The 56,050-nt window shown below is 64.4% G+C and carries 51 protein-coding genes and 3 pseudogenes (2 of these 54 only partly in view); 32 read left to right on the plus strand and 22 right to left on the minus strand.

Annotated features, from left to right (window positions below):
- A pseudogene (locus AB8Z38_RS31120) lies at positions 1–817 on the minus strand (hypothetical protein); it reaches 672 nt to the left of the window's first position.
- A 332-nt stretch (positions 818–1,149) separates the two neighbouring features.
- Between AB8Z38_RS31120 and AB8Z38_RS31125 the strand changes: the two are divergent.
- Complete coding sequence (locus AB8Z38_RS31125) at positions 1,150–1,314, plus strand: Flp family type IVb pilin (protein WP_369721433.1); 165 nt, start codon at positions 1,150–1,152, stop codon at positions 1,312–1,314.
- Positions 1,315–1,497: 183 nt separating this feature from the next.
- Positions 1,498–2,724 (plus strand): glycosyltransferase family 87 protein, encoded by a 1,227-nt coding sequence (locus AB8Z38_RS31130; RefSeq protein WP_369721434.1) that lies wholly within the window; start codon positions 1,498–1,500, stop codon positions 2,722–2,724.
- 24 nt (positions 2,725–2,748) lie between these two features.
- Here the strand turns inward: AB8Z38_RS31130 and AB8Z38_RS31135 are convergent, their stop codons facing one another.
- A complete protein-coding gene (locus tag AB8Z38_RS31135; RefSeq protein WP_369721435.1) occupies positions 2,749–4,455 on the minus strand; it encodes a hypothetical protein in 1,707 nt (568 codons plus the stop codon).
- A 348-nt stretch (positions 4,456–4,803) separates the two neighbouring features.
- Between AB8Z38_RS31135 and AB8Z38_RS31140 the strand changes: the two genes are divergently transcribed.
- A complete protein-coding gene (locus AB8Z38_RS31140; RefSeq protein WP_369721436.1) occupies positions 4,804–5,484 on the plus strand; it encodes a TetR family transcriptional regulator in 681 nt (226 codons plus the stop codon).
- Between the two features lie 151 nt (positions 5,485–5,635).
- Here AB8Z38_RS31140 and pyk read toward each other — a convergent pair whose 3' ends face one another.
- The gene (gene pyk / locus AB8Z38_RS31145) at positions 5,636–7,072 is read right to left on the minus strand and encodes a pyruvate kinase (RefSeq protein ID WP_369721437.1); all 1,437 of its coding nucleotides are present in this window, start codon (positions 7,070–7,072) and stop codon (positions 5,636–5,638) included.
- Positions 7,069–7,665, minus strand: coding sequence for a DUF1036 domain-containing protein (locus AB8Z38_RS31150; protein ID WP_369721438.1), 597 nt, complete (start codon positions 7,663–7,665; stop codon positions 7,069–7,071). Before AB8Z38_RS31150 ends, pyk begins: the two co-directional genes overlap by 4 nt.
- A 158-nt stretch (positions 7,666–7,823) precedes the next feature.
- Here AB8Z38_RS31150 and AB8Z38_RS31155 point away from each other — a divergent pair, with 158 nt between their 5' ends.
- From AB8Z38_RS31155 to AB8Z38_RS31170, 4 genes are all read left to right on the plus strand, one after another.
- Positions 7,824–8,126 (plus strand): DUF1244 domain-containing protein, encoded by a 303-nt coding sequence (locus AB8Z38_RS31155; RefSeq protein ID WP_369721439.1) that lies wholly within the window; start codon positions 7,824–7,826, stop codon positions 8,124–8,126.
- Between the two features lie 207 nt (positions 8,127–8,333).
- A complete protein-coding gene (locus tag AB8Z38_RS31160; protein WP_007596286.1) occupies positions 8,334–8,606 on the plus strand; it encodes a DUF2312 domain-containing protein in 273 nt (90 codons plus the stop codon).
- A gap of 114 nt (positions 8,607–8,720) precedes the next feature.
- Positions 8,721–10,487: an adenylate/guanylate cyclase domain-containing protein gene (locus tag AB8Z38_RS31165; protein ID WP_369721440.1), complete on the plus strand. Its 1,767-nt coding sequence runs from the start codon at positions 8,721–8,723 to the stop codon at positions 10,485–10,487.
- 47 nt (positions 10,488–10,534) lie between these two features.
- On the plus strand, positions 10,535–10,954 hold the full coding sequence (locus AB8Z38_RS31170; RefSeq protein WP_369721441.1) for a DUF1801 domain-containing protein: 420 nt from the start codon (positions 10,535–10,537) through the stop codon (positions 10,952–10,954).
- Between the two features lie 15 nt (positions 10,955–10,969).
- Here AB8Z38_RS31170 and AB8Z38_RS31175 read toward each other — a convergent pair whose 3' ends face one another.
- The 3 genes from AB8Z38_RS31175 to AB8Z38_RS31185 all read right to left on the minus strand — a co-directional run bounded on the left by AB8Z38_RS31175 (position 10,970) and on the right by AB8Z38_RS31185 (position 16,959).
- On the minus strand, positions 10,970–12,583 hold the full coding sequence (locus tag AB8Z38_RS31175; protein ID WP_369721442.1) for a DUF882 domain-containing protein: 1,614 nt from the start codon (positions 12,581–12,583) through the stop codon (positions 10,970–10,972).
- Between the two features lie 271 nt (positions 12,584–12,854).
- Positions 12,855–15,104 carry a L,D-transpeptidase family protein gene (locus AB8Z38_RS31180; protein ID WP_369721443.1) on the minus strand — a complete coding sequence of 750 codons (2,250 nt, stop codon included), beginning with the start codon at positions 15,102–15,104 and terminating at the stop codon, positions 12,855–12,857.
- A gap of 358 nt (positions 15,105–15,462) precedes the next feature.
- Positions 15,463–16,959 carry a sigma-54-dependent transcriptional regulator gene (locus AB8Z38_RS31185; protein WP_369721444.1) on the minus strand — a complete coding sequence of 499 codons (1,497 nt, stop codon included), beginning with the start codon at positions 16,957–16,959 and terminating at the stop codon, positions 15,463–15,465.
- A 139-nt stretch (positions 16,960–17,098) separates the two neighbouring features.
- Between AB8Z38_RS31185 and AB8Z38_RS31190 the strand changes: the two genes are divergently transcribed.
- From AB8Z38_RS31190 to AB8Z38_RS31245, 12 genes are all read left to right on the plus strand, one after another.
- On the plus strand, positions 17,099–18,961 hold the full coding sequence (locus AB8Z38_RS31190) for a M3 family oligoendopeptidase (protein ID WP_369721445.1): 1,863 nt from the start codon (positions 17,099–17,101) through the stop codon (positions 18,959–18,961).
- A 247-nt stretch (positions 18,962–19,208) separates the two neighbouring features.
- Entirely contained in the window at positions 19,209–22,070 is a 2,862-nt protein-coding gene (locus AB8Z38_RS31195) for a patatin-like phospholipase family protein (RefSeq protein ID WP_369721446.1), read from the plus strand.
- Between the two features lie 93 nt (positions 22,071–22,163).
- Positions 22,164–22,388, plus strand: coding sequence for an AbrB family transcriptional regulator (locus AB8Z38_RS31200; RefSeq protein WP_354222795.1), 225 nt, complete (start codon positions 22,164–22,166; stop codon positions 22,386–22,388).
- Between the two features lie 13 nt (positions 22,389–22,401).
- Positions 22,402–22,797, plus strand: coding sequence for a type II toxin-antitoxin system death-on-curing family toxin (locus AB8Z38_RS31205; RefSeq protein ID WP_369721447.1), 396 nt, complete (start codon positions 22,402–22,404; stop codon positions 22,795–22,797).
- A 96-nt stretch (positions 22,798–22,893) separates the two neighbouring features.
- Positions 22,894–23,046: an aa3-type cytochrome c oxidase subunit IV gene (locus tag AB8Z38_RS31210; RefSeq protein WP_369721448.1), complete on the plus strand. Its 153-nt coding sequence runs from the start codon at positions 22,894–22,896 to the stop codon at positions 23,044–23,046.
- A 137-nt stretch (positions 23,047–23,183) separates the two neighbouring features.
- On the plus strand, positions 23,184–24,311 hold the full coding sequence (locus tag AB8Z38_RS31215; protein ID WP_369721449.1) for a Re/Si-specific NAD(P)(+) transhydrogenase subunit alpha: 1,128 nt from the start codon (positions 23,184–23,186) through the stop codon (positions 24,309–24,311).
- 10 nt (positions 24,312–24,321) lie between these two features.
- The gene (locus tag AB8Z38_RS31220; RefSeq protein ID WP_027538813.1) at positions 24,322–24,639 is read left to right on the plus strand and encodes a proton-translocating transhydrogenase family protein; all 318 of its coding nucleotides are present in this window, start codon (positions 24,322–24,324) and stop codon (positions 24,637–24,639) included.
- A 42-nt stretch (positions 24,640–24,681) separates the two neighbouring features.
- The gene (locus AB8Z38_RS31225) at positions 24,682–26,082 is read left to right on the plus strand and encodes an NAD(P)(+) transhydrogenase (Re/Si-specific) subunit beta (protein ID WP_369721450.1); all 1,401 of its coding nucleotides are present in this window, start codon (positions 24,682–24,684) and stop codon (positions 26,080–26,082) included.
- Positions 26,083–26,103: 21 nt separating this feature from the next.
- Positions 26,104–26,904, plus strand: a complete 801-nt coding sequence (locus tag AB8Z38_RS31230) for an alpha/beta hydrolase (RefSeq protein WP_369721451.1) — start codon at positions 26,104–26,106, stop codon at positions 26,902–26,904.
- A 60-nt stretch (positions 26,905–26,964) separates the two neighbouring features.
- Positions 26,965–28,062: a calcium:proton antiporter gene (locus tag AB8Z38_RS31235; RefSeq protein WP_369721452.1), complete on the plus strand. Its 1,098-nt coding sequence runs from the start codon at positions 26,965–26,967 to the stop codon at positions 28,060–28,062.
- An 11-nt stretch (positions 28,063–28,073) separates the two neighbouring features.
- On the plus strand, positions 28,074–28,358 hold the full coding sequence (locus tag AB8Z38_RS31240; protein ID WP_369721453.1) for a cupin domain-containing protein: 285 nt from the start codon (positions 28,074–28,076) through the stop codon (positions 28,356–28,358).
- A gap of 122 nt (positions 28,359–28,480) precedes the next feature.
- A complete protein-coding gene (locus tag AB8Z38_RS31245) occupies positions 28,481–29,374 on the plus strand; it encodes a hypothetical protein (protein ID WP_369721454.1) in 894 nt (297 codons plus the stop codon).
- Between the two features lie 27 nt (positions 29,375–29,401).
- Here the strand turns inward: AB8Z38_RS31245 and AB8Z38_RS31250 are convergent, their stop codons facing one another.
- Together AB8Z38_RS31250 and rpsU are read right to left on the minus strand one after the other, a co-directional pair.
- On the minus strand, positions 29,402–30,055 hold the full coding sequence (locus AB8Z38_RS31250) for a tetratricopeptide repeat protein (protein ID WP_369721455.1): 654 nt from the start codon (positions 30,053–30,055) through the stop codon (positions 29,402–29,404).
- Between the two features lie 127 nt (positions 30,056–30,182).
- Positions 30,183–30,491, minus strand: coding sequence for a 30S ribosomal protein S21 (rpsU, locus tag AB8Z38_RS31255; RefSeq protein ID WP_369721456.1), 309 nt, complete (start codon positions 30,489–30,491; stop codon positions 30,183–30,185).
- Between the two features lie 261 nt (positions 30,492–30,752).
- Between rpsU and aqpZ the strand changes: the two genes are divergently transcribed.
- Entirely contained in the window at positions 30,753–31,475 is a 723-nt protein-coding gene (gene aqpZ, locus AB8Z38_RS31260; protein ID WP_369721457.1) for an aquaporin Z, read from the plus strand.
- A gap of 36 nt (positions 31,476–31,511) precedes the next feature.
- On the opposite strand, the gene AB8Z38_RS31265 is transcribed toward aqpZ, so the two are convergent.
- Positions 31,512–32,615 carry a 5-(carboxyamino)imidazole ribonucleotide synthase gene (locus AB8Z38_RS31265; RefSeq protein ID WP_369726652.1) on the minus strand — a complete coding sequence of 368 codons (1,104 nt, stop codon included), beginning with the start codon at positions 32,613–32,615 and terminating at the stop codon, positions 31,512–31,514.
- Entirely contained in the window at positions 32,616–33,104 is a 489-nt protein-coding gene (gene purE / locus AB8Z38_RS31270) for a 5-(carboxyamino)imidazole ribonucleotide mutase (protein WP_369721458.1), read from the minus strand.
- Between the two features lie 142 nt (positions 33,105–33,246).
- On the opposite strand from purE, the gene AB8Z38_RS31275 reads away from it, so the two are divergent.
- A complete protein-coding gene (locus AB8Z38_RS31275) occupies positions 33,247–33,957 on the plus strand; it encodes a GGDEF domain-containing protein (protein ID WP_369721459.1) in 711 nt (236 codons plus the stop codon).
- Positions 33,958–33,959: 2 nt separating this feature from the next.
- On the opposite strand, the gene AB8Z38_RS31280 is transcribed toward AB8Z38_RS31275, so the two are convergent.
- From AB8Z38_RS31280 to AB8Z38_RS31290, 3 genes are all read right to left on the minus strand, one after another.
- Positions 33,960–34,211 carry a hypothetical protein gene (locus AB8Z38_RS31280; RefSeq protein WP_369721460.1) on the minus strand — a complete coding sequence of 84 codons (252 nt, stop codon included), beginning with the start codon at positions 34,209–34,211 and terminating at the stop codon, positions 33,960–33,962.
- Between the two features lie 24 nt (positions 34,212–34,235).
- A complete protein-coding gene (locus AB8Z38_RS31285) occupies positions 34,236–34,454 on the minus strand; it encodes a hypothetical protein (protein ID WP_369721461.1) in 219 nt (72 codons plus the stop codon).
- A 128-nt stretch (positions 34,455–34,582) separates the two neighbouring features.
- On the minus strand, positions 34,583–34,789 hold the full coding sequence (locus AB8Z38_RS31290; protein ID WP_369721462.1) for a YdcH family protein: 207 nt from the start codon (positions 34,787–34,789) through the stop codon (positions 34,583–34,585).
- A gap of 328 nt (positions 34,790–35,117) precedes the next feature.
- Between AB8Z38_RS31290 and AB8Z38_RS31295 the strand changes: the two genes are divergently transcribed.
- The gene (locus AB8Z38_RS31295) at positions 35,118–35,297 is read left to right on the plus strand and encodes a YdcH family protein (protein ID WP_369721463.1); all 180 of its coding nucleotides are present in this window, start codon (positions 35,118–35,120) and stop codon (positions 35,295–35,297) included.
- Positions 35,298–35,483: 186 nt separating this feature from the next.
- On the opposite strand, the pseudogene AB8Z38_RS31300 reads toward AB8Z38_RS31295, so the two are convergent.
- A pseudogene (locus AB8Z38_RS31300) lies at positions 35,484–36,511 on the minus strand (NAD(P)/FAD-dependent oxidoreductase); the annotation flags it as partial.
- A 200-nt stretch (positions 36,512–36,711) separates the two neighbouring features.
- Between AB8Z38_RS31300 and AB8Z38_RS31305 the strand changes: the two are divergent.
- From AB8Z38_RS31305 to AB8Z38_RS31330, 6 genes and pseudogenes are all read left to right on the plus strand, one after another.
- A pseudogene (locus AB8Z38_RS31305) lies at positions 36,712–39,398 on the plus strand (EAL domain-containing protein).
- 38 nt (positions 39,399–39,436) lie between these two features.
- Positions 39,437–40,915 carry a glycerol-3-phosphate dehydrogenase gene (locus AB8Z38_RS31310; RefSeq protein ID WP_369721464.1) on the plus strand — a complete coding sequence of 493 codons (1,479 nt, stop codon included), beginning with the start codon at positions 39,437–39,439 and terminating at the stop codon, positions 40,913–40,915.
- A 51-nt stretch (positions 40,916–40,966) separates the two neighbouring features.
- Complete coding sequence (locus AB8Z38_RS31315) at positions 40,967–42,139, plus strand: ABC transporter ATP-binding protein (RefSeq protein ID WP_369721465.1); 1,173 nt, start codon at positions 40,967–40,969, stop codon at positions 42,137–42,139.
- On the plus strand, positions 42,136–43,047 hold the full coding sequence (locus AB8Z38_RS31320) for an ABC transporter permease (protein WP_369721466.1): 912 nt from the start codon (positions 42,136–42,138) through the stop codon (positions 43,045–43,047). The genes AB8Z38_RS31315 and AB8Z38_RS31320 overlap by 4 nt, the downstream gene beginning before the upstream one ends.
- A 1-nt stretch (position 43,048) precedes the next feature.
- Positions 43,049–43,876 (plus strand): ABC transporter permease, encoded by an 828-nt coding sequence (locus AB8Z38_RS31325; RefSeq protein ID WP_369721467.1) that lies wholly within the window; start codon positions 43,049–43,051, stop codon positions 43,874–43,876.
- Positions 43,873–44,373 (plus strand): DUF6622 family protein, encoded by a 501-nt coding sequence (locus AB8Z38_RS31330; protein ID WP_369721468.1) that lies wholly within the window; start codon positions 43,873–43,875, stop codon positions 44,371–44,373. The genes AB8Z38_RS31325 and AB8Z38_RS31330 overlap by 4 nt, the downstream gene beginning before the upstream one ends.
- A gap of 53 nt (positions 44,374–44,426) precedes the next feature.
- Here the strand turns inward: AB8Z38_RS31330 and AB8Z38_RS31335 are convergent, their stop codons facing one another.
- The 4 genes from AB8Z38_RS31335 to AB8Z38_RS31350 form a co-directional block, all read right to left on the minus strand.
- The gene (locus AB8Z38_RS31335) at positions 44,427–45,278 is read right to left on the minus strand and encodes a carbohydrate ABC transporter permease (protein WP_369721469.1); all 852 of its coding nucleotides are present in this window, start codon (positions 45,276–45,278) and stop codon (positions 44,427–44,429) included.
- On the minus strand, positions 45,275–46,147 hold the full coding sequence (locus AB8Z38_RS31340; protein ID WP_369721470.1) for a carbohydrate ABC transporter permease: 873 nt from the start codon (positions 46,145–46,147) through the stop codon (positions 45,275–45,277). The genes AB8Z38_RS31335 and AB8Z38_RS31340 overlap by 4 nt, the downstream gene beginning before the upstream one ends.
- Positions 46,148–46,239: 92 nt before the next feature.
- Positions 46,240–47,625 carry an ABC transporter substrate-binding protein gene (locus AB8Z38_RS31345; RefSeq protein WP_369721471.1) on the minus strand — a complete coding sequence of 462 codons (1,386 nt, stop codon included), beginning with the start codon at positions 47,623–47,625 and terminating at the stop codon, positions 46,240–46,242.
- Positions 47,626–47,821: 196 nt separating this feature from the next.
- A complete protein-coding gene (locus tag AB8Z38_RS31350) occupies positions 47,822–49,750 on the minus strand; it encodes an AsmA family protein (protein ID WP_369721472.1) in 1,929 nt (642 codons plus the stop codon).
- A gap of 284 nt (positions 49,751–50,034) precedes the next feature.
- On the opposite strand from AB8Z38_RS31350, the gene AB8Z38_RS31355 reads away from it, so the two are divergent.
- From AB8Z38_RS31355 to AB8Z38_RS31365, 3 genes are read left to right on the plus strand one after another with little or no spacing between them, the layout of a single operon-like run.
- Entirely contained in the window at positions 50,035–50,742 is a 708-nt protein-coding gene (locus tag AB8Z38_RS31355; protein ID WP_369721473.1) for a CoA transferase subunit A, read from the plus strand.
- A 15-nt stretch (positions 50,743–50,757) separates the two neighbouring features.
- Entirely contained in the window at positions 50,758–51,408 is a 651-nt protein-coding gene (locus tag AB8Z38_RS31360) for a CoA transferase subunit B (RefSeq protein ID WP_369721474.1), read from the plus strand.
- Between the two features lie 22 nt (positions 51,409–51,430).
- Entirely contained in the window at positions 51,431–52,066 is a 636-nt protein-coding gene (locus tag AB8Z38_RS31365) for a GNAT family N-acetyltransferase (RefSeq protein WP_369721475.1), read from the plus strand.
- Positions 52,067–52,278: 212 nt separating this feature from the next.
- Here the strand turns inward: AB8Z38_RS31365 and AB8Z38_RS31370 are convergent, their stop codons facing one another.
- The 3 genes from AB8Z38_RS31370 to AB8Z38_RS31380 all read right to left on the minus strand — a co-directional run bounded on the left by AB8Z38_RS31370 (position 52,279) and on the right by AB8Z38_RS31380 (position 54,643).
- Positions 52,279–53,154 (minus strand): formylglycine-generating enzyme family protein, encoded by an 876-nt coding sequence (locus AB8Z38_RS31370; protein WP_369721476.1) that lies wholly within the window; start codon positions 53,152–53,154, stop codon positions 52,279–52,281.
- A 51-nt stretch (positions 53,155–53,205) separates the two neighbouring features.
- Positions 53,206–54,303, minus strand: a complete 1,098-nt coding sequence (gene nirK / locus AB8Z38_RS31375; RefSeq protein ID WP_369721477.1) for a copper-containing nitrite reductase — start codon at positions 54,301–54,303, stop codon at positions 53,206–53,208.
- Positions 54,304–54,433: 130 nt separating this feature from the next.
- Positions 54,434–54,643 carry a hypothetical protein gene (locus AB8Z38_RS31380; protein ID WP_369726653.1) on the minus strand — a complete coding sequence of 70 codons (210 nt, stop codon included), beginning with the start codon at positions 54,641–54,643 and terminating at the stop codon, positions 54,434–54,436.
- Between the two features lie 161 nt (positions 54,644–54,804).
- On the opposite strand from AB8Z38_RS31380, the gene hemN reads away from it, so the two are divergent.
- A protein-coding gene (gene hemN, locus AB8Z38_RS31385; RefSeq protein ID WP_369721478.1) for an oxygen-independent coproporphyrinogen III oxidase crosses the window boundary here: on the plus strand, positions 54,805–56,050 show its 5' portion. It continues 107 nt past the right edge of the window; 1,246 of the gene's 1,353 nt are visible here — the first part of the coding sequence; the start codon lies at positions 54,805–54,807; the stop codon falls past the right edge of the window.

Here is a 56,050-nt window from a genome sequence, read left to right on the forward strand (position 1 = left end):
TCGCGGCTTCGAACGCGGAGAACGAGGCGAAATTCGCCGGCATCCATTCGGAGATGACCGACAGCAACTCGCCGAGATTGAGGATGTTGGTCGCGCCCAGCAGCGTGCGCCAGCCATAGGGCGTGACGCAGGCGGCAAGCATCGCCGCGACGCCGAACAGGAACCAGCGCGCGAGCAGCCGGACCTGCTTGCCGGATTCGAGCGTCCAGATCGCCTCGAGCGCCATCGGGCCGATCAGCGCCAGCCCCAGCACGAAGCCGCCATGCAGGTTCGCCCACAGCGACATCAGCGGCAGCCAATACCAGGACGGCGCGCCTTTGCGATCGGCCGCTGCCATCAGCATGCCGACCCATGCGATCATCACGGGCAGTGCCAGCATGTGCGGCCGCGCTAGAATATGATGCAGCGAGAGCACGACCGCCAGCATCGCGAACAGCACGGAGCGCGGCATTTCGAGATGCGCATCGAGCAGATGCACGAAGATTGCGGCCGACGCGGCAATCGCGACTGCGGTCAGGATCACAGGCCCGGCCCAGTCCCAGTGCGCATAAGAGAACGCGAACATCACTTGCGACAGCCACGAGGTCGAGATCCAGGGCGCGCCGGGCCGCGTGAAGGAATAGAAGTCGGTATAGGGCACGGCGTGGTGATCGAGGATCCACTGCCCGATCTTGATCTGCCAGAACGAGTCGGAATCCTGAAGCAGCGTGTCACCGATATAGAGAAAGAAGAGATAGGCGCCCGCGCCCACGCACAGCGGGACCAGTGCGCGCGCGCGGCTCTGCACGGCGATTGCGTTGGTGAAGGAAAGGGACATGCCGCCTCGTCTTGTTCTTGGTCCTGTCGGCCGAGCGCGCGGCATTGGACCATGGCGGTCATAACTTCGGGTAAATCGGCGCAACGAGAGCGCGCTCAACGCACGTGGATACCGCTGCGGACGAGGCGCCGGTTGATGTCCCGGCAATTTAACCGTTCGTTTTTAATTTCGGTTTACCATCGCCGAATACACGCAAACCGTTCTGTATTTCCGCAGCCGAATTAACTGCGGCGCAATTCTTTGTCCCTAGGTTCGGTTCCATGGTCGGGCGGCGCTGGGAAGCCAAAAGACCAGACCAGTTGTAGCCTCGTGTAGTTTTTTTGGAGCAGTCTATGAAGAACCTCGTTTCGCGTTTCGTGAAGGATGAGTCCGGCGCCACGGCCATCGAATACGGCCTGATCGCTGCCGGCATCGCGCTGGCGATCATCACCGTCGTCAACAACCTCGGCACCACGATCAACGCCAAGTTCGGCTCGATCTCGTCCAGCCTCAAGTAAGCTGTACGAACCTGGAATCCAAAGAGCCCCGTCCTCGACGGGGCTCTTTTGCGTTGTCGGATGATCAGCGTGTCGTATCCGCAGTCCTTAGGCCTTCGACAACTGGCTTAAGCCTCCTTCAAGTCACTCCGGTGTATGGCTTGAATGCATCCACGTTGCCGTACCTGCGTCAAAGGAAGCCGCATGGCTGAAGCCCCGTCCGCCCCGCCTGCTGTTGGTCATCCCGGCGCAGTGCCTGCAACGCTTCTCAACGTCTCCTTCGTGCTGGCGATCGTCACGCTGGCGTATTTTCCGACGGCGTATCTCACTCACACGTGGATTTTCGGCGCGGATGGACGCGGAATCCCGACGGACTTCGTCAACGTCTGGGCCGCCGGAAGATTGGCGCTCGAGGGCCATCCCGCGCAGGCCTGGGACTGGGACATCCAGAAGCAGGTCGAGCTCGCGCTGCTCCAGCAGGATTTCGTCGGCCATTTCGCCTGGCACTATCCGCCGCCCTTCCTGTTCGTCGCGTCCTTCCTGGCGCGGTTTCCCTATGCCGTGGCCTTCATCTGCTGGGCCGCCTTCAGCGTGCTGCCTTATCTCGCGGTGATGCGCGCGATCATCGGCCGCAACGCCGGTCTGGTGATTGCGCTCGGTTTCCCCGCGGCCTTCATCAACGTCCTGGTCGGGCAGAACGGCTTCCTCACGGCGTCGCTGATCGGCGGCATGCTGTATCTGTTGCCGAAGCGGCCGGTGCTGGCCGGAATCTGCCTGGGCCTTCTGAGCTACAAGCCGCAATATGGATTGCTGTTTCCGCTGGTCCTGATCGCGGCTGCCGAATGGACGGTGCTCGTCACCGCCGCAATCGTCACCGCCGCCATCGCCGCGGTGTCGTGGCTCGCGTTCGGAACGGAAAGCTGGCAGGCTTTCTTCCACTGGATACCGATGTTCTCGCAGGCCTTCCTGACCGAGGGCAGAGCGCCCTGGTTCAAGATGCAAAGCATCTTCGCGCTGGTCCGCTATCTCGGCGGCGCCGAGCAGCTCGCGTGGATATGCCAGTGGGTGCTGACCGCGGCAATTGCGGTGGTGCTGGTCCTGATGTGGCGCAGCAGGCTGCCATACGCGCTGAAGGCCGCGATGCTCGCGGCGGCAACGCTCCTGACGACGCCGTATCTCTTCATGTACGATCTGGTTGTGCTGGGCATCGCGGTGGCTTTTCTCATCCGCGCCGGACTCGACGACGGCTTCGCGCGCCACGAGGTGATGGCGCTGGTCCTCGTCTTCGCGCTGCTCGCGACATTCCTGTTTCTCGGCCAGCCGGTCGGATTCCCGGCGATCCTCATCGTCTTCGGGTTGATCCTCGGCCGTTGCGCGGCCTGGCGCACGGCCGAGGCCGCATCGATGCAGCTCGCGACGACGCGAACGTGATCGGCAGGGTTCGATCTCCAGACGCTAACGCGAGGCCCGCTCCATGAGCGCGCAGCTTTCGAGGATGGTGCCGGGACGGGCGCCCTCGATGGTGATGCAGGGCCTGGAGCGATCGATGGCAAGCGCGTAGCGATCCAGAAGCGCGGTGCGGTCCGGCTCGCCGCGCATGTGCAATTCGCGGAGACCGCCGGGCAGGGGAGTCTTCAGCCCGTCACGGATGCGCTGGTCAAAGATCCCGCCGCGGACGATGGGCACGCCGATATCGGCGAGCAGGTAAAAGCGCGACTGCGGCGGAAGCTGCGGCGCGATATACGCGAGCGGCTTGCCGAGGATGAAATAGGTCGCCGGCTGATGGAGCTCGTCTGCAATCTTTGGCTGGTAGGTTTCGGACCAGGGACGGTGCCACCAGTCCGCCGGCTGCGACCACAGCGCAATGCCAATAGCAACCGTCAGCATCGTCGCGTTGAGCGGAGCCGTGGACGTTGCCGGCGACGCCGGACGCAGGTGTGCACCGAGGCGGACGAGCAGGACAACGATCAGCGGCCCGCACAGCAGTTCGAGAACCACCGCATAGCGCTGGATCGAGAACAGGCCGAGCCACGCCAGATAGGAGACTGCAAAGAGCACGAAGAGCTGAACGTCACCTCGTGTGAAGATCGCGCTGCCTCGCTTCAGGCGCGCAAACAAGCCGAGCACGAGCAGCACCGTCGCGACTGCGAAACGCGCGTCGCGGAAAGGATGCTCAGCGCCTCTGTGGTCGCCGACCAGCCAATAGAACGGATAGGCCAGCGCGTCCGAGATGCTGGGCGGGATGAACTGCACGTCCATCAGATTGATCGACGCCACTTCCCCGGACTGGAACACCGCATTGAAGAGCGGGAAGATCGGGTTGCCGGTGTCGCGCCATGTGATCAGGTACCATTCGCCACCCGTCAGCGCCGCGCCGGCAATCCCGCCCAGCGCAAGAAGCACACCGGCCCGGAGCGGATTCGTGGCGGCGAGCAGCGCCGCGGCTGCGCCTATCGCGTAAACGATATTGGTCAGCTTCAGCCCGATCGCGGCGCCGATCAGGAGGCCGGCCAGCAGGTAGCGGGCGGGCAAGCGGTCCGCAGTCAGGATCAGCAGGAAACCGCCGATCACGGGCAAAGCCAGCAGCACGTCGGAAAAGCTCGTCCCCACCTCTGACAGCGTCATCGGACCAAAGGCTGCGATCACGACCGCCGCCGCGATCGCCGCGACGGTTGCGGCCTGACGCAGCACCACGCGTGCGAACAGGCAAACGAGCGCGAGGTTGAGGCCGTGGATCGCGCCGATGATCATCAGCCCATAGGGCGAGGGCACGAAGTGGCGGAGATAGTAGACCGGAAAATAGACGATCGGATTGAAGTAAGTCTGGAAGCCCGGGGGAACCACATCCAGGCGATAACGGCCGTTGAGCACGGCCCAGACATTGTATTCGTGATAGTTCTGCCAGTCCCAGTTGACGTCTTCGCCCATCGCGAAGGTGTAGAGCGCGCCTGCCAGCATCGAGCAGACGACAAGAGCGACGGGTGCAAGCGCTTTTCCACGCAGGGCTGCCGTCGGCGATTGCTGCTCGAACCGCGCAACCGGCACGCCTGCCACGGGCCCGTTGTGGATCGCGTCGCTGATTTCCCCGTGTCCATCGAACTGATGGCGGCAGTCGCCGTCGGAAGCGGGTGGTGACGCAGAAAGCACGCTTGCGGGGCGCATTGCGAATTCCAATTTACGCCGGCAGGACTACGGTGAACCCGTTAAGGTTGTATAAATCGGAAAGGGAACTTTCTCTGCTTGCGCCTCCAGGTAGCGTAAGGTCGAGCAGCCGCAGCGAGGCCCGGCTGCTGCGGTGCGGAGCCGAGCGGCAGCCGACAGCGCCGGAACCGCCGGCGTGTCGGAGCTGGAGGTGATGGAATGAATGAAGGCCAGAGTCGGCGTTTTTGCGTCTTGTGTTCCGGTTTGAATAGTTGTTCAGTTCTTGCGGGCGATTTGCAGCGAAAGCAGTGGCGAAGCGTTGGTCCGCGGGGGCGTGCGACTGGCGTTGTGTGGGACAGGTAGCGCGCCATGGTTTATCGGCGGACGCATCAAGTGGTTAAACGCCTTGCGGCTCGGCGCAGCGCCATTCTGGCGGCGGCGAGGGAGGCTGCGGCCGAAGGCGGAATGGCGGCGGTGCAGATCGCGCCGGTCGCGGTCCGGGCCAGTGTGGCCGCCGGCACGGTCTATCGCTATTTCCCCTCCAAGGCCGAGTTGATTTCCGAATTGATTGCCGAGGTGTCGCGCGACGAGCTCGCGGCGATCCGGCGGGCGGCCGATGCCGCGCCCGGCCCGTCCTCGGCGCTGGCTGCCGCAGTGACCACCGTGGCCGTCCATACCCTGTCGCAGCGCCGGCTGGCCTGGGGCATCCTGGCCGAGCCGGTCGATGTCGATGTCAGCGCCTCCAGGCTTGCCAGCCGGCGCGAGATCGCGGGCGAGATCGCCTCCCGGATCGACGCTGCCGTGCGCGCCGGTCACCTGCCGGCGCAGGACACCGCGCTTGCCGCCACCGCGCTGCTCGGCGCGCTGCATGAAGCCCTGGTCGGCCCGCTCGCGCCCGACAACCTCGAGGATCCCGCCAAGCTGCGCGATGCCGTGCAGACCGTGACGCTGCTCGCACTGCGCGCCGTCGGCGTCATGGACGCCCGCGCCCGCGGTCTGGTGGTGCAGCAGACCCTGCTGCCGACCGCGAAGGCGCTGGTCGGGGCTTAAAACCGTCCGCAGGATCGAGGCGGGGGACTGATCGCGCTCAGGCCTTTGTCCGCGCGCGTCTTTTCGCAACACAGCGGCAGATTGGCCGGACCGGCCGGCTACTGTGCATGGGGTTGTTTTCGACTTTTTTGTCGAGGCGTCCTGGCGGAGGTCAGATTTCCGCTTCGCCCTCGGGACCGACCGAGGCGATACGCACCATGTTGGTGGTGCCGGGGATGCCGAGCGGGACGCCGGCGACGATGATCACGCGCTGGCCGGCACGGACGAAGCCGTCGCGGAATGCGATCTGGCCGGCGCGGCTCACCATGTCGTCCTGGTCGCGCGCGTCTTCCGCCACGACGCAATGCACGCCCCAGACCACCGCGAGCCGGCGGCCCGCGGTGATGTTGGGCGTGATCGCCACGATCGGCGGCTTCGGCCGCTCGCGCGCCACGCGCGTCGCGGTCGAGCCCGAGCTGGTCCAGCAGATCAGGGCGGGCAGGTCGAGCGTCTCGGCGATCTGCCGCGCCGCGTCCGCGATGGCATCGCCCGCGGTGGTTTCCGGCGCGGGGCGCTGCGCCGTGATCACGGACCGGTAAGTCGGGTCGCGCTCGACCTCCTCGCCGATGCGATTCATGGTCGAGACCGCCTCGACCGGGAATTTGCCTGCCGCCGATTCCGCCGACAGCATGATGGCGTCAGCACCTTCGTAAACGGCCGTGGCGACGTCGGAGACCTCGGCGCGGGTCGGCACCGGCGACTGGATCATCGATTCCAGCATCTGGGTCGCAATCACCACCGGCTTGCCGGCGCGGCGCGCCATCCGCGTCATCTGCTTCTGGAGGCTCGGCACGCGCTCCAGCGGCATTTCGACGCCGAGGTCGCCGCGCGCCACCATCAGCGCGTCGGAGGCCTCGATGATCTCGGCGAGGCGGTCGATCGCCTGCGGCTTCTCGATCTTGGCCATCACGGCGGCGCGGCCGCGGATCATCTTCTTGGCTTCGATGACGTCGTCGGCGCGCTGCACAAAGGACAGCGCGATCCAGTCGACGCCGGTGACCAGCGCGGCCTCGAGGTCGGCGCGGTCCTTCGGCGTCATCGCCGAGACCGGCAGATCGGTATCCGGCAGGCTGACGCCCTTGCGATCGGACATTTTGCCGCCGACCACGACGCGTGTCACCGCGTGGTCTTTCGAGGTCTCTTCCGCGATCAGCCGCACCTTGCCGTCGTCGAGCAGCAACGCGTGGCCGGGCCGCAGCGCGGCCAGGATCTCCGGATGCGGGAGATTGACCCGGGTGGCGTCGCCCGGGGTCTTGTCGGAATCGAGCGTGAAGGCCTGGCCGTTCTGCAGCTGGACCGCGCCTTCCGCGAAGGCGCCGAGCCTGAGCTTCGGTCCCTGCAGGTCGACCAGAATGCCGATCGGGCGGCCGTAGCTGCTCTCGACGTTGCGGATGGTGGCGACCAGCTCCCGCATCTTGTCATGCGGGGTGTGGCTCATATTGATGCGGAAGAGGTCGGCGCCGGCCTCGAACAGGCGGCGGATCATCGCGAGGTCTGAAGAGGCTGGTCCCAGGGTCGCGAGAATCTTGATACGGCGAAGACGCCTCATGGCTTATTTCCAGGCGGGGACGAAGGGGCTGGCGGAAGGCCAGGCGCGGCGGGGGGCGTACCACCCGGCGGCCCGTTGGGCAAACCGGGAACCCCGCCACCCGGGCCCACCGGGCCGGGCATGCCGGGCATACGCGGCTGTGTCGGCTGCTCGTTGACGTCGGTGAGCTGCACCGTCCAGGCCCGCTGTTCGCCAGTGTCGACTTCGAAATAGCCGGTCCGGTCATAGCCGCGGGCGAGGCAGTCCTCGGTACCCCGGATGGTGAATTCCTTGTCGCGCGAACACATGAAGGCCTGGCCGGACCATTCCCCGCCGCGGTCATAGTCGATCGCGTAGATGTAGTAGTAGCGGGCGACCAGCGTGCCCCTAAGCAGCGTCTCGCAGGATCGGGACGAGATGTTCCACCAGCCTTCGGTGGTCCAGCCGTCGGCGTCCTTGTAGCCGAGCGCGATTCCGACCCGGCTCGACGTATTGTTGCAAAGGCGGAAGTCGGCGGAGGCCGGGCTGTTCCACAAGCAGAACAAGGCAACCACCAGCACCGGGGCAAGCCGGGCAAGCAGGCGGAGAGGGGAGCGGGGAGATTCGGCGATCATTGTCGCGGAAGCTATATCAGATCATTGACGATTTGGCGTAGGGGCAGCGGAACCGGCCGGGGCCGGTCCTCGGGTCGTTTGCGCCGCGATATGGCAAAATCTGTGACAGGGTCTACCTTATCCCGTAACGGTGACCATCAAAGCCAAGGGGTCCAACAATGGCTATCGACGACAAAACCAGAACGGAGCTCGAGGCGGCTGCTTTCAGGCGCCTGGTCGAGCACCTGCGGACGCGGACCGATGTCCAGAACATCGATTTGATGAATCTCGCCGGGTTCTGCCGCAACTGCCTGTCCAACTGGCTCAAGGACGCCGCCGATGCGCAGGGTGTCGCCTTGAGCAAAGACGAGAGCCGGGAGGCCGTCTACGGGATGCCCTACGAGACCTGGAAGGCGAAACACCAGGGCACGGCGACGGCCGCGCAGGTCGAAGCGATGAAGAAGGTCCATCTCGGGCACTGAGCGGCTCGGCCTTCGCGCGAGGCCTGAGTCGCATCACACAACAGCTTTCTTCAGCTTTCCTGGCTTGGCCGCAGGAAGGTGTGGGCGCGCTGTGGACGAGCGAGATGCTGCCTTGAACGCGGAGGCTGCCAACCCTAAGGGTCAGCGGCACGCGCGGTCACGATGCCGGCGTCACCCCGTTTTGCCAGTTCCATTGGGAGTACCAAGATGGCCACCTCCGCCGCCGTTCGCGACGACGAGCCCGCGACGAAATTTGCCAAGGACCAGCTCAAATCCATCATCGAGCGCATCGAGCGGCTGGAGGAGGAGAAAAAGGCGATTTCCGACGACATCCGCGACGTCTTCGCCGAAGCCAAGGGCAACGGCTATGACGTCAAGGCGCTGCGCACCATCGTGCGGATGCGCAAGCAGGACCCCAACGAGCGCGCCGAGGCCGAGACGATTCTCGAGACCTACATGCAGGCGCTGGGGATGATCTGAGGCGGCCGCGACGTCACCGGCAGGAGTATCTCGTCCCGCCCGCAATTTGCGGCGCACCCAGCTTGGGCAAAATCCGCGCGTCTGCTAAGGTGCTCGGGTCGAAGGGACCGAGCCATGGATGTGCCTGGGCCAGAGCGCAGGCTCGCAGCGGTCCTCGCGGCTGACATGGTCGGCTTTAGTCGGCTCATGGAGGTCGACGAGGGTGGCACGCTCGCGCGCCTCAAGACCCACCGGATCGAGCTCATCGATCCGGCCATCACCAAAAATCACGGGCGCATCATCAAGACGACGGGCGACGGCATGCTCGTCGAATTCCATAGCGTCGTCGACGCCGTGCTGTGCGCGACCGAGATTCAGAGCCGGATGGGGCGCCGCAATGCCGACGTCGCACCGCCGCGATGGATACAATTCCGCATCGGTATCAACCTCGGCGACGTGATCGTCGATCAGAACGACATTTTCGGCGATGGTGTCAACGTCGCCGCACGGCTGGAGGCGCTGGCCGAGCCTGGAGGTATCTGTATCTCGAGCGCGGTGCGCGACCAACTCGGACAGCGCCTTGACGGCGTTGCATTCGAGGATATCGGCGAGCAGAACGTCAAGAACATCGTCCGTCCGATCCGCGTCTACCGGATTCGACTGCAGGAGGGTCCGGCAAGCGCATCAGACGGCTCCAAGGACACTGCAAAGGTGGCGGGCAGGTCGAAGAAGCCGTCCATCGCCGTGCTGCCCTTCGCCAATATGAGCGGCGATCCGGAGCAGGAGTTCTTTGCGGACGGTTTGACCGAAGACATCATCACCGAGCTATCACGCTTCCACGACCTGCTGGTGATCTCCCGCAACTCGACCTTCGTGTACAAGGGCAAGGCGGTCAAGGTGCAGGACGTCGGCCGCGAGTTCGGCGTCGATTACGTCATCGAGGGCAGCGTGCGAAAGGCCGGAGATCGGGTCCGCGTCACCGTGCAGCTGATCGATGCGGAAACCGACCGGCACGTGTGGGCCGAACGCTACGACGGCGAGCTCAAGGACATCTTCGCCATCCAGGACGAGATGACCCGGGCGATCGCCGCCACGTTGCCGGGTCGCGTCGAGGCGGCCTCGCACGATCGGGCGAACCGTAAGCCTACCGACAACATGGCGGCCTATGAATGCGTGCTGGCCGCAAAGGTCTTGCACCATCGCTCCAATCGCGAAGACAATGCGCGCGCGCAACTTTTGCTCGACCGCGCGCTCGAACTCGACGCGAACTATGCACACGCACACGCCTGGAAGGCGTGCGTCCTGGGCCAGACCTGGGTCTATAGCTGGTGCGCGGATCGCGACGCCACCTTTCAGCAGGTCGCTTCAGAGCTGGAGACCGCGCTGGTCCTCGACGACAATGACAGCGACGTCCACCGCATCCTCGCTGCGCTCAATCTGAACCGCGACGACCATGACAAGGCCACCTACCATCAGGAGCGCGCGCTCGCGCTCAACCCGAACTATGATCTCGTGGTGGTGCAGCAGGGCGAATTGCTGACTTGGCTGGGCCGGCCTGAAGAGGGCATCGACTGGATCAAGAAGGCGATGCGGCTCAACCCGTATCACCCGGAACGCTTCTGGAGCCATCTCGGACGCGCCTATTACAGTGCCGAGAAATACGCCGAAGCCGCCGAGGCCTTCTCACGGATCACACGCCCCGATCACACCCATCACGCATTCCTTGCCGGGATCTTCGCGCAAATGGGCAACGCGGTTGCGGCCGGCGCCCACGCGGCTGAAGTTCTCAAGCGTGAGCCGGCATTTTCGGTGGCCAATCATGTCTCGACACAGCATTATAAGCGCGACGTCGACCGTCAGCGCTACGAGGCAGGCCTTCTCGGGGCAGGCCTGCCGGCTTGACCCGGCGCGCCGCACCGACCGATTGGCGATCCATCGAGAGTGAGACCGTGACCGAGCCGCTGTTGCCGCGTGAGGTGAGCCGGGCCTTCGACGCCTTTCCGTTGCCGATCCGCCGGCGCCTTCTCGAGGTGCGCAAGCTCATCTTTGCGACGGCCAAGGCGCATGACGACGTCGGTCGGCTGACGGAGACGTTGAAATGGGGCGAGCCCGCCTATCTCACCGAGGAGACCGGCAGCGGCTCAACGATCCGGCTCGGGCGCGTGAAGGATTCCGAGCGCGCTGCTATTCTATTCAACTGCAGGACGACGCTGGTCGACACTTTTCGCGAGCGCTTTCCCGATCGGTTCGAGTATCGCCAGACCAGGGCGCTCTTGCTGGATTTCGCGGGCGCGCTGCCGACGCAGGAGCTCACGGTCTGCCTGTCGCTGGCGTTGACGTACCATCTGGATCGGCGGCGGAAACGCTAGCTGCGCTTGCAGACGTCAGCGCAGCGCGGCGGTGCGCACCACGAACGACGTCGTCTCGAGCTTGGCGGTGGCGCTGCCCGAGAAGCCGTCGCAGGACAGGCCTTGCATGGGATCGTCGGCAAAGCCCATCGCGACCACGGCCTTCGGCTTGACGAAATAAGCCCGCATCGCGACCATATCGAGCTCGCCCATCAGCGTGACCGACATCGCGCGGCTGGCGCTCGGTGACAGCATCACGATCTTGAGCCAGATGCTGTCGCCCTTGGCCGCGGAGAGCCGGGTTGCGGTCGCGACCATGCCGTCGGTGCTCTTGGCGACAATTGTGTTGATCTCGGTGGCCGGTGCGGAATTGCGCGCCGCTGATGCCGGACGCGTTGCACGCGGAATCGGCGCGGAGGCGGCGACGACATTGGCACGGTCGACCGAAGAGGCGGAAGCCGGCGCGTAGGCCAGCGCCCGGTAGGCAGCGTTGGAGAGGCTCGCGGTCGGCTGCGGATCGGTGGCGGCTGCGAGTGCCTGGCGTGCCCTCAGCGCTGCCACCTGGGCCGGCGTCGCCTGCTGCGGCGTGGCCGGAATATCCCAGAAGCCGCGGGCATTGATGATGTCCGCCGGGGTCTCCGGCTTGTTGGCGGCCGGCTTATCAGCCACAGGCGCGGGCTTCGGCCTGAGCGGCGCAACGACCTGCATGTCGGCCGATGCGAGCTGGATCGCGGCGGCAATCTGCGGCTTGGCGCGCGGCGTCGGCACCGGATCGGCGGGTTTTGCGGCGGCCGCGACCACGACGGGCGCCGCCGGCTTTTCGGCTGCGCCCTCGTCATCCTCGTCGCTGCCCGTGGCGGGGGCCGACTTGCCCTTGAACAAGGCGGCAAGGAAGCTCGGCTTGCCGATGGTCGCGGCATCCTCGCCATCGCCGCGCCGTTCGATGTCGGCCCTGGCGAGCTCATAATTCTTCAGCGGCGTGCCGTCGCTCGGGACATGGACCGTGCGGCCATCGGGGAATACGCGGGCGAGCTGGTCATGCGTCATGCGCGGCCAATGACGGATGCTGCCGGTGTCGAGATGCACGAACGGCGAGCCGGAGGTCGGGTAGAAGCCGACGCCGCCGCGCTGCAAGCGCAGGCCGGCGAAGCGGATCTGCTCCAGCGGCACGTTCGGAATGTAGAAATCCATCGCATGTCCCAGCATGTGCTGGCTGAAGCGCGCCACGCCCGAGGAGCGGCGGCGGAGCATGGCGTTGGTGGCGGGGGAGCGGTAGGAGGAGATGATCTGGATCGGCTGCTTGCCGTCGACGTCGCGATAGACCTCCCAGAGAATGTCGAAGAGGTGACGGTCCATCACCGTCTCGTCCTGGGTGCGCCAATCGCGGAGGAAGTGATTGAGCGTCTTCAGCGCCGCTTCGTCATAGCGGCCGTCGCGCTTGAAGGTGACGGTGAGGTCTTCGCCGGAATGGGTGTGGTGAAACGAGAGCGTCTTGGTTTCGTTCAGCGCGGCGGCGTTATGAACCGAACCGGCAGCCGCAAGCAGCACCACCGAGGCGAGGCCGATCCGAGATCCGACCTTCACTCCCGCATGGGACAACGACAACGCAGCGAATTGGCGTGCGAAACCAGCCAGCACGTATGAGCCCACCCAGTCGACGAGCGTTCTAATGGACTCTCCCGCCAACCCCGCTAGCGCGCGAAAGAGGATGAACGCTTTGTTAAAACGAGAAGGTTAATTGGAGGTTTACCTTCCCGCCCCCAAACCAAGTCAGAATACGAACCTAATCGGTTGAGTGTGGCGAAAAAACGCCCGCTGCCCGCGCGCGGGTGGAGAATGGTTAACGTTAAGCGACCCCATCCAGGGGATGAGGTCGCTGATTTTATTGCCGAATTTCAGGAAGCGCGGCGCTGAGGCCAGCTCAGCGGGTGAACACCCGCTGAGGCCGGCGGCCGATCGGAGCGGGGGGCGGGGTGGGAGCCCCGAACAGCCGCTCGAAGAAGTTCGGGCCGGACGAGCCGAAGCCGCCGCCATTGTTGGCGAAGGCCACGCCGTTCGGCAGCGTCGTCGGCGGCCGCGAATAGCTCGGCTGGGAATGCGCCACGACGTTTTCGAGGTCCTTGCCGCGGCCGTTCCTCAGGATGTTGATCATGGTCGCGTCGCGGCCATAGACGTCCTTGCGGAATTGCAGCTTGCCGCCGTCGTCCACGAAGGCGGTCTGGTAGGTGATGTTGACCGGGATTGGCGTGGGGAATTTCAGGTCGATCTCACCTGACCCGTACATGCTGCGGATGCGCTCCGGCGTGTACTTCTCGTTCGGCATGGTGATGTTGAGCAGCACGGAGGCGTACTGGTCCGGATATTGAACGCGCATGCAGCCATGGCTGAAGGCGCGTTCGTCCCTGGCGAACAAGTTCTTGTCCGGCGTGTCGTGCTGATAGACCAGGAACTTGTTCGGGAAGTTGAAGCGGATGCGGCCGAGTGCGTTGGCTTCGCCGGGCGGCTGCGAGATGTGCACGGAGCCGTCGCGGTTCTGCTCGAGCTTCAGGCCCATGCGCTGGAGCACGGTCGGGTCCTGCTGCAGCGCCGGAAGATATTCGCCATAGACGATCGACGGCGGCACGTTCCAGGTCGGGTTGACCGTGATGTACTTCATCGTCTCGGTCAGCAGCGGCGTTGCGTGCTGGCCCGGCTTGCCGGTGACGACGCGGGTGGTCCAGACCTGCTGGCCGCGCTGCATCACCTTCAGCGTGTAGTCGGGAATGTTGAGGATGACATAGGCATCGCCGAGCGAGGGCACGCCGAGGTCGCGCGGCAGCCAGCGCCAGCGCTCCATGTTCACCAGCACGGTGTCGATCTGCTTGTCGCGCTTCGGGCTGTTCAGCGCCTTCACGGTCGCAGCGTCGAGCACGCCGGTCACCTTGATCTCGGCGCCGTCCTGGAACTTTCGCACGGCTTCGGCGACGGTGGCGTCATAGTGGTCGTCGTTGGCGTTCTCGGTGATGCCGAGCTTGGCGCGGAGCTGCGGCACCCGCGGATCCTCGACGACGATTTCAGCCTGCTTCTTGCCGCGGGCCGGCGTGTATCTCAGCGCCGGGCCGTCGGTGATCTCGACGACCGGGCCTTCGCCCTGGCCGCGGAGCTGCGCGAGCTTGGCCTTCAGCTCCTTGTAGAGCTTCTGCGGCGGGTTGTAGCTGTCGAGCGCCGCGGACGCGTCAGCCGCGGTCGTGACCTTGGCGAGCACTTCGTTCGGATCGACTGGATGCTCGGGATAGAGGATGTCGGCGCTGACCTGCGACCAGTGCATGCGGCCGCTCTGCGCCTGGCGCGCATAGTCGAACATGCTGGCGGTCAGCTTCAGCTCGGCCTCGGCAAGCGCGTCGGGGCTGGTGGCTGCGGCGAAGTCCGGGACCGGATAGTCGGCGGGATTGAGGCCGTCGGAGGCTGCATCCTTCAGCCGTGCGATGACGCCCTTGGCCGCGGCGGAGAGGCTGCCGCCCTGGGTCCAGACCGGCGCGTAGTCACGGGCACCGTAGAACTTCTCGACGGCGGCGCGCTCGTTCTTGCGGTCGAAATAGCGCGAGGTCTTGGCCCCGATCATGTCCTTGAGCTTGTCGGCGACCGGCTGGTCGGCGGCGGGGACGTTGCTCGCGGCCTTCACCGGCTCGGCGGCCGGAGCCGCAGCGGCGGGTGCGGCCGGAGCGGCCGGTGTGGCGGTCGCGGTGTCGGCCTTGGCCGGTTCAGACTTGGCAGGCTCAGATTTGGTCGATTCAGATTTGGCCGGCTCGCTGTTCGCAGGCTCCGTCTTGGCCGTCTCGCTCTTCGGTGCGTCGGCGGCGGGCGTGGTGGCGACGTCGGAAGGCTTGGTCTCGACCTTTTCGGGGGCCGGGGCAGCTTCGGCCTTGACCGGCTCCTTGATCGGCTCCTTGGCCGCGTCCTTCGGGGCGTCCTGCACCGTGGCGGTAGAGTCGAGCTTGATGTCTGAGGCGGTCGGCGGCGGAACATTCGCGGGCTCGGGGCGCGGGATCGCGGCTTCGATCGCGAGTTCGGCGGCGCTGCTGCGCGCCTGATCCTGCGCCAGAGCGGAGCCGGCCGATACCGTGAGGAAGGTCGCCGCGACCGTCATCAAAACGCGGTCAAAGCCTCGACGGTGATTCAAACAGTCTCGCATCGTGTCGCACCCCTCGGGTGAACTGCCCCGTTTGGAACAGCTTTTGGAACAGCTTCGTTATGGTCTTGTGAGCTTCGGCTGACCGCGCCGGCCTCTCGGAAGTTGCACGCCTGCACGCAACGATTCTTACGCAGACGATATACAGACCCCGTTTCTGCAGCCAGCGCTACCCGGGACAACTCACGACAAACTGACTTCAAGACGGCCGCTTTGCAATCGATTGTGCGCCTCTGTTACGCGCTTTTCCCCCTCGCTGTCACTTCCAAGTCACGGTTCCTGAACGGCTCGGATTCTTCCGTCATCCGAACGGCTTAAGACCACATCGCACGCTTACGCAAACCGCCATTCACAGTGCGGTTCAGTGCGTCTCTTCGCCGCTTTTCCCGCCATGCCCGTGCACGCCCGCCTCGTCGAGTTTGCGATAGAGCGTGGACCGGCCGATTTTGAGGCGGCGGGCGACCTCGGACATCTGTCCGCGGTAATGCGAGATGGCGAAACGGATGATCTCGTTCTCCATCTCCTCGAGCGGACGGACATCGCCGGTCGGGGTCAGCAGGGCGAGGCTTCCCGAGGAGGGAAGTGGCGCGATGGGTATTTCATTACCCGAGACCAGGGCAGGCGCCCCGATCGGCTCGATCATCAGCGGCGCGGTCGGAATGTCGGTCGCGGAATGGGGATGTGAGGCCAGCAGCGGGAAGTCCTCGAGACCCAGCTGGTCGCCTTCGCTCATGACCACGGCGCGGTAGACCGCGTTTTCGAGCTGGCGGATATTGCCGGGCCAATCCAGCTCCGCAAGGTGCGCCACGGCCTCGCCGCTGATGCCGGTGATCGCGCGGTTCTCCTCGGCGGCAAAGCGCGCCAGGAAGTGCCGCAGCAGATGCGGGATGTCCTCGCGCCGGGCCCTGAGCGAGGGGATCGTCAGCGGCAGCACATGCAGCCGATAGAACAGGTCTTCACGGAAATGCCCCTGTTTCACCCGGTCCAGAAGCTTGCGGTTGGTCGCGGAGATGATGCGGACATCGACCTTCACCGGCTTGCGGCCGCCGACCGCCTCCACCGCGCCCTCCTGGAGCGCGCGCAACAGCTTGACCTGCGCGGCCAGCGGCAGCTCGCTGACCTCGTCCAGGAACAGCGTGCCGCCATGGGCCTCGACGAACTTGCCCGCATGCCGCTCGGTCGCGCCGGTGAAGGCGCCCTTCTCATGGCCGAACAGAATGGACTCGACGAGATTGTCCGGGATCGCGCCGCAATTGACCGCGACGAAGGGCTTTGCCTTGCGCTCGCTGCTGCCGTGGATGGCGCGTGCGAACATCTCCTTGCCGACGCCGGACTCGCCTTCGATCAGCACGGGGATTGAGGAGCTCGCCGCCTTCTGCGCCGCGCGCATGACCGGCGCCATCGCCTCGGCGCGCGTGATGATGTCGGCGAAGCTCAGCCGGCCCTCGCGGCTGTGGCGGATGCGCTGCAATTCGCCCTTCAATGCGGAGGCGTTGAGCGCGTTGCGCAAGCTGACCTGGAGCCGCTCCAGGCCGACCGGCTTGACCACGAAATCGGCAGCGCCTGCGCGCATCGCCGAGATCACGTTGTCGATGCCGCCATGGGCGGTCTGTACGATCACGGGCACATTCAGCCCGGCTTCGCGGATTTTACTCAGAACGCCCATGCCGTCGAGGCCGGGCATCACGAGATCGAGCACCACGGCGTCGATGGCCGATGCATCGGGAGCAGTGAGTACGGCCAGCGCGGCGTCGCCGGATTCCACGACGATCGTCTCATAGCCGCATTTCTGCACCATGTTCTCGACCAGGCGGCGTGCCACGGCGTCGTCATCGGCAATCAAAATACTGGCAGCCATGGTGTTCCCCGCACGCTACTACTATCTGTCTCGAATCGGGGCACTCTGGCCGAAGCCGCTTAACGCACTCTTAAACCTTGCCGACCCCAGCCATTGCGATCCCTGCCATTGCGCTCGTTGAACACAGGTTTCCAACACGATGACTTCGCGCCCCTCCGCTCTCCGCAAGCCGAACACCAAAAAAGCAGCCACCAAGGCAAAACCCTCCAGCAAGCCTGCGAGCAAAACCGGCAAGCTTCCGGAGTGGAACCTCGCCGATCTCTATTCAGGGATCGATGCGCCGGAAGTGGCGCGCGATCTCGAAACCATGGACGCCGATTGCGTCGCGTTCGAGACGGACTACAAGGGCAAGCTCGCAACAGGCACAGCAAACGAACATGGCGGAAAATGGCTCGCGGAAGCCGTGCGACGCTATGAGGCGATCGACGATCTCGCCGGGCGTCTCGGCTCCTACGCCGGCCTCATCCACGCCGGCGATAGCGTTGACCCCAAGATTTCAAAGTTTTACGGCGATGTGTCCGAGCGGCTCACCGCCGCGTCGACTCATCTGCTGTTCTTCGCGCTCGAGCTCAATCGCGTCGATGACGATATTTTGACCCGCGCGATGCAGGCGCCCGAGCTTGCGCATTACCGTCCCTGGATCGAGGATCTGCGCAAGGAGAAGCCGTACCAGCTCGACGACAAGCTCGAGCAGATCTTCCTGGAGAAGGCGCAAACCGGATATTCCGCCTGGAACAGGTTGTTCGATCAGACCATCTCGGGTCTTCGCTTCAAGGTCGGATCCAAGGAGCTCGCGATCGAGCCGACGCTCAATTTCCTGCAGGACCGCGACGGCGCCAAGCGCAAGGCCGCGGCGGACGCGCTGGCGAAGACCTTCAAGGCCAATGAGCGCACCTTCGCGCTGATCACCAACACCCTCGCCAAGGACAAGGATATCTCCGATCGCTGGCGCGGCTTCAAGGATGTCGCGGATTCCCGGCATCTGAACAACCGCGTCGAGCGCGAGGTGGTGGACGCGCTGGTCGCCTCCGTACGCGCGGCCTATCCGAAACTCTCGCATCGCTACTACGCGCTGAAGGCGCGCTGGTTCAAGAAGAAGCGGCTCGCTTATTGGGACCGCAATGCGCCGCTGCCCTTTGCCGCGGCCGACACCATTGCCTGGCCCGAGGCACGCAACATGGTGCTGTCTGCCTATCGCGGTTTCTCGCCTGACATGGCCGACATCGCCGAGCGCTTCTTTACCGATCGCTGGATCGACGCTCCGGTGCGTCCCGGCAAGGCGCCGGGCGCGTTCTCGCATCCGACCACGCCGTCGGCGCATCCTTACGTGCTCATGAACTACCAGGGCAAGCCGCGCGATGTGATGACCCTCGCCCATGAGCTCGGCCATGGCGTGCATCAGGTGCTGGCGGCGAAGAACGGCGCGCTGATGGCGCCGACGCCGCTGACCTTGGCCGAGACCGCAAGCGTGTTCGGCGAGATGCTGACCTTCAGGCGGCTGCTGGCGCAGACCAAAAGCGCAAAGCAGCGCCAGGCGCTGCTCGCCGGCAAGGTCGAGGACATGATCAACACCGTGGTGCGGCAGATCGCGTTCTATTCCTTCGAGCGCGCGGTCCACACCGAGCGCAAGAATGGCGAGCTCACCGCGGCGCGGCTCGGCGAGATCTGGCTCTCGGTGCAAAACGAGAGCCTGGGTCCGGCGATCGAGATCAAGCCGGGCTACGAGAACTACTGGATGTACATCCCGCATTTCATCCATTCGCCGTTCTATGTCTACGCCTATGCCTTCGGCGATTGTCTCGTGAACTCGCTCTATGCCGTCTACGAGAACGCGGCCGAGGGCTTTGCCGAGCGCTATCTCGACATGCTCGCGGCCGGCGGCACCAAGCATTATTCCGAGCTGCTGCGCCCATTCGGGCTGGACGCCAAGGACCCGAAATTCTGGGACGGCGGCCTGTCGGTCATCGCCGGCATGATCGACGAGCTGGAGGCGATGGGTTGAGGCGGCGCTGACGTCGCCTCACCTCCCGGCTCGCTGATTTTTTCGAAGCGACGGGATTGAACGTTCACGCGGGTCGCAAGACTAACCGTGTACGGTACTCTATCGTTAAGAATGCAATTTTTGATTGTCGATTGTCTGAGTTCCCTGGCAGGGAGACGGATATGGTCGTATTGGACCTCACCTCCAGCAACCGGATACGAAACGGGCCGTCGAAGAGCAGGGATCCTGGGGCCAGCAGCACCGTGACATGCTCCTGCAGGAGCTTGACGCGATCAACACCCGTCGTCGCGCCGAAGGCCTTGCAGCCGTAAATTATGTCGACGACGACAAGCCGATCGAGACCGTCGGGCTTGCGCTTTCGGGCGGCGGCATCCGGTCCTCCGCCATTTGCCTCGGCGTGTTGCAGGCACTCAATCATCACGATCTGATCAAGCGGGTCGATTATTTGTCGACGGTTTCGGGCGGCGGTTACATCGGCTGTTCGCTCACGGCCACGATGACGAGGGCGCGTGCATTCGTCTTTGGCGGCTCTGGAGGAGGGCTTGCCAATGAAATCAGCGACACCCCCGCGGTCGGCCACATCCGCAACTATTCGAACTATCTGATCCCCGCGGGAGCGCGCGATCTCCTCACCGGAATTGCGATCGTGGTGCGCGGCCTGGTCGCCAATCTCAGTCTGACGCTTCCGGCAGTGCTCGTCGTCGCGGCCATCACGATCGTTTCCAACGCCGCCCGATCCTCGCTGTACGTGGCAGATCTGTTCGGGTTCAGAGTCGATGACGGGCAGGCGCTCGGGTGGTTCGCCAAGCTTGGAGTTGAACTTGCTTTCATCCTCCTTGGCGTCGCCATCGCTGCTGCCGCGGTGCTGATCGGCCTCGTCTACCGCCGCATCTTCAAGGTCGAGCGCCGTGATTTCTTTTCCTATGTGGCAGGGCTCGCATTGGCGATGGGGTTCGTGTGCACGATCGCACGCCATTTGAACGTCGAGCATTTTGCGCTCACGCTGGCCGCGGCGCTGTTCGGTCTGCTGGTGTTTTTTGCCTGGGCGTTGCTGCGATCGGTGATGCCCAGCACCAGAGGTGAATTCCGCGGCTATCCACCGACGGCTGGCGCCACATATCTCGTGCTGCTCGCCGTGATCTGCTTCTTTGAGTTCCAGCCGTTCATGATCGCCCAGATGTTCGACGTCGCCGAGGCCAACGCGGCGCAGTCGGGCGGCATCGTCGCTGGAGTGGCGGTCAGATGGATACAGTCGCTGGCCGCCGTCGCGGCGCCCGTTGCCGCGGCGGTCACGGTGTTCAGGCAGCAATTCGGCGAACTGCTGAAGGGCGCGGGAGCATCGGACCTGTCGTCGCGCATCCTTGCCTATGTGGCGAGAGCGGCCGTGTGGATCGCCGGCCTGGCTTTGCCGCTGCTGATCTGGATCGGATATCTCTATCTCTGCTACTGGGGCATCGCCAACGACAAGGTGCTGATCGCCAAGGACCGTCAATACGCGATGGCGGAGGAGTGGGGTGACAAGGCCGTGCAGCCGATGGCGGCGAAGGCTGCAACAAGTGTCACCGGCAACGTTCAATTCGACAGCGAGGCTCGAACGCTTTCGACGAATATCAACAGCAAGGAGGACGCCAAGCCCGGCATCGCCAAACCACCCGTCAATGCGGTCTCCCACGTTCCCCAATGGCTGTACGCGATCGGCTGCTGGTGCAAGCCGGCCGAGTACAAATGGTCGAGGTACGAGTTCGGCAACAACGTCAATTGGGCGATGGCGCGTCTCTACCTCGTCGCGGCCGTGATCTTGTTTGGATTGTCCTGGATCCTCGGACCCAATGCCAACTCGCTGCACCGTCTCTACCGCGATCGCCTGAGCAAGGCCTTCCTGTTCAATCCGAGATTCTACGCCGATGGCGAACCGGCGCCCAACGAGCCCAGCCTGGATCAGGGACGGGATTTTCTGCCGCTCGACGAGGAGAAGCTGAGCGAGCTGCTTTACCCGACGGTCTATCCCGCCGACACGGCTCCTGGCGGGCAGGCGGCAGCGGGCGTGAAATCGCCTGACCGGCTTTTGGCCTCGCCCTATCCCATCGTGAATGCCGCACTGAACATTCAAGGATCGGATTTCGCCAATCGGCGCGGCCGAAACGCCGACTTCTTCATGTTCTCGCCTTTGCATGTCGGCAGCGAGGCCACCGGCTATGCCGACACCGCGGCGTTCCCTGGTCTCGACCTTGCAACGGTGATGGCGATCTCCGGCGCTGCGGCGTCCTCGAACATGGGATCAGGCTCGATCAGGCCGCTCACGCCGACGCTGGCCTTGCTCAATGTGCGCCTCGGTTACTGGCTGAAGAATCCGCGCTACGTCTCGTCGAGCAGCAAGCCGCAGCACCACTCGACGCCGCTGTTCCTGTGGTCGGAAATCTCGGGCCGCCTCTATGAGAACGCCGACGCAGTCTATCTCACCGATGGCGGTCACATCGAGAATCTGGGCGTCTACGAATTGCTGCGCCGGCGCTGCAGGGTGATCATCGCGGTCGATGCCGAGGCCGACGCGCCGATGAACTTCACCGCGCTGGTGACCCTGCAACGATACGCACGCATCGATCTCGGGATCATCATCGACCTGCCGTGGACGCCGATCCGCGACGCGACGCGGGAGTGGATGAAGTGCAACGCCGGCAAGCCGTCGGATCCGCCGCCGCGCGCGTCGCTTGGACCGCACGTTGCGGTCGGCACCATCGACTATGGCGGCGGCGAGACGGGGTATCTCGTCTACATCAAATCGTCGCTGAGCGGGGACGAGAACGACTACATCCGCGACTACGCACGCCGCAACGACACGTTCCCGCACGAGACCACCGGCGACCAGTTCTTCTCCGAGGAGCAGTTCGAGGTCTACCGCGCGCTCGGCTTCCACATGACGCATGGCTTCCTCAACGAGGAGGCCGGCGCCGACGCGCTCGTCGTCAATGTCCCGGGCGAGCGCTGCGCAAGGCGAAGCTTCTGCGACCGTAAGGTGGACTCGATCCGGGCGGTCCGCCGCGCGCTGGGGCTGCCGGTCGAGGAGCCGCCGCCGGCCACCAGCGCAGTCGCGGCGCTGGATATGGGGTAGGACGGCGCGGGTCCAAAAGACGTAAAACATCTGTTGAACGCCCCTCTTTAAGGTGTTATACAAATGTATAACGTCAGTTTTGCGGGACGCGCCATGAAGATCGAAATCAAGAAGATCGGCAATTCGGATGGTCTGTTGCTGCCTCGCGAGTTGATGCAGCGGCTCGATCTCAAGCGTGGGCAGCAATTGCATATCGTGGAATTACCTGGAGGCGGTTTCCAGGCGCTGCCCTACGATCCTGACTTCGAGCGGACGATGGAAATCGCCGATGAGGTGATGGAGAAGTATCGCGACACGCTCGCCGCGCTCGCAAAATAATCGGCATGCGCGCATGAGTGAGCCTGAGGAGCCGCACTGGATCACCTACGAGCAGGCAATCGCCATTCACAGCCGACAACTCCGCCGTTTCGGCGGTGCGCCGGGACTGCGCGACGAAGGCATGTTGCGCTCGGCGTTGGAGAGGCCGATCAACAAATGGCGTTATGAGCAGGCGTCGCTCGACGAACTCGCCGCAGCCTATGCATTCGGGCTCGCGAAAAATCATGCCTTTGTCGACGGAAACAAGCGCATCGCTTTCATGGCGATGATGGTCTTTCTGCACAAGAACGGCGTGGCCTTCGGTCCCGATCCTGCGGAAGCGACAACCATCATCCTCTCGCTTGCCGCCGGTGAAGTCAGCGAGCAGAGCCTCGGCCGCTGGATCCGCGACAATCTGGATTCCAAATGAGCCGATTTGCGGGAAAACCGCGCCTCCGTGCCGTTGCCCTGCCCGAAACTTTGCGGTATCCCAACCGTGAAATTCGACTTTCGACTGGGGACATCCATGGCTGACCATAGCGACGTGGCCTATACCACCGCCGACGGCAACGACTACGTTGCCCACGAGCAGACCTATGAGGGCTTCATCAAGCTCGTGAAGTACGGCACGGCTTCGGTCGCGCTCATCGTGATCCTGATGGCGATCTTCCTGACCTGATCTATCGTCTTTTGCACCGCCATTGTCGTCGGTGCTCAAAAAATCTGCATTCAAGCCGGTTCGAAAACCGGTATCCAACGTTGCGGGAGTAACGCTAAGTTCGCGTGCGCGCTTTTCCCCGCGTCGCCGGAGGGCCTATGAAGATCGCCGTTGCCAAGGAAATCGACCCGTCGGAGCCGCGGGTCGCCGCTTCGCCTGATACGGTGAAGAAGTTCAAGGCGCTCGGCGCCGAGATCGCGATCGAGCCCGGCGCCGGTCTCAAGTCGGGCCTGCCCGATTCCGAATTCACGGCGGTCGGAGCCAGCGTCAGCGCGGACGCGCTGAAGGACGCCGACATCATCATCAAGGTGAAGCGCCCGGAGGCGTCCGAGCTCGCGCAGTACAAGCGCGGTGCGCTCGTCATCGCCATCATGGATCCCTACGGCAACGAGGCCGCGCTGAAGACGATGGCCGATGCCGGCATCTCCGCCTTCGCGATGGAATTGATGCCGCGCATCACCCGCGCGCAGGTGATGGACGTGCTGTCGTCGCAGGCGAACCTCGCCGGCTACCGCGCCGTGATCGAGGGCGCCGAAGCTTTCGGCCGCGCCTTCCCGATGATGATGACCGCCGCCGGCACCATTCCGGCCGCCAAGGTCTTCGTGATGGGCGTCGGTGTGGCAGGGTTGCAGGCGATCGCGACCGCGCGGCGTCTCGGCGCCGTCGTCACCGCCACCGACGTCCGGCCCGCCACCAAGGAGCAGGTGGAATCGCTTGGCGCCAAATTCCTGGCCGTCGAGGACGAGGAGTTCAAGAACGCGCAGACCGCCGGCGGCTACGCCAAGGAAATGTCCAAGGAGTATCAGGCCAAGCAGGCCGCGCTCACCGCCGAGCACATCAAGAAGCAGGACATCGTGATCACGACGGCGCTGATCCCGGGCCGGCCCGCGCCGAAGCTGGTTTCGGCCGAGATGGTCAAGTCGATGAAGCCCGGTTCGGTGCTGGTCGATCTGGCCGTCGAGCGCGGCGGCAACGTCGAGGGCGCAAAGCCGGGCGAGGTCGCCGACGTCGATGGCATCAAGATCGTCGGCTACACCAACGTCGCCGGCCGCGTCGCGGCATCCGCATCCAGTCTCTACGCGCGCAACCTGTTCAATTTCATCGAGACCATGGTCGACAAGGCCAACAAGTCGCTGGCGGTGAACTGGGACGACGAACTGGTCAAGGCCACCGCGCTGACCAAAGACGGCGCCGTGATTCACCCGAACTTCCAGCCGAAAGCATAGGAGAGCCGCCATGGAGCACATTGCACAGGTCGTCGACCCCTTCGTCTTCCGGCTGTCGATCTTCGTCCTCGCCGTCTTCGTCGGCTATTTCGTGGTGTGGTCGGTCACGCCGGCGCTGCATACGCCGCTGATGAGCGTGACCAACGCGATCTCCTCGGTGATCGTGGTCGGCGCGCTGCTCGCGGTCGGGGTCGGCATGATCTCGAGCGGCTCGGGGTGGGCGCGCGGCTTCGGCTTCATCGCGCTGATCTTTGCTTGCGTGAACATTTTCGGGGGCTTCCTTGTCACCCAGCGCATGCTGGCGATGTACAAGAAGAAGGCGAAGTGAGCGGCGTGCACCTCGGGGTGACGAAGACAAAGGGGACCTGAGATGAACGCCAATCTGGCTGCAGTTCTGTATCTCGTGGCGGGTGTGCTGTTCATCCTGTCGCTGCGCGGGCTGTCCAGCCCCGCCTCATCGCGGCAGGGCAATTTCTTCGGCATGATCGGCATGGGAATCGCCGTCGCGACCACGCTGGCGAGCCATCCGCCGGCGGACGGCCTCGCCTGGATCCTCGTGATCCTGGGCATCGCCATCGGCGGCAGCGTCGGCGCAGTGATCGCCCGCCGCGTGCCGATGACATCGATGCCGGAGCTGGTCGCCGCCTTCCACTCGCTGGTCGGCATGGCCGCGGTGCTGGTCGCCGCGGGGGCGTTCTACGCGCCCGAGGCGTTCGACATCGGCACACCCGGCAACATCCATGCGCAGAGCCTGGTCGAGATGTCGCTCGGCGTCGCCATTGGCGCGCTGACCTTCACCGGCTCGGTGATCGCGTTCCTGAAGCTGTCTGCCCGCATGAGCGGCGCGCCGATCATCCTGCCATTCCGCCACATCATCAACATCGCGCTCGCCGCCGCGCTGGTGTTCTTCATCGTCGGGCTCGTCCTGTCCGGCAGCGCGCTCGACTTCTGGCTGATCGTGATCCTTGCGCTGGCGCTCGGCGTGCTCATGATCATCCCGATCGGCGGCGCCGACATGCCGGTCGTGATCTCGATGCTGAACTCCTATTCGGGCTGGGCGGCGGCCGGCATCGGCTTCACGCTCGGCAACTCCGCATTGATCATCACCGGCGCGCTGGTCGGCTCCTCCGGCGCGATCCTGTCCTACATCATGTGCCACGCGATGAACCGCTCCTTTATCTCGGTCATCCTCGGCGGCTTCGGCGGCGAGACCGCAGCAGCCGGCGGCGGAGCAGGCGGTGAGCAGAAGCCGGCCAAGCTCGGCTCGGCGGACGACGCCGCCTTCATCATGAAGAACGCCTCCAAGGTCATCATCGTGCCTGGTTACGGCATGGCGGTGGCGCAGGCCCAGCACGCGCTGCGCGAGATGGGCGACATCCTGAAGAAGGAAGGCGTCGAGGTGAAGTACGCGATCCACCCCGTCGCGGGCCGCATGCCCGGCCACATGAACGTGCTCCTGGCCGAAGCCAACGTGCCCTATGACGAGGTGTTCGAGCTCGAGGACATCAACTCCGAATTCGCGCAAGCCGACATCGCCTTCGTGATCGGCGCCAACGACGTCACCAACCCGGCCGCCGAAGAGGACAAGACCTCGCCGATCTACGGCATGCCGGTGCTCCAGGTCTGGAAGGCCGGCACGGTGATGTTCATCAAGCGCTCGCTCGCCTCCGGCTATGCCGGCATCGACAATCCGCTGTTCTATCGCGACAACACTATGATGCTGCTCGGCGACGCCAAGAAGGTAACAGAGAGCATCGTCAAGGCGATGTAGCGCCGGAGAACCGGCGCGGCGATGACATTCCTGAAATGGATCGCCATCCTCATTGCCGCCGGCTATCTCGCGGTGCTCGTCGTGCTCTACGTCAAGCAGCGCGATATGCTGTTTCCGATCCCGACCGCTGATCGCACTGCGCCTGCCGCCGCGGGATTTCCGGAGGCCGAGGAGCACGTCCTTACCACATCCGACGGCGAGAAGGTCATCGTCTGGCACGTACCGGCAAAGCCCGGCCGTCCCGTGGTGTTGTTCTTTCCAGGCAATGGCGACTTTCTCGCCGGGCGCGTCAACCGCTTCAAGGGCATCATTGCCGACGGCACCGGACTGGTGGCGCTGTCCTATCGCGGCTATGCCGGCTCGACCGGTGCGCCGAGCGAGCAGGGTCTGCTGCGGGACGGCGTGGCCGCCTACGCCTTTGCGACGGAGCGCTATGACGCAGCGCGGATCGTGGCCTGGGGCTTCTCGCTCGGGACCGGTGTCGCGGTCGCAATCGCATCCGAGCATCCGGTCGGCAAATTGATTCTGGAAGCGCCCTACACGTCGACGGTCGACGTCGCAGCGTCGCTGTTTCGCTTTGTGCCGGTGCGTCTCCTGATGCGCGATCCGTTTCACTCCGACGAGCGCATCGCGCACGTTGCGGCCCCGCTTCTGATCATGCACGGGACCAGCGATCAGGCGATCCCCATCGCGTTCGGCGAGAGATTGTTTGCGCTGGCCCGCGACCCCAAGCAGATGGTGCGGTTTCCGGGCGGGGGGCACGAAAATCTCGATGACTTTGGCGCCCTCGAGACAGCGCGGCAATTCATAAATGGCGGCTGAGGGCTGACGGGCCCGATCTTCTCGCGCATAATCGTTGTGTCAAAGCAAGGAATCGCCCGCATGAGCGCACACGGACCGATGCCGCGGTCGTCCTGGATCTTCCCCGCGCTGGCGGTGCTGCTGTTCCTGATCGTCACCGTAACCGGCTATGGCTTTACCCTGTCGGTCGGCGGGGGCGCTTTTGCGATCGTCCTTCTGGTGATCCTGTTCGGCACCGTGTTCGCGGCCGTGCACCATTCCGAGGTGATCGCGGAGCGGATCGGCGAACCCTTCGGCACGCTGCTGCTCACGCTGTCGGTCACCATCATCGAGGTCGCGCTGATCACCACGATCATGCTGGGCGACAAGCCGGCGCCCGAGCTCGCACGCGACACCGTGTTCGCAGTCGTCATGATCGTCTGCAACGGCCTGGTCGGCCTCTGCGTGTTCATCGGCGGCCTGCGCTACCGCGAGCAGGGTTTTCAGGTCTCGGGCGCCAACGTCTATCTCAGTGGGCTGATCGCGCTGGCGACCATCACATTGATCATGCCCAACTACACTCTGACGACGCCGGGCCCTTTCTATTCGACGCTTCAGCTCGGCTTTGTCGATGTCGTCACGATCGTGCTGTATGGCGTTTTTCTCTATACCCAGACCGTGCTGCACAAGGACTACTTCGTTCATGGAAAAGGCGAGGGCGGGGGTGCAGAGGCGCACCTGTCGGGCAAAATGCTTGCGCTCAGCGTCGCGCTGCTGCTGATCTCGCTACTGGCCGTCGTTCTGCTTGCCAAGAAGTTCTCGCTGGTCGTCGACGCGGTCGCCGACAGGATCGGCGCTCCGCCGGCGTTTGCTGGCCTTTTGGTCGCGCTTCTGATCCTGATGCCGGAAGGCGTTTCCGCGATCGCGGCGGCTCGCAAGAACGACCTTCAGAAAAGCATCAATCTGGCGCTCGGCTCCTCGCTTGCGACCATCGGCCTGACCATCCCGGCGGTGGGGATCGCCACCTACGCGCTCAACCAGCAACTCGTCCTGGGCTTGAACCCGGCGAACACGGCACTGCTATTCCTGACATTCTTGCTGAGCATGCTGACCTTCGGCACCGGCCGGACAAACGTGCTGTTCGGACTGGTGCATATGGTGGTATTTGCCGTCTACGTGTTCATGGTGTTCGTGCCCTAGACGAGGTTCCGATGCTTGCCGCCAGGTCCGAGGTTCAGATCGACAATGAGGAGGTCCGGGTCACCGAATGGCGGCTCGCCCCGGGCAGCGCGACCGGGCACCACACCCATGGCATGGACTATGTGATCGTTCCCGTCGTCGCCGGTGAAATGACCATCGTGGCCCCGGGCGGGGAGCGTTCCAAGGCGCAGCTTGCGGCCGGAAAGTCCTACTTTCGCAAAGCCGGCGTCCAACATGATGTGCTTAACGAAACCTCAACCGAGATCGTGTTCCTTGAGATCGAGCTGAAGCTTTAGGTGGAGCGTTGAAGCCTTGTTAAAGCCTTGGGCAGACGTTACCGATTGCCATCGATCCGTCGCAGTTGATCCCTTACTATGCCTCAAAGTTCCCGCATCAGATCGCGCGGGGAGTGGCCGGAATGCTGAAATACATCGCTAAAATCTCGATGGATATCTTCCCCTCGGTGCTCGCCACGATCATCGGGGCCTACATCGTCAATCACTACATCAACGCCCGGCCGGCGGCTGATACCCCAGCCGCTTTGGTGGCGCCTGCCCACGGCGGCAAGAACGGCAAGCCTGCCGATACGGCCAACCTCCCGACCCCCGGCGTCAAGGCCAAGGGCATTTCCGAGAAGAACGTGACGGAGAAGGCGGCAGTCGAGAAGTTGGTCGATCAGCCGGCTGCGGACGTCAAGGCCGCAGACGCCAAGGCAGCGGACGTGGCGCCGGTCGAGGCCGCTCCCGCCGGCCCACGCGGCCGGGTTTCGGCGCGCGAGAAGGCCGTCGCCAAGTCCACCCCGGCCGCTCCCGCCACCGTGCCGGTGGTTGAGGCCAGTTCGGCTCCGTCGGCCGCCCCGGCGGCTGCGGGCCCCGACGCCAACGATCTCGCGCGCGCCGCGATCGAGCGACTGCGCAAATTCCCCGAGGCCAAATCTGCCGAGAAGCCGGCTGAAGTCGCGCCGCAGGAGGCTGCTCGCGCGCCCGAAGCGCCGCGCGCCCAGGAAGCTCCGCGGCTCGTGACTGCTGTGCCCCCATTCGTGCGACCGCTACCGCCGCCGATCACGGTGTCAACGCCGTCGGTCGAGATGCCTGCGAACCCGCCTTACACGGCCTCGGTCGGCAACGACGACCCGAACCGGCTGACGCCGCCGGCCGATATCCCGGTGCCGGTGATCGCGCCGCCGCTCGATCTGCGCGCTGACGCGGGTGGCTCCGTGCCGCGGCCCAAGACCAATGTCGCCGACGACATGCTGTCCGGCGTCAAGTCGATGTTCCACGCCGTCCTGCCGAAGAACGTAACCCCCGACTAAGACCGCGCCTGACCCGCGCCAAATCTTTCAGCCGCCGACGCGGGCGAGACCGCTGCGGGCGGCCTCGTCGCGCGGGCGGAGCGAGACTGCCTTGGCGTAGGACGCCGCCGCCTTGGTTTTCTCGCCCAGCCGCTCATAGGCCTGCCCCCGCGCCGTCCAGACCTGGGCGTTCTGCGGGTCGACTTCGGAGGCCTCGTCGAGATCGGCCGCTGCCTCCTTGATCTTGCCGATGGCGAGATAGCTGATCGCGCGGCCGAGCAGCGGTTCGGCCTTCTGCGGATTGAGCCCGCTTGCGGCACCGAAATCGGCGATCGCGAAATCGTGCTCGTTGTTGCTCTGGTAGAGGAGGGCGCGGCCGTAAAGCGCCTGTGCGTTGTAGGGATCGAGCGCGACCGCGCGATTGAACTCGTCCAGCGCTGCCGCCGTCTCTCCCGATTTCGCCAAGGCCTGGGCTTTGACCGTGTGGCTCTGGGCTTCGGTGATGTTGGCAGCGCTGACTGCGCTATCCGGGGCGGCAGCTGCCGCTTTCGGTGCCTCCTGCGGCTTGTCCTTCTCGGGCGTCAGCGAGCCCAAATCGAAGGAGCAGCCGCACAGGGCGATTCCCACCAAGGTCAGCGCGAGCGGCTGACGCCAGATCTGGCGGAGCCGCAGAAAGCCGGGCTCGGGGAAAGGGTCGGCCATCTACGGTTCGCTCGCGCGCTGGTGCCGCATCTGTAGTGCCCCGTCCCAGAAAAGGCACCGCTACAAAACAATAACGCGGGCCCAGGGCCCGCGTCATCGAAAACTCAGTGTTGCGATTTCGGCAAAATCAACGCGGTCCGCGCGGACCTGCAGCAGCGCCCGCACCCGGGCCGCCACGACCGCCACGATCACCGCCAGGGCCGGCGCCGAACACCGGCTTCGGCTTCATCGGCAACAGGCCTTCGCGCTGGAGCTTCTTGCGGGCCAGCTTGCGCGCGCGGCGCACGGCTTCGGCCTTTTCGCGGGCCTTCTTCTCGGAGGGCTTTTCGTAATGGCCGCGCAGCTTCATCTCGCGGAAAATACCCTCGCGCTGCATCTTCTTCTTCAGCGCCTTGAGAGCTTGGTCGACATTGTTATCGCGAACGAGAACCTGCACGCGGCATCCTCTTCAGTGGATCGGATTTGAATTCTGGTAAGTCTAAGGGGATGGCGAAACGCCCGGCCCTTAACCTTGAGCGCGCGGATGTATCAGACAAAACCCGACATGTCCACCTGCGAACCGCTTTTTCGGGCCAAGTTACGCCATTAAATGGGGCGAAAACCCGCTGCATGGTCGCAATTTGGGTGGTTTGGCGCCAAAAGGCGGACCGTTCTCCGGAACTTGATCCGGAGGTTCTGGAAATCAGGGGAGGACGACATGGACATGAGAAAATACGCCGCGGAGGCCATCGGCACGTTCTGGCTCACATTCGCAGGCTGCGGTAGCGCGGTGATCGCGGCGGGCTTTCCGCAAGTCGGGATCGGCCTGGTCGGCGTCTCCCTGGCGTTCGGCTTAAGCGTGGTCACCATGGCTTACGCGATCGGGCACATCTCCGGCTGTCATCTCAATCCGGCCGTCACGGTCGGGCTTGCTGCCGGCGGGCGCTTTCCCGCAGGCCAGATCCTGCCTTACGTGATCGCACAGGTCTGCGGTGCGATCGTCGCCGCCGAATTGCTCTATATGATCGCCAGCGGCGCTCCCGGCTTCGACGTCACCAAGGGCTTTGCCTCCAACGGCTATGATGCGCATTCGCCCGGCCAATACAGCATGGTCGTGTGCTTCGTCACCGAAGTGGTGATGACCATGATGTTCCTGTTCGTCATCATGGGCGCGACCCACGGCCGCGCGCCTGCGGGATTTGCCCCGCTCGCGATCGGGCTCGCGCTGGTGATGATCCATCTCGTCAGCATCCCCGTCACCAACACGTCGGTGAATCCGGCGCGCAGCACCGGACCGGCGCTGTTCGTCGGCGGCTGGGCACTGGCGCAGCTCTGGCTGTTCTGGGTCGCGCCCCTGATCGGTGGCGCGCTGGGCGGCGTGATCTATCGCTGGCTCAGCGAGGAGCCCACGGGCGTCGTCGCGGGCGTGAAGACGGCATGATCGAGCAGCGGGATCGCGGCACTTGCCGCGGTCCCGTCACTTGCCTTTCGAAGGCATGACTTCGGTGACATGGCCCATCTTGCGGCCGGGGCGCGGTGCTCCCTTGCCGTAGATGTGCACGGTCGCGCCCGGCACGCTCAGCCATGTCTCGTAATCGTTGATCTCGTCGCCGATCAGATTGGTCATGGTGACGATCTCGCCGTGGCGCACCGGCTTGCCGAGCGGCCAGCCGGCAATGGCGCGGATATGCTGCTCGAACTGCGACACGGACGCGCCGTCGAGTGTCCAGTGACCGGAATTGTGCACGCGCGGGGCGATTTCGTTGACCAGCACCTTCGGTCCGGTGCCGTTGGCGAGCACGAACATCTCGACGGCCAGCACGCCGACATAGTCGAGCGCGGTTGCGATCTTGCCGGCGATGCTGCGCGCCTCTTCGGCCAACACGTTCGAAATCGGCGCGGGCGCACGGGATATCTTCAGGATGTGGTCGCGATGCTCGTTCTCGGTGACGTCGAAACACTCGACCTGGCCCGCGGCCGAGCGTGCGGCGATCACGGAGATCTCGCGCTCGAACGGCACGAAGGCTTCCAGGATCGCTAGTTTGGTGGCGAGGCTGGTCCACACCTTCGCGATGTCGTCGCCCTCGCGGATGATGGCTTGGCCTTTGCCGTCATAGCCAAAACGGCGGGTTTTCAGCACCGCCGGAAGGCCAATCCTTGCGATCGCCTCGCGCAACGATGCGACTGAGGTGACGTCGGCATAAGCGGCGGTGCCGATCCCGAGCCGCGTCACAAAATCCTTTTCGGCGAGCCGGTCCTGCGTGGTCTCGAGGATCTTGCGGTTGGGCAGCACCGGGCGGCGTGCGTCCAGCACCATGGCGGCGGCCGCCGGCACGTTCTCGAATTCGTAGGTGATGACGTCGACGTCGTTGGCGAACAGCTCCAATGCCTCGACATCGGCGTATTCCGCGCAGGTCGCGTTCAGCACGACATCGAAGGCCGGCGAATCCGGATCGGGCGAGAACACCTGGCAGCGCAGGCCGAGTCGGGCCGCCGCCATCGCCAGCATCCGGCCCAGTTGCCCGCCGCCGAGGATTCCGATGGTGTCGCCGGGCTTCAGCTTCACCTGCCTTGAGTCCAGTCACGCCTTGTCCTCCGGGCGTTCGGCGATCGCCTCGGTCTGTGCCTTGCGCCAGGCGGCGAGGCGGTCGGACAGGGCCGGATCGGACAGCGCCAGCACGGCTGCCGCAAGCAGCGCGGCGTTGATCGCACCGGCCTTGCCGATCGCCAGGGTGCCGACCGGGATGCCGGCGGGCATCTGGACAATCGAATAGAGCAGATCAATGCCCTTGAGCGTCCTGGATTCGATCGGCACACCGAACACCGGCAGTTCCGTCAGTGCCGCGGCCATGCCGGGCAGATGCGCAGCGCCGCCCGCGCCGGCAATAACGACCTTGAAACCGGCGGCCTTGGCGCCCTTGGCGAAGGTAAACAGCCGGTCCGGGGTCCGGTGGGCCGAGACGATGCGGCTCTCGCAGGCGACACCGAGCGCTGCAAGTGTGTCGGCGGCATGCCGCATGGTCTCCCAGTCCGACTGGCTTCCCATGATGATGGCGATCGGCGCGGTCATGTCGTCAATTGTGCTCGGGAAAACAGAAACATAGGCCAGATTAACGGTTCCGGCCGGCGGATCGCAAGGCGGTGGCAAGGAGAAGGGAATGCACTATCCTGTCTTGGTGAATCCCCGCAAGCGTTCATTGAGCAGGATGCCCATGAAGAAACCAACAAGGGCGACAGCTGCGAAGGCCAAAAAGGGCCGGAAAACCAGCGGGAGCCGAGCCAAAGCTGTCCCAAAGCGTGCCGTGCCGGCACCTCGCCGCGCGCTCGCAGATGACGGCGCCACGGACATCAACAAGGCGGCCATCCGCGCCCTGCGGACCAAGCTGAGAGGGGCGCTGCGGTGCATCGCGGAACTCGAAGCCGCCGCCGACACCGACTTCCTGCTCGACATTCCGAACCGGCGCGGTTTCGAGCGCGAGCTCAGCCGAGCCATCGCCTATATGAAGCGCTATCGCGCCAGCGGCGCGCTGATCGTGCTCGACGTCGACCGGCTGAAGCCGATCAACGATTCGTTCGGCCATGGCGCGGGGGATGAGGTGCTGAAGGCGATCGCCGCCACGCTGACGCGGCAAATCCGCGCCTCCGACATGGTCGGCCGTCTCGGCGGCGACGAATTTGCGCTGCTGTTGTGGAATCTCAGCGAGACCGATGCCAAGGCCAAAGCCGTGATTTTGGAGCAGGCCGTCGACGAATTGTCGTTCGTCTTTCGCGGGCAGCACGTGACGGCGGGCGCCTCCGCCGGCGTCGCGCTGCTCGGCGCGCACTCCGATGCCGCCCGCGCGCTGGAGGAGGCTGATGCTGCCATGTATGTGCGCAAAGCGCAGCGGCGGCACGAGCCGCGGATCAGGCTCGTCAGCAGCTGAGTTTACAACGTAGCCAAATCTTCCGGGACGTTGCCGAATTTGCGCAACAGCTTGGCGTCACCAAATTCGCCGGTCATGGGATCGCCGCTGCGGCTGAACGCGACCGCGCCGATATGGCCAGAACCTCGTGCCAACATCTCGGCGCGCCGCAAGGCTGCCGTCGAGGTCTGGCATTCTTCAGCCGCGCCCGCGACAGGCGATCCGTCGGCATCGATAAGAAAGGGCATTGCCACGTAATAGGTCACATCGGACATTGGCGTTGCTCCAGCATGGTGAATTCAGGCGGCGCTGCTCTTGCTCCGCATCTTGCTGCGTGAGGTCTCCGGAATGCAGCCGGCCGAGATCGCCGCCTGTAATTCCTCGAGCTCGGCTTCCAGATATTCGTTGGCCATGATCAGCGCCTTGATGGTGCTGCGCAGATTGCCGTCGCACATCGCGATGGCCTGATCGCAGGCTTGCTCATAGTGGCTGTTGTCGAAAAGGGCGGCTGCTGACATCTGCGTTTTCCTGGGCGTTGTCTTGGACGTCTTCTGGGGGCGGCGGCCCCAAAATGTTCTCTCTTTGTTCCAATCGAGTCAAGCGGATTCCAGCGCCCGCAGCTTCACCGCGGCGCGATCGCTGTGGATCAGGCGATGATGTCGGGCGTGATCTGGTCTTCGATGAAGGCGATCCGGTCCCGCAACAACAGCTTGCGCTTCTTCAACCGCTGCAACCGCAACAGGTCGGGGGCGGGCGATTGATGCAGTGCATCGATCGCCGCATCGAGATCTCGGTGTTCCTGGTGCAACCGGGCGAGTTCGGCTTCGAGCTCGCGCTCGTTTTCATTGGTCATGTCTGCGGTGGCCGAAAACCGATAGCTTGAGATTAAGGCTGTGGATGCCCTGTGGAAATTATCGTCCTTGCGCGGCGCGATCGCAAGCGATCTGGATCGCGGGCCACCGTTCTCTCGCAAGATATTTCGGTGATCGCTTAACCCGGTTCACGCAGGCGCATTGATATCATGGATTTTTCCCCGCGTGGTTCCTTACTCACGGTTCGTTACATATGAATTTTCAAAAATGACACTGCGACGACGGATACCCATCGACAGAACAGATCGGTGATGTACACTTCCTCGTCCGGATCAGATCCAAGGTTCACCCCTACCGAGGAGGTTTCGAATGACAATTCAGGCACATCTGGTTGAATTGGAACGGAAGCACAAAACTCTCGAAAACGAATTGCACGACGCTCTCGTGCACCTTTCAACAGACGACCTGCAAATTGTTGAGTTGAAGCGCCGGAAGTTGCTGGTCAAGGACCAGATCGAGCGATTGAAGCACAACGAGACGCTTCACTAGTAACCCCCGTAAACAGCGTAGAGTTTGATCGTACCCTTTCACGCGGGGATGGGAGCTTGTGCGCTCATCCCTGCCGAAGCTGCGCGTTGCGCAATCATGATTGCGCGGCGTTCAGAGGCCTGCGAGCGTGGCGACGTGCTCCGCGATCGCAAGCGATGACGTCAATCCCGGCGATTCGATGCCGAACAGGTTGATCAGGCCTTCGACGCCGTGGTCGGTCGGACCCTGCATCAGGAAATCCTGCGTGGCGACAGCCGGCGGCACGATCTTCGGGCGAATGCCTGAATAGCTCGGCATCAGCGCGCCGTCGGGCAGCGTCGGCCAGTATTTGCGGATCGCCGGATAGAAGCGCTCGGCCCGCGAGGGATCGACCGCATAGTCGATCGTCTCGATCCACTCCACGTCCGGCCCGAAACGGGCCTGCCCCGCCATATCCAGCGTCAGATGCACGCCGAGGCCGCCGGGCTCCGGCACCGGATAGATCAGGCGCGAGAACGGTGCCTTGGCGTTGCAGCTGAAGTAATTGCCCTTGGCAAGATAGGCCGGCGGAATCCGCTCCAGCGGCATGCCGTCGATGTGGCGCGCGACCGTCGTCGCCGAAAGCCCGGCGGCGTTGACGAGCAGGCCACATTGCAGCGTCATCGGCGCTTCGCCGCCGGCGTCGATCTCGATGATTCCGCCCGCTACCTTGGCGCGGATCAAGGGCGCGTGAAACGCAAAGGCCGCACCTGCTGCTTCGGCCTCGCCGCGCAGCGGAGCATGTAGGCATGGCTGTCGATGATGCCCGTCGACGGTGAGAGCAGGGCTGCGTCGCAGGCGAGCGCGGGCTCCAGCGCACGCGCCGCATCGCCCGAGAGCAGCTGCATATCGAGCACGCCATTGGCCTCGGCATGCGCCTTGATCGCTTGCAGCTTCTCGGTTTCGTTGGCGCTGGTCGCGACGATCAGCTTGCCGCAGTTCTTGTGCGGGATGCCGCGCTCGCCGCAATAGCGGTAGAGTGCGTGCTTGCCGCTGACGCACATGCGCGCCATCCAGCTGCCGGCGCGGTAGTAAATCCCGGCATGAATCACCTCGCTGTTGCGCGAGGAGGTCACGGTGCCGATGGCCTCGGCCTCCTCGAGCACGATTACCTCGCGCCCGGCCTGGGCCAGCTTGCGGGCCACCGCGAGCCCGATCACGCCGGCTCCGACGACGACGCAATCGACCCTATCCATGGTTGTGGAGGATTTTCGCTGAAGCCGGGGGAACTGATTTGCCCGGCAAACGTGCCGCGCGGCCGTTGTCCGTTAAGGAGGCATTTATCATGTCAGGGCAATTGCCGTATTCTGGGACACATTTTTCCGTTGGTCGCACAGGCGTTTACCCGATCCAAACCCGCGAAGCCAGACAATCCACGTTGAAACGCGGGTGGCTGATGGCTGAGAAGAACTGGCAGGCTGGCAGCACGATTGTGATTGCTGTGCAGGCCGTCGTGTGCCTGGGCACGGCGATCACGCCTGCGCGCGCCTTTGCGTCGTCCGAGCAATTTGCCCCGGCGGCCTATCTCGGCGGACTCGATCCCAGCCTGGTCTGGGAAGCCCTGATCGGCGGCGTTGTCGTGTGTTCGCTCCTGGCCGCTATCGCCCTGTGGATTCATTCCGCCTTGCGCCGGGCCAAGCGATCCCAGTTGCGGCGCAACGCCTTCGTCTCCTCCGCCATGAACAATCTCAACCAGGGCGTGATGATGACGGATGCGCAGCGGCGCATCATCTTCTGCAACGACCGCTATCTCGAGATCTACGGGCTGTCGCGGTCGGATCTCTGGGCCGACATGAACGGTTATGACATCCTGGATCTGCGGCGCAAGCGCGGGGTGGTTGGCGGTGTCTCCAACGACGAGTTTTACGAGAAGGCGGCAAGCCCCAACGGCCTGATCACCGAACTGCCGGACGGGCGGGCCATCCTGGTGAAACATTTCGTCCTGCCCAACGGCGGGACGGTGACGACGCATCTCGACGTCAGCGAGCAGCGCAGGCTGTCGCGGCAGCTCGCGTCCACCAAGCAGTTCCTGGAAACGGTGCTGGACCATGTGCCGGCCTGCGTCGCCGCCAAGACCATCGAGGATGGCCGCTATATCTTCGCCAATAGCGCCTATGAGCGGTTCTGGGGCTTCTCGCGGGACTACGTCGCCGGCAAGAACGCGCGCGAGCTTTTCGCGTCCAATTCGGCAGCCAGCATCGAGGCGACCGATCGCGCCGCGCTCGCGGCACCCGACGGCCAATATCGCAACGAGTTCGAGGTCGAGCAGAGTTCGGGGCGGCGCAGGGTTGCCTCGATCAGGATCGTGGTCCGCAACGAAAGCAACCAGCCTGAATTCCTGCTGCTCGTGTTCGAGGACATCACCGACCGGCAGTCGCTCTCGCAGGAGCTGGAGAGCACCAAGAAGTTCCTTGAGCTCGTGGTCGACAACATCCCCGTGGCGCTGATCGTGGAGCAGGTCAGGGACGGCCGCTATCTGCTCGCCAATCGCAGCGCGGAGACGATCCTCAACCGCAGGCGCGAGGAAGCCACCGGACTGACGGCGTCCGATATCTTCAATGCCAAGGAAGCGAAGCTGATCATCGCGCGCGACGAGGCCGCGATCAAGAAGCGCGGGATGGTCACCGAGGAGCATCCGATCTCCACAAAGGACGGCCTGCGGCTGTTCCTCACCCGCCGCGCGACCGTGCTGAGCGATGCCGGCGAGCCGCAATATCTGATCAAGACCCACGAGGACGTCACCGACCGGCGGCAGACCGAGTCGCGCATGGCCCATATGGCCTATCATGACGGCCTGACCGATCTGCCGAACCGGGCCGCTTTCCTTCAGGCGCTGACCCAGATGATCGAGGCCTGCGAGGGCACCGCCGAAGAGTTCGCCGTGCTCTGCGTCGATCTCGACGGCTTGAAGGAGGTCAACGACGTCTTCGGCCATGCGCTCGGCGACAAGCTCCTGGTCGAGGTGGCCCAGCGGCTCCAGGATGCCGCGCGCGGCGGCGTGGTGGCGCGCCTCTCCGGCGACGAGTTCGGCCTGATCATCGACGGCAAGCAGCCGGACGCGGGCCTCGCGCTGGCGCAGCAGCTTGGCGGCGCCGTCGCCCAGGAATTCCAGATCGACGGCCGCGCGGTGCGCGCCGGCCTTACCACGGGCATGTCGGTCTTCCCGCACAACGGCGCCGACGCCGCCTCGCTGCTCGCCAATGCGGGTGCCGCGCTGTTCCGCGCCAAGCAGAAATCACGCGGCACGATCAGCCTGTATCAGCCGGAGATGGACCAGCAGATCCGCGACCGGCGCGTGCTGCATCAGGATTTGTCGAAGGCAATCAAGAACGGCGAGCTGTCGCTCGCGTTCCAGCCGCAAGCCGTCGCGCGCCACAGCGTCGCCGAGAGCGAGATCATCGGTTTTGAAGCGCTGGCACGCTGGCAACATCCGGTTCGCGGCCAGGTCTCGCCGGCCGAGTTCATCCCGATCGCCGAGGAGAGTGGGCTGATCGTCGAGATGGGCGAGTGGATCTTGCGCCAGGTCTGCCGCGAGGCGGCGTCATGGCCGAAACCGCTCCAGATCGCGGTGAATTTGTCGCCCGCACAGTTCATGCACGGTGACGTGGTCGGGCTCGTCCACTCCATCCTGCTCGAGACCGGGCTTGCCCCCGGCCGGCTTGAGCTCGAAATCACCGAGGGCGTGCTGATCGAGGATTTTGACCGCGGCCTGGGTCTGCTGCGCCGGCTGAAGGCGCTCGGGGTCCGCATCTCCATGGACGATTTCGGCAGCGGCTACTCCTCGCTGAGCTATCTCCAGGCGTTCCCGTTCGACAAGATCAAGATCGACCGCGCCTTCATCATGAATCTCGGCCGCAATCCGCAATCGGCCGCGATCGTCCGCGCCGTGATCGATCTCGGCCATGGCCTCGACATGTCGATCATCGCCGAGGGCATCGAGACCATCGACCAGCTCGCCTTCCTCGCCAAGGAGGGCTGTGACGGCGTACAGGGTTATCTGCTCGGCAAGCCCTGCCGATCGGGCAATATGCCGGCCTGGTCGGGCGCGCTGAAACCGTGGAGCTCGCGCTCAAGACCGGCTAGTGATGAGGAGCGTCCTTTCGCTCCCTCTCGACGGTTTCATGGCGGATTACGATCTCGCGATCATCGGTGGCGGCCTCAACGGTGCCAGCCTCGCGCGCGATGCCGCGGGCCGCGGCCTGCGGGTCATTCTGATCGAGCAGGGCGATCTCGGCGGCGCGGCGTCCTCGGCGACGCCGCGGTTGATCCACGGCGATCTGTCGGTGCTGGAGCGGCGCGGCTTCTGGCGCGTGCGCCGGGCGCTCTCGGAGCGCCGGACCTGGCTTCGGATAGCGCCGCATCTGGTGCGGCCGATGCGTTTCGTGATCCCCGCCCATTCCGACGAACGTCCGCCCTGGCTGCTGCGTGCCGGCCTGTTCGTCTATGACAGCCTCGCCAAGCGGAGCGGTCTGCCGGCTTCGACCACGCTCGACATCACGCATCATCCGGTCGGCAATGCGCTGAAGCGTCCGTTCGGCATCGCCTTCGAATATTCGGATTGCGTGGTCGACGATTCCCGCCTGGTGGTGCTCACGGCGCTGGATGCCGCTGAGCGTGGCGCCGCGATCCGGACCGGGGCACGCTGCGTCCGCGCTGACAGGGCCGACATCTGGCGGCTCGCGGTGATTGATCGCGGCCACCGCCGGGTGATCACCGCGCGCGCGCTCGCCAATGCCACAGGCGGCTGGACCTCGATGGTCGCCGACACCGTGCTGCGGCAGCCGCAGCCATCCACGGCGGCCATGCAAATCAGCCAGATCGTCGTGCCGCGGTTGTTCGAAACCGACAACGTCTATGTCTTCCAGCACAGCGACGGGCAGCTGATCTTCGCGAGCCCCTTCGAGCGCGACTTCACGCTGATCGGCGCGATCACGCGCGCCTTTACGGGCGATCCAGCGATCGTCGCGATCCCGGGAGCCGACGTCACCTATCTCTGCGAGGTGGCGAGCCGCTACTTCCGGGAGCGTGTTGCCCCGACGGACGTCGTGCGAACGATCTCTGGCGTCAATTTGAGGCCGCCATCGGCGCCGCGGCGCGACGGGACAGCCCTGTTCGACGCGCGGCGGCGCAAGACGCCGCTGCTCACGATGTTCGGCGGCGACGTCACGACATCGCGCTTGCGCGCGGAGCGGGCGGTGACGAAGCTGACGCCGTTCTATCCGATGTCGCCCCCCTGGACCGCGGACGCTGCGCTGCCCGGCGGAGATTTTGCGTGGGATCGTTTCGAGAACGAGGTCGATCTCGCCCGCGACCGCTGGCGTTTTCTCTCGGAGGCGCAGGCCCAACGGCTCGTTGCCGCCTATGGCTCGCGATTGCCGGCGGTGCTCGGTGAAGCCAAGAGCCGCGACGATCTCGGCCCGGCCTTCGGTCCCGAGCTGACTGGTACCGAGGTGAAGTATCTCATGAGCCACGAATGGGCGCGCTTCCCGGACGATATTCTCTGGCGCCGCTCCAAACTCGGCCTGACCATGCCCGCAGCGGATCGCGACGCCTTGGCCGCGTTTATGGGGGATGTGAACGATCCGCCGCGAACCGGTTGAGCAAGGCCGATCCGCCGCTAGCGTGCGGCGGCATCGGGGTTGGCGGGGAACATGGCTGGAGAGTTGCCCAGAACAGAGCGCGCGGTCGCTTCGGCCGGCGGAGACGTGCATCCGGCGGCCGACCAGCCGCTGTTGCGGATCGAGGGCGTGGCGAAGACGTTCGGTTCGTTCCGTGCCGTTGACGGCGTCACGCTCGACATCAAGGCGGGCGAGTTCTTCGCGCTATTGGGGCCAAGCGGCTGCGGCAAGACCACGCTGCTTCGGATGCTCGCCGGCTTCGAGGCCCCGGACGAAGGGCGCATCCTGCTCGGCGGCAAGGACATTGCCCAGGCGCTGCCGCATCAGCGCCCGATCAACATGATGTTCCAGAACTATGCGCTGTTTCCGCACCTGTCGGTGCGTGACAACATCGCCTTTGGCCTCAAGCGCGCAGGCATGGCACGCGCTGATATCGCCACCCGCGTGGTGGAGATGGTCGCGCTGGTGAAGCTCGAAGGGCTGGAGAAGCGCAAGCCCGACCAACTCTCCGGCGGCCAGCGCCAGCGCGTCGCGTTAGCCCGCGCGCTGGCGCGCCGGCCGCAATTGTTGCTGCTCGACGAGCCGCTCGCAGCACTGGACAAGAAGCTGCGCGAGAGCACGCAAGGCGAGCTGATGGAGCTGCAGCGCCGGCTTGGCATGACCTTCATCATCGTCACCCACGACCAGGAAGAGGCGATGACGATGGCAAGCCGGATCGGCGTGATGAACGCCGGCAAGCTCGCCCAGGTCGCATCCCCGCGCGAACTCTACGAGGCGCCGCGCTCACGCTGGATCGCGGAGTTCGTCGGCGACATCAATCTTTTCGACGGTGAATTCAAGCTGCGCGATGGCCATCGCCTGGTCATTGCGACAAGCGATGCCGGCACGCTGGTCGCGGCCGAGCCGCGCGAGCCGATCGGCGAGGCAAAATTGTCGGTCGCGATCCGGCCCGAGAAGGTCAAGCTGTCGCGCCGCGGCCCGGTGAGCGAGGCCGGTCATGAAACAGCGATCAACCGGTTGGACGGCGTGGTCGCGGACATCTGCTATCTCGGCGGCACCACCACCTACAAGGTGAAGCTCGATTCCGGCGGAATGGTGCAGGCCGCGGTGGCCAACACTGCGCGCCTCGATGTCGATGCCTATAGCGTTGACCAGCACGTCGTGGCCTGGTTCACGCCCGACGACTGCGTGGTGCTGGAACGATGAGCACCCGCCGCATCTTCGCCCGCCCGGCGCGTTTCGCTGCGATCGCGCCTTACGTCTGGATGGTGCTGTTCTTCCTGGTGCCGTTCGGCTTCGTGCTGAAGATCAGCCTGTCGCAGACCGCGATCGCGCAGCCGCCTTACGAGCCGGTGTTCGACCTGACGGCGGGATGGGCGGCCATCAAGCTCGCCTTGGCCGCGCTCGGGATCGACAATTTCAAGCTGCTCGCCTCCGACGACATCTATGTATTCGCCTATCTGCGCAGCCTCACCGTCGCCATCACGGCCACCTCATTGCTGCTGCTGATCGGCTACCCCATCGCTTACGGCATGGCGCGGTTGCCGCGGCGGTGGCAGGCGGTGGCGATGGTGCTGGTGATCGTGCCGTTCTGGACCTCGTTCCTGATCCGTATCTATGCCTGGATCAACATCCTCCAGCACGATGGCCTGCTCAATCAGGTCCTGCTGGCGCTGCATCTCGTCAGCCAGCCGGTGGTGTGGTTGTCCACTGACACGGCGATGTATCTCGGCATCGTCTATTCCTACCTGCCGTTCATGATCCTGCCGCTCTACGCCACGCTTGCCAGGATGGAGCCGGTGCTGGAGGAGGCGGCCTCCGATCTCGGTGCCCCGCCGTGGCAAGTGTTCTGGCTCGTGACGTTTCCGCTCTCGCTGCCGGGAGTCGGGGCCGGCGTGCTGCTGTGCTTTATCCCGATCGTCGGCGAGTTCGTTATTCCGGACCTGCTTGCCGGCTCCAACTCGCTGATGATCGGCCAGACGTTATGGCTTGAATTCTTCACCAACAAGGATTGGCCGGTCGCCTCCGCGGCGGCAATCGTGCTGCTCGTGGTGCTGCTGTTGCCGCTTCTGCTCTACGAGCGGCTGCAGCGGCGGCAGCTGGAGGAGCGGTGAGATGCAAAACCTCTCTCGCCTGTCCCGCTTCAATATCGCCTCGCTGGCGCTGGGGCTGGCGTTTCTCTATCTGCCGATCGTCATTCTCGTCATCTATTCCTTTAACGCCTCGCGGCTGGTGACGGTGTGGGGCGGCTGGTCGCTGCGCTGGTATCACGAGTTCTTCAACGACCGCGCCATGATCGAGGCCTCCTGGATGAGCCTGCGGGTCGCGGTCTCTTCGGCAAGCATCGCGACCCTGCTCGGCACGCTGGCTGCGGTGGCGCTGTCGCGCGGCGAACGCTTCCGCGGTCGCACGCTGTTCTCGGGCATGCTCTATGCGCCGCTGGTGATGCCGGAGGTCATTTCCGGACTGTCGCTGCTGCTGTTGTTCGTGGCGCTGAACGCCGAGCGCGGCTTCTGGACGGTGACGATCGCCCACACCACGCTGACCATGTGTTTCGTCGCGGTGGTCGTGCAATCCCGCCTCGGTTCGCTCGACCGGTCGTTGGAGGAAGCGGCGATGGACCTCGGCTGCGATCCGGTCCGCGCCTTCCTGTCCGTGACACTGCCGCTGATCGCGCCCGCAATCATCGCCGGATGGATGCTGGCGTTCACGCTGTCGCTCGACGATCTCGTGATCGCAAGCTTTACCACGGGTCCCGGCTCCGCGACGTTGCCGATCCGGATCTATTCGGAGGTGCGGCTTGGTGTGAAGCCCGAGATCAACGCGATCTGCACGTTGGTGATCGGCCTGATCGCATTGGTCATCGTCCTCGCCTCGCTTGCCTCGAAACTATCGAGCTCGCAGGGCGAGCGCAGCACCGCTCTAGCGAGGGACTTGTCATGATCTTCGCCTATCAGATCCTGATCCACACCCCGCTCTGGGTCTGGATCCTGCTCGCCTATCTGGTCTGGCAGGGCATCCAGTCGATGCAGCCGCGCAAGGTGCCGATCTGGCGCGCGCTGATTCTGCCAGTCGTCTTCATCGCCTGGGGTCTTTCGCGGCTCGGTTTTGGACACCAGGACGGCCAATGGCGGCTCGTCGCGTGGATCGGGGCGGCGCTCGTGCTGTTTCCAATCGGCGTGCTGACGCCGCGTCCGTTCGACGTCGATCACAAGACGGGAGAGATCATCCGTCCGGGCAGCGTGTTCGGCCTGATCCGCAATCTGGTTGTGTTCGCCCTGCAGTACACGGTCAGTGTCATCTCGGCGATCGACGCCGGCGATCGTGTACTTGCGATCATCGTCGGCCGCGCCATTTCGGGCGCGACCGCCGGCTACTTCATCGGCTCGGCGGTTGCGCTCCTGCTCGCCTATCGCAGGAAGCGCGCAGCCGATAGTTGAAGGTTGGGCATGGTCTATTCGGAAAACCGCTTCACAGTTTTCCGGACCATGCGTCAGGACTTCACCGCACCCGCTGTCAGCCCGCCCACCATGTAGCGGCGGAAGGCGTAGTAGATCGCGGCTGGGGGCAGCGCGTAGATGAACCCGGTCGTCATCAACAGCTCCCACGGCGAATCGTCGGCGGCGAGGAAGTTGCCGAGTGCGACGGGAAGCGTGATGTCCTGGTCGTTCGACAGCAGCAGGAAGGCGTAGAGATATTCGTTCCAGGCGAGCAGCACCGCGTAGGTGCCGATCGCGACCAGAGAGGGCATCATCAGCGGCAGATAGACCAGACGAAAGATCTGCAGCGTCGTGGCGCCGTCCATGACCGCGGCCTCGTCGAGCTCGACCGGCAGCTTGTCGGAGGCCTGCTTCAGCACCCAGATCGCGTAGGGCGATGCGATCGTCACCATGGCGAGGATCAGCGCCCAGTGGTTGTTGAGCAAGCCGTAATTGCCCATGGTGCGGTACATCGGCACGGCGAGGAACGCCGCGGGGATGAAATAGGTGAACAGCGCCAGGTTCATCACGATGCGCCCGCCGGGCACGCGCAGCCGCGAGATCGAGAACGCCGCAGCGGTGGCGATCAACAATGTCAGCGCGCCGACGGCGGCCGCGATCACCAGCGAATTCCAGAACTGCACGTAGAAGTCGCGCAGGAAGTAGTGCTGCTGCTTGAATACGATTTCGAAATTATGCAGCGTCGGATGGTCCGGCCACAGCTTGCCCGAGAACGCGTCCTCCTTGGGCGAGATCGCGAACAGGAACATGTGGTAGATCGGGATCATCGTCCAGATGAAGACGGGAATGCCGATCAGCAGCAACCGCGCTTCGGTCGCGACTTCACGCAAGGTAGGGAGCTTCATCGCGACAACCGTTTCATCATGAAGTACATCAGCGGCAGGACGAACGGTATCGCGCAGACGATGGAGGCCATCGCGAGCGAGAGCTCGTCGAGCCGGAGATAGCGGATGCCGAGGGTCGAGAGCACGTGGGTGAGGTCGGCCGGGCCGCCGCCGGTGAGCAGGTAGACGCTGTTGAAGTCGCCGAGCGTCCAGATCATCGAGAGCAGCGTGCAGGTGATGTAGAGCGTCTGCAGCGACGGCCATGTGATGTAGCGGAATTTCTGCCACCAGCTCGCGCCGTCGACTTCGGCGGCTTCGAACAGATCATGCGCGATCGCAAGCCGGCCGGTCATCAGGATCAGCGTCCAGAACGGCAGCGACTTCCAGATGTGCACGCCAATCGCCATGGTCAGCGCGACCGTCGGGTCGTTCAGCCAGTTCGGGCCGTCGTCGCCGGTTAAAGAGAAGATGAGGTGGTTGATCACGCCCCATTCGGGATTGAGCATGAAACGCACCGACAGGATGGTCGGGATCGACGGCACCGCCCACGGCAGGATGAAGATCACCGAGAGCCATCTGATCCAGGTGCGCTGCTGCGCGAAGAAGCCGGACAGGAACAGCGCGATCAGCATCTTGATGTTGATGCCGATGACCAGGAAAATCAGCGTGTTGACCGCGGCGCGCGCGAAGATCGGATCGTTGTAGAGCGCGACATAGTTGGACGGAGCGCGCGCCAGCCAAAGCCCGTAGCAGACGGGATAGACGACGAAGGCAAGGAAAACGAGCAGATAGGGTACGACCAGCACGATCCCCCAGACCTGCGCCGGGGTCAGCCGCGACGACAGAGGCGGCGCGGGAAGTGCCTGATCGCTGGAGAGCGTAATCGCCATACTTTCGAACTCTTCAAACGAGTGCCGGCCGCGAATGCGGCCGGCGTTGTTTTAACACCTCTCCCCACCACGTGGGGAGAGGCAAGGATGGTTTAGCCCGCGACCTGCTTGATGCGGGCGATCAGTTCGTCCACGGCCTTGTCGACCGGAACCTTCTCGCTCACGACCCGGTTCATCGCCTTGGCCCACACGTTCTCGTTGTTGAGGATGGTGAACTTCCAGTTCTTGGTGAAGTCGAACGGCGCGGTGCCGCCGGTGAACTGAGCGTAAACCGCCTTGCGATGCCTGTCGGCCTGCCAGAACGGGCTCTCCTGGCTCGCCTTGGTCACCGGGAACCAGCGGCCGAGCGCACCCTCGATATAGGGACGGACGTTCTCTTCCTGAAGCAGGAAGCTGATGAACTGCTTGGCCTCCGGCTTGTTCTTGGCCGCGGTGAAGATCAGCCCGGTCTTGACGTCGGAGCGATAGCGGATGGTCGAACCGTCGGGTGCCTTCGGGAACGACGCGGTGATGATGTCCTCGCCATAAGCCTTCCTGCCGGCTTCGCGCTGCTCAGGCGTGAGCGCCTGATTCTGCGAGTCCTCGTACCATTTCGCCGCGATCGAGATCGTGAAATTGTGGGTCATCACGATCGTCTTGTTGTGGAAGGCGACGTTGTTGTCGGGATCCTTCCAGGTCGTCGAGGAGGGCGGCGTGCAGCCCTTGATATAGGTGTCGGTGTAGTCCTTCATCGCCTTGATCAGGCCGTCGCGGACCTTGGGATCGTCCACCGTGAGCTTGCCGTTGTCGTCGACCAGCTTGACGTGGTAGGCGTCCATGAAGGTGTAGAAAGATTGGAAGGAGTCGGTGGATTCCACGCCCATCGGCTGCCCGACCGCATAGATCCGCTGGCCGGTGGCCTTGCGGATCGCCGGCTGGACCTTGTCGCACCAGAAGGTCCAGTAGCCTTCCCAATCGTTCGGGATGTCGCTCTGCTTGAAGCCGGCCTTTTCCAGCATGTCTTTCCAGATCTGGACGTGCATGCTCTGCTGCTTCAGCGGGAAGCCGTAATAGGCCTTCTTCTTGGCGACGTCGTTATAGAGCTTCGAGGCCTCCAGCGTGTTCGGCGCGAACCTGTCCTGGATCGGCTCCATGACGTCAGTGAGGTCCTCGAGCTTGCCCTCATAGGCCCATTTGCCCTGCGCCTGAACGTCGTAAGTGTCGGAATAGGCGACGTCGGGCACGGTTCCGGCATCGAGCGCCGCCACCGTTTTCGGAATCATGTCCTGGATCGCGTACTGCGACAATTCGACCTTGATGCCGGTCTTTGCTTCGAACTTCTTGATCGTATCGAGCAGCGCGTCGTCTTCGGACCGGTAGAAGCCCTTGCCCCACCAGACCGTAATCGTCTTTTGCTGCGCAAATGCGGGTGCAGCGGCTGCAAACAGCCCCACCGCAGCGACCGCCAGTGTAACCGCGCCAATAACCTTGGATTTCACGTTTTTCTCCCTCAAGCCGCCGGTGTTTTAACCGGTCGGATAAAACACTAGCCCATGGTCGCTATCCGATCTAGCGGCATGTTGTCAGACATAGGTCGTGGGGGGCGCGGGCGCGAAGGGATGCTTAACGCGCGCATCGATGCAATCGCGGCATCAATTCGCCCGGATCATTTCGCGCGATTGGGGGCCACCGTCGTTAGTTCGACTTGGCGTTTCCCTTGGCGTTCTCCGCCGTCGGCGATCCGTCCGGCGCGGGGCGTTTGCCGGCGCCGGTAATGCGCTCGATCGCGGAGCGCACGGCATCGCCCGCCTTGCGGTCCTTCAGCATATCGAGCAGCGGAGCCGAGGCCGGCGAGCGGCGGATCAGGCTTTCCGGATCGGGGAAGATCAGGGGATCGTCCCAGGGGCCCTGCACCACGAACGGCAATTCGAAGCCGGACGCGGTGTTGAGGCTCGCCACGCCCTTCATGTCGTATTCGCGCGTCGGCACCGACGCGGTGCCGGTCATCGTGATCTTGGCCGCGGGGCCTTCGATGCGGATGTCCTCGGCGGTCGCGATGCCGTCGGCGAATTTCACCGCGACGGTGAGATTGTCGTAAGGCGTCGAGCCGTTGCGGAAATTGCCGCCGCCCGACAGCGGCCGGCGCTCCAGCCGTTTCAGCAGTTGCTCGGCATTGAAGCCGGCGATCGCGCCGTCGTGCCCGGTCACGCTCGCGCTGCCGTCGAGCGACTGCACGAGGCCGAACGGGCTCGAGCCGGAGGCGACGAGGGAGACGCTGATATTGCCGCGGCCGGACAGCTTGTTGATCCCGAACAGCTCCGAGGTGCAGGCCTGCAGGTCGACGTCGGTGAACTGGAATTGCGCCTTGACGTCCGCGACGGTGTCGGTGCGTGCGATCCCGAACGAGCCCTTGGCAATGCCGCCATAGACCTGTGCCTCGCCGACCGAAAGTGCCAGCGTGCCGTTGCGCAGATTGGCGCCGATCGCGGTGCGGCCGAGTTTCGATGGTCCGACCGTCAGCCGCGCCGCCGACAGGCGCATGTCGAGATCGGTGGTCGACAGGGCATTGAGATCGAACAATTGCCTGTTCCAGTCACGAGCGCCGCTCGCGAGCAGGCGGAAGGTCGAGATGTAAGGGGTGAAATCGAGCGCGTCGGCGGCGAGCGTCGCCTGCAGCGTCTGCCGGCCGTTATTGGCGTAGGTCATCACGCCCTCGGCGGTGTTGCCGTCGAGCTCGACATTGACGTTGGTGAGCGCGATCGAGGCGCCTACCACATTGGCGCGCGCCTTCAGCGCAAAGCGGCCGAAGCCGCCGCTGCCGGGTTGCGGCTGGCCGGTCCAGCGCAGCGCGTTGCGCAAGGACGGGCTGTCGATGGTGAGCGTGCCTTCCATCATCGGGCTGGTGCGGTTGGCGACGCTGCCGTCGAAGGCGAGCTTGAGCGGGGCGCTGGTAACCCGCGCCTTCAGTCCGGAGCGGTCGCCGGAGAGGGCCGCGACGAAATCGGCAAAGCTGATCGAGCCGTCGACGCGCTCGCCGCGCCAGTCGAACTGTCCGGTCGCGGCAAAGGAGCGCGAGATCGAGGGCCAGGCCAGCGACAGGTCGATGTCGTCGAGCTGCTCGGTGGCATGCGTGGCCGCGTCTTCATAATTGAGCACGCCGTCCTGGATCCTGATCTCGGAGAACGAGACCTGGTTCTCGGCCCCCGGCTTCATCGTGCGCGCAATGGTCTGGATGAAGGGCGTCCAGTTGCTCTCGCCGTCCGGCTTGAGGCTGACATGGATCTGCGGGCGCAGCATCGTCAGGTCCGCGATCTCGAAGCGTTGCAGCAGCAGCGGCAGCAGCCGCAGATTGGCCGTGAGCACGTCGACATGGAGCGCAGGATCGCTGGTGCCGCCGCCCTTCAGCCCGACATCGTGGAACGAGATGTAACTTGCGGGAAGAATCGAAATATCGATCGCGCCCGCGACGGTGAGCTCGAGCCCGGTGACATTGCGGATCTGGGTTTCCACCGCCTTGCGCAACGCGTCGCGGTTGATCAGCCAGGAGGTCGCGATCAGGGCGATCAGCACGACACCGAGCAGCGCCGCGATCGGCGTCCCGAGGCGCTTTATTCCTTGGGCCATGGTCAATGGCATGTCCTGATCGGGTTGGTCGCGGGGGCCAGAGGGGGCGGGCGGGAAACCTGCGCGCCCCACGCCCAAGTCCTGTTGTGTTAAGTCCCGCAACTTGATGGGTTTTCTTGTCGCTTTCAAGGCCGCCGACGGTTCTGCCCACGGCGTGGGCAGCTTGTATCACTCGCCCGCGGACCGGAGAACCCCGTATCATTGACGGCTTCGGACGATTTCGCCTAATAATCGCCGCCAACAAGGCGCGACGCCAGCCGCAGATTTAAGTCGAGGGTTTTTGCATGAACAAGGTCTATCCCGACGCCAAATCGGCGCTCGAGGGCGTTCTCAAGGACGGCATGATGATCATGTCGGGTGGCTTCGGCCTCTGCGGCATCGCCGAGACGCTCTCGGACGCGATCCGCGATTCCGGCGTGAAGGGCCTGACCGTGGTCTCCAACAATGCCGGCGTCGACGGCATCGGCCTCAGCCGTCTGCTGGAAACCCGCCAGATCAAGAAGATGATCTCGTCCTATGTCGGCGAGAACAAGCTGTTCGCCCAGCAATTCCTCGCCGGTGAGCTGGAACTCGAATTCAATCCGCAGGGCACGCTGGCCGAGCGCATCCGCGCCGGCGGCGCCGGGATCCCCGCCTTCTACACCAAGACCGGTGTCGGCACGCTGATCGCTGAAGGCAAGGAAGTGAAGGAATTCGACGGCGAGAAATATCTGATGGAGCGCGGCCTGTTCGCCGACCTCGCCATCGTGCACGCCTGGAAGGGCGATACCGCCGGCAACCTGATCTACCGCAAGACCGCGCGCAACTTCAACCCGATGATGGCGACCGCCGCCAAGGTCACGGCGGCCGAGGTCGAGCATCTGGTTCCGGCCGGTGAACTCAATCCCGACCACATCCATACGCCCGGCATTTTCGTCAAGCGCATCGTCGAGGTCGGAACGGCCCAGAAGCGCATCGAATTCCGCAACACCCGCCCGCGCACGGCAGCTTGAGATCAGGAGAACCACATGGCCTGGACCCGTGAACAGATGGCTGCGCGCGCTGCGAAGGAATTGCGCGACGGCTATTACGTCAATCTCGGCATCGGCATCCCGACGCTGGTCTCGAACTACATCCCGGACGGCGTCGACGTCAGCCTCCAGAGCGAGAACGGCATGCTCGGCATGGGGCCGTTCCCCTACGAGGGCGAAGAAGACGCGGACCTCATCAACGCCGGCAAGCAGACCGTGAGCGAGCTGCCGTCGACCTCGTATTTCTCCAGCGCGGATTCCTTCGGGATGATCCGCGGCGGCCACATGGACCTGTCGATCCTCGGTGCCATGCAGGTCGCCCAGAACGGCGATCTCGCCAACTGGATGATCCCCGGCAAGATGGTCAAGGGCATGGGCGGTGCGATGGACCTCGTCGCCGGCGTCAAGCGCGTCGTCGTGGTGATGGAGCATTCGGCCAAGGACGGCCCAAAACTCCTGAAGCAATGCAACCTGCCGCTGACCGGCGAGCGCGTCGTCGACATGATCGTCACCGATCTCGCGGTCTTCACCATCGACAAGCACGGCGACGGCGGCATGGCGCTGATCGAGCTCGCCGACGGCGTCACGCTCGACGAGGTCAAGGCCAAGACCGAAGCTGAGTTCCGCGTCGCGCTGAAGAATACGTAAGGTCGTCGTTGGGGAGGCGCGCATGACGATAAGGTCAGCGCGTCCCGAAGACGCTGAGTTCATCGCACAAACCATTCTGTCGGGGCAGCGCGGTTATCGGTCGCGCGGCTGGTTCGATGTCGCGCTCGGCTGGCCTGAGGCTGAGTGCCGCGATTTCATCGCGCGCACCGCGGTCGCGCGCGTGGTGTCGATGTGGCACGTCTCGCAATTCCTCGTCGCCGAGATCGATGGCAAGCCTGCGGCGGCATTGTGCGCGCTGCCGGCGGCCGGCACGGGACCTGCGGCCTGGCGCGCGATCGAGGAGGTCGCGGCAACGACCGGCCTTGCTGAGTCAGAGCTGAACGCCATCCGCCGGCGCGGCATGTACACGCGTGCCTGCTGGGTTCAGGGCGGCGAGGGCGACTGGATGATCGAGCATGTCGCAACCGATGCTGCTCATCGCGGCCGCGGCCTGGTCCAGGCGCTGATCGCGCATGCGCTGGAGAAGGGGCGGGCGGCCGGCTTTGCCCGCGCGACGATATCGTTTCTGATCGGCAACGAGTCCGCCGAGCGCGCCTATGCCAAGGCCGGTTTTACCTTCGCCGAAGAGAAGCGTGATCCCGCCTTCGAAGCGATCATCGGCGCGCCCGGCTTCCGAATGTTTGCGCGCGCGATTTGACGAGCAGCACGAGCGGTGACGGTTAAGCGCGAACGCGTGCTCCAATCTCGTCATTGCGAGGAGCTCTTGCGACGAAGCAATCCAGGCTGTCTCCAGGGATACATCTGGATTGCTTCCGCCTTCGCCAAGGCTTCGGCGGACAAGTCGCTGCGCTCGCAATGACGGCGTATGAGGCGCGGCCGCGGCTCCTCGCATCCGCGTGCCAAGACTCACTACGACCTCGCCCACACCTTGCTCCACCGCGCCGACACGCTCGCCACCCACGACGGCTCGTCTCGCACCAGGCGGAAGCCGAGATTGGCGGGCGGCACGCCTTGGGCGCAGCCGCCGGCGCGGGCGTCGCGGATGAAATCCGTGACGTAGGCGCGGTGCGCGCCTTCGGCGACGCGCACACCGCAGTTCACAGTCGGGCGGCCGGCATTGCCGGCGTCGTCGACGCGCGAGCGCACGAAGCAGGTCGAGGTCCATTCCCAGACATTGCCGGCGAGATCTTCGATGCCATGCTCGTTCACGCCGAACTTGCCGAACGGATAGGCCATGGTGTCGGAGAGGTCGCGTTCGGATTCGCGTTCATAGCGGCTGATCCAGCGCTTTGCCGGATCGCTGGCGTCGACCGGTGATCCGTCGTCCTTGAACCTGCTGCCCGCCGCAAAGGCCCACTCCGTGTCGCTCGGCAGGCGATAGTGCTGCCCGGTCTTGCGTGACAGCCAGTCCGCATAGGTCTGCGCATCGTGCCAGTTCACTTGCACCGCGGGGCGGTCGGGCGCGACCACCACGCCGCGATCGAGTGCGCGGCAGACGCCATCCTGCACGCAGAGCTGAAAGGCGGATGACGAAACCTGATGCCGCATGATGTGAAGCGGCCGGTCGAACCGCATCGCGCGCAGCGGCGTTTCGGCCTGCTGTCCGGAGCGCGTGAAATCGCCGGCCTCACGGTAGGAGAAATCGCCCGGCGCGATCTCGATGATGGCGGGTTCGGTCGCGGTGCCGCGGATCGCCACGTCCGACACGAGCGGCGCGACCGCAAACGGTCCTGCAAGTCCGGCCGCACAGGCCAGTGCCAACTTCAGCTTGAATGCGATCAGCATGGTCGTCCCCTGAAAGACGAAGGGGCCGGGATCCCCGGCCCCTCGTCGCGTTTAGTTGGTGTTGGCGGCCGGTATCTCCGCCGGCGCCTTCACCTGGGTCATCAGATCGTCGTTCCAGGTGCCCTCGACCTTGAAGTGCGCCGTGGCGCCGAGATCAGCGGCCTCGATCAGATTATGCGTGACATAGGCGTAGATGCCGGGTTGCAGGAATTTGTACATCGCCGCCCCCGCCGAGCCGCCACGGATGAACCAGGTCTCGAGCCCGGTCTCCGGTGCGTTGGAGAATTTCCCGGTCTCCCAGACATAGTCGCCATGGCCGCCGATCAGATGCGGACGGCTGTCGCGGTTGGCCTGCGAATGCACGATCAGCACGTTCTCGCCAACCTTGGCGGTCAGCGCGTTCTTGCCCGTCAGCGCGCCGACCTTGCCGTTGAACACGACATGCGAGGGGATCAGCTTCTTCATCACCTCTTCGGTGTCGGTGAAGGCCTCGCCCGGCAGATCGTAGGATTTGAAATTGCCCTTCTCGTCGCGCGGCACATACATGTCCTGCTCGCCGACATAATACACCTTGTCGTATTTCAGCGCGTGGCCCTTGCCGTCGTTGAGACCCTCGCGCGGCAACACCATCACGGCGCCGTTCATGCCGGAGACGACGTGCCAGGGGATCATCGGGCCGCCCGGCGCGCAATGGTAGACGAACACGCCGGTCCGCGTCGCCTTCCAGCGCAGCACGACTTCTTCGCCGGGATTGACCAGCGTGAGCTCGGCGCCGCCGAGCCCGCCGGTGGCGGAGTGGAAGTCGATGTTGTGCGGCATCGAGTTGGTCGCCGGATTGACCAGTGTCAGCTCGACATAGTCACCCTCGTGCACGACCATCAGCGGGCCCGGCATGGAGCCGTTGAAGGTCATGGCCTGAAAGGTCGTGCCCTTCTCGTCGATGACGACCTTCTTCTCCTGCACGGTGAGCTTGAACTCCATGATCTTCGGCCCCTGCGTCGTGGCCTGCTCATGCGCGTGCACGAACGGCGGGGCGACCAGCTCGACCTTCTGCCGCGGCAGCTTGAGATCGCCGGCGGCGAAGGCGGGGGTCGCCAGCATGAGGGCGGTCGCGGCGGCACTGATCAATGCGGCTCTGCGGGTGAACATCGGAAGCATCCTTCATCTGAAATGGTTTTGATGACGAGATGCAGTGTGCGCCGTTCCCCGCAACAGCGTTTGCGCTGCGACAAACTTTCGCCGGATTGGCTCCGGTGAAGATGTCTCGGGGAGATATCGACTAGAGCAGCCTTATGGCAAGCCAGACCGTGCCCCAGACCGCCAGCGACAACGCGGCAAACACCGCGGCTGCGATGGCGAGGGCGCGCAGCAGGCGGCCGGCGGCGCGGGTCGAGGGTGTCGCGGGGACAGGGCGAAAATCGTCGAAGCGCGGGATTTGGCCGCGCACGCCGGTGAGCCGGAGAAGGAGATCGAGCGCGAACGGCGCCATCGGGGGCAGCTCCAGGGGCATATGGCTGAAATCCACCATGGCCCGAATCCGGCGCGGGGACTTTGAGCGAGCGCAAGGCCGCTACCATAAATCCGCGTTAGCTCAATCCGTTCCGGGACTCGCCGCGACCTGCGCGGCCCGAATTCGCGAATAGGTAGGACATGAGGATTGATCTCGCGGCGAGCTACGGCGAGGAGCGTCTGCCCCGCTACACCAGCTATCCGACCGCACCACACTTCTCGCCGACGATCGGCGCGGATACCTACGCGAAATGGCTGGCTGAGCTACCCGCCGGAACTAGCGCGTCACTTTATCTGCACGTGCCGTTCTGTCGTGAGATGTGCTGGTATTGCGGCTGCCACACCCAGATCGTCCGCCGCGACGACCTCGTCGCGGCCTATCAGCGGACGCTGCGCAGCGAGATCGCGCGAGTGGCGGACACGATCGGCCGCCGCATCAAGGTCGAGCACATTCATTTCGGCGGAGGTACGCCGACGATCATGTCGCCGGAGGCGTTCTCCGAGTTGATGGCAGCGATGCGCGAGGCGTTCTTCGTGCTGCCGTCGGCGGAGATCGCGGTCGAGATCGATCCGCGAACTCTGACGGCCGGCATGGTGGAGGCCATGAGGCTCTCCGGCGTCAACCGTACGAGCTTGGGCGTCCAGAGTTTCGATCCGGTCGTGCAGCGTGCGATCAACCGGGTGCAGAGCTTCGAGCAGACGGCCGAGGTCGTCGGCATGCTCCGGAGTGCCGGGATCCGGGGCGTCAATTTCGACCTGATCTACGGACTACCGCACCAGACCGTGGTCTCCTGCCTCGACACTGTGCAGCGCGCGCTCATGCTCGCGCCCGACCGCTTCTCGGTGTTCGGCTACGCGCATGTGCCGGCTTTCAAGAAGCACCAGCGCATGATCGACGAAGCCGTCCTGCCCGATGGCCTCGCGCGTCACGACCAGGCCTGCGCGATCGCCGACGCGCTGAAACAGGCTGGTTATGTGCAGATCGGGCTCGATCATTTCGCCCGGACCGACGATTCCATGGCGGTTGCCTTCGCGGAGCGGACGCTGCGGCGCAATTTCCAGGGCTACACCACCGATCAAAGCGAGGTCCTGCTCGGGTTCGGCGCCAGCGCGATCGGCCATCTGCCTCAGGGCTATGTCCAAAACGACGTGCAGATCGGATCCTATGCCGAGAACATTGCCGCCGGTCGGCTGGCCACTGCAAAGGGGTATAGGCTCAGCGACGACGACCGGCTGCGCGCCGACATCATCGAGCGCATCATGTGCGAGTTCGGCGTCGACCTCGGCGAGATCTGCGCGCGCCATGGCGCCAAGCCCGGGGCGATGCTGGGATCGGCGTGGCGATTGGAGCCGTTGATCTCGGACGGTGTCGTCAGCCTCGATGGCG

This window comes from Bradyrhizobium sp. LLZ17, assembly GCF_041200145.1.
Classification (GTDB): Bacteria; Pseudomonadota; Alphaproteobacteria; order Rhizobiales; family Xanthobacteraceae; genus Bradyrhizobium.

Bases quoted from the DNA above. Each gene is read 5' to 3' on its own strand.
- aqpZ (WP_369721457.1), top strand. From the start codon at position 30,753: ATGGACATGAGAAAATACGCCGCGGAGGCCATCGGCACGTTCTGGCTC.
- AB8Z38_RS31215 (WP_369721449.1), top strand. From the start codon at position 23,184: ATGAAGATCGCCGTTGCCAAGGAAATCGACCCGTCGGAGCCGCGGGTC.
- AB8Z38_RS31185 (WP_369721444.1), bottom strand. From the start codon at position 16,959: ATGGCTGCCAGTATTTTGATTGCCGATGACGACGCCGTGGCACGCCGC.
- AB8Z38_RS31160 (WP_007596286.1), top strand. From the start codon at position 8,334: ATGGCCACCTCCGCCGCCGTTCGCGACGACGAGCCCGCGACGAAATTT.
- AB8Z38_RS31245 (WP_369721454.1), top strand. From the start codon at position 28,481: ATGCTGAAATACATCGCTAAAATCTCGATGGATATCTTCCCCTCGGTG.
- AB8Z38_RS31165 (WP_369721440.1), top strand. From the start codon at position 8,721: ATGGATGTGCCTGGGCCAGAGCGCAGGCTCGCAGCGGTCCTCGCGGCT.
- AB8Z38_RS31240 (WP_369721453.1), top strand. From the start codon at position 28,074: ATGCTTGCCGCCAGGTCCGAGGTTCAGATCGACAATGAGGAGGTCCGG.
- AB8Z38_RS31130 (WP_369721434.1), top strand. From the start codon at position 1,498: ATGGCTGAAGCCCCGTCCGCCCCGCCTGCTGTTGGTCATCCCGGCGCA.
- AB8Z38_RS31210 (WP_369721448.1), top strand. From the start codon at position 22,894: ATGGCTGACCATAGCGACGTGGCCTATACCACCGCCGACGGCAACGAC.
- AB8Z38_RS31150 (WP_369721438.1), bottom strand. From the start codon at position 7,665: ATGATCGCCGAATCTCCCCGCTCCCCTCTCCGCCTGCTTGCCCGGCTT.
- AB8Z38_RS31290 (WP_369721462.1), bottom strand. From the start codon at position 34,789: ATGACCAATGAAAACGAGCGCGAGCTCGAAGCCGAACTCGCCCGGTTG.
- AB8Z38_RS31190 (WP_369721445.1), top strand. From the start codon at position 17,099: ATGACTTCGCGCCCCTCCGCTCTCCGCAAGCCGAACACCAAAAAAGCA.
- AB8Z38_RS31315 (WP_369721465.1), top strand. From the start codon at position 40,967: ATGGCTGGAGAGTTGCCCAGAACAGAGCGCGCGGTCGCTTCGGCCGGC.
- AB8Z38_RS31155 (WP_369721439.1), top strand. From the start codon at position 7,824: ATGGCTATCGACGACAAAACCAGAACGGAGCTCGAGGCGGCTGCTTTC.
- purE (WP_369721458.1), bottom strand. From the start codon at position 33,104: ATGACCGCGCCGATCGCCATCATCATGGGAAGCCAGTCGGACTGGGAG.
- AB8Z38_RS31285 (WP_369721461.1), bottom strand. From the start codon at position 34,454: ATGTCAGCAGCCGCCCTTTTCGACAACAGCCACTATGAGCAAGCCTGC.
- AB8Z38_RS31250 (WP_369721455.1), bottom strand. From the start codon at position 30,055: ATGGCCGACCCTTTCCCCGAGCCCGGCTTTCTGCGGCTCCGCCAGATC.
- AB8Z38_RS31140 (WP_369721436.1), top strand. From the start codon at position 4,804: ATGGTTTATCGGCGGACGCATCAAGTGGTTAAACGCCTTGCGGCTCGG.
- nirK (WP_369721477.1), bottom strand. From the start codon at position 54,303: ATGTTCACCCGCAGAGCCGCATTGATCAGTGCCGCCGCGACCGCCCTC.
- AB8Z38_RS31340 (WP_369721470.1), bottom strand. From the start codon at position 46,147: ATGGCGATTACGCTCTCCAGCGATCAGGCACTTCCCGCGCCGCCTCTG.
- AB8Z38_RS31205 (WP_369721447.1), top strand. From the start codon at position 22,402: ATGAGTGAGCCTGAGGAGCCGCACTGGATCACCTACGAGCAGGCAATC.
- AB8Z38_RS31370 (WP_369721476.1), bottom strand. From the start codon at position 53,154: ATGCTGATCGCATTCAAGCTGAAGTTGGCACTGGCCTGTGCGGCCGGA.
- AB8Z38_RS31310 (WP_369721464.1), top strand. From the start codon at position 39,437: ATGGCGGATTACGATCTCGCGATCATCGGTGGCGGCCTCAACGGTGCC.
- AB8Z38_RS31350 (WP_369721472.1), bottom strand. From the start codon at position 49,750: ATGGCCCAAGGAATAAAGCGCCTCGGGACGCCGATCGCGGCGCTGCTC.
- AB8Z38_RS31380 (WP_369726653.1), bottom strand. From the start codon at position 54,643: ATGGCGCCGTTCGCGCTCGATCTCCTTCTCCGGCTCACCGGCGTGCGC.
- AB8Z38_RS31295 (WP_369721463.1), top strand. From the start codon at position 35,118: ATGACAATTCAGGCACATCTGGTTGAATTGGAACGGAAGCACAAAACT.
- AB8Z38_RS31365 (WP_369721475.1), top strand. From the start codon at position 51,431: ATGACGATAAGGTCAGCGCGTCCCGAAGACGCTGAGTTCATCGCACAA.
- AB8Z38_RS31330 (WP_369721468.1), top strand. From the start codon at position 43,873: ATGATCTTCGCCTATCAGATCCTGATCCACACCCCGCTCTGGGTCTGG.
- AB8Z38_RS31280 (WP_369721460.1), bottom strand. From the start codon at position 34,211: ATGTCCGATGTGACCTATTACGTGGCAATGCCCTTTCTTATCGATGCC.
- AB8Z38_RS31335 (WP_369721469.1), bottom strand. From the start codon at position 45,278: ATGAAGCTCCCTACCTTGCGTGAAGTCGCGACCGAAGCGCGGTTGCTG.
- AB8Z38_RS31220 (WP_027538813.1), top strand. From the start codon at position 24,322: ATGGAGCACATTGCACAGGTCGTCGACCCCTTCGTCTTCCGGCTGTCG.
- AB8Z38_RS31320 (WP_369721466.1), top strand. From the start codon at position 42,136: ATGAGCACCCGCCGCATCTTCGCCCGCCCGGCGCGTTTCGCTGCGATC.
- AB8Z38_RS31230 (WP_369721451.1), top strand. From the start codon at position 26,104: ATGACATTCCTGAAATGGATCGCCATCCTCATTGCCGCCGGCTATCTC.
- pyk (WP_369721437.1), bottom strand. From the start codon at position 7,072: ATGAGGCGTCTTCGCCGTATCAAGATTCTCGCGACCCTGGGACCAGCC.
- AB8Z38_RS31235 (WP_369721452.1), top strand. From the start codon at position 26,965: ATGAGCGCACACGGACCGATGCCGCGGTCGTCCTGGATCTTCCCCGCG.
- AB8Z38_RS31360 (WP_369721474.1), top strand. From the start codon at position 50,758: ATGGCCTGGACCCGTGAACAGATGGCTGCGCGCGCTGCGAAGGAATTG.
- AB8Z38_RS31135 (WP_369721435.1), bottom strand. From the start codon at position 4,455: ATGCGCCCCGCAAGCGTGCTTTCTGCGTCACCACCCGCTTCCGACGGC.
- AB8Z38_RS31325 (WP_369721467.1), top strand. From the start codon at position 43,049: ATGCAAAACCTCTCTCGCCTGTCCCGCTTCAATATCGCCTCGCTGGCG.
- AB8Z38_RS31125 (WP_369721433.1), top strand. From the start codon at position 1,150: ATGAAGAACCTCGTTTCGCGTTTCGTGAAGGATGAGTCCGGCGCCACG.
- AB8Z38_RS31225 (WP_369721450.1), top strand. From the start codon at position 24,682: ATGAACGCCAATCTGGCTGCAGTTCTGTATCTCGTGGCGGGTGTGCTG.
- AB8Z38_RS31200 (WP_354222795.1), top strand. From the start codon at position 22,164: ATGAAGATCGAAATCAAGAAGATCGGCAATTCGGATGGTCTGTTGCTG.
- AB8Z38_RS31195 (WP_369721446.1), top strand. From the start codon at position 19,209: ATGCTCCTGCAGGAGCTTGACGCGATCAACACCCGTCGTCGCGCCGAA.
- AB8Z38_RS31355 (WP_369721473.1), top strand. From the start codon at position 50,035: ATGAACAAGGTCTATCCCGACGCCAAATCGGCGCTCGAGGGCGTTCTC.
- AB8Z38_RS31275 (WP_369721459.1), top strand. From the start codon at position 33,247: ATGAAGAAACCAACAAGGGCGACAGCTGCGAAGGCCAAAAAGGGCCGG.
- AB8Z38_RS31180 (WP_369721443.1), bottom strand. From the start codon at position 15,104: ATGCGAGACTGTTTGAATCACCGTCGAGGCTTTGACCGCGTTTTGATG.